General features: G+C 60.2%; 54 protein-coding genes and 1 pseudogene (1 of these 55 running past the window's edge). 31 read left to right on the top strand and 24 right to left on the bottom strand.

All coding sequences use genetic code 11. The features are described from left to right. A partial coding sequence (locus tag BMS17_RS15730; RefSeq protein ID WP_139348132.1) for an integrase core domain-containing protein occupies positions 1-193 on the top strand: 193 nt, incomplete at its 5' end. Between the two features lie 116 nt (positions 194-309). On the opposite strand, the gene BMS17_RS15735 is transcribed toward BMS17_RS15730, so the two are convergent. From BMS17_RS15735 to BMS17_RS29885, 5 genes and pseudogenes are all read right to left on the bottom strand, one after another. Then, positions 310-864, bottom strand: a complete 555-nt coding sequence (locus BMS17_RS15735) for a tetratricopeptide repeat protein (RefSeq protein WP_077431210.1) — start codon at positions 862-864, stop codon at positions 310-312. 225 nt (positions 865-1089) lie between these two features. Next, positions 1090-2373, bottom strand: coding sequence for a glutamate-1-semialdehyde 2,1-aminomutase (hemL, locus tag BMS17_RS15740; protein WP_046028706.1), 1284 nt, complete (start codon positions 2371-2373; stop codon positions 1090-1092). A 15-nt stretch (positions 2374-2388) separates the two neighbouring features. After that, positions 2389-3012 carry a thiamine phosphate synthase gene (gene thiE, locus BMS17_RS15745; protein WP_046028705.1) on the bottom strand — a complete coding sequence of 208 codons (624 nt, stop codon included), beginning with the start codon at positions 3010-3012 and terminating at the stop codon, positions 2389-2391. Between the two features lie 32 nt (positions 3013-3044). Next, positions 3045-3842, bottom strand: a complete 798-nt coding sequence (locus BMS17_RS15750) for a hydroxymethylpyrimidine/phosphomethylpyrimidine kinase (RefSeq protein ID WP_046028703.1) — start codon at positions 3840-3842, stop codon at positions 3045-3047. 70 nt (positions 3843-3912) lie between these two features. Then, a pseudogene (locus BMS17_RS29885) lies at positions 3913-4077 on the bottom strand (bifunctional hydroxymethylpyrimidine kinase/phosphomethylpyrimidine kinase); the annotation flags it as partial. A 656-nt stretch (positions 4078-4733) separates the two neighbouring features. Here BMS17_RS29885 and BMS17_RS15760 point away from each other — a divergent pair. The 4 genes from BMS17_RS15760 (at position 4734) to BMS17_RS15775 (ending at position 11224) form a co-directional block, all read left to right on the top strand. Further along, positions 4734-7118 (top strand): hybrid sensor histidine kinase/response regulator, encoded by a 2385-nt coding sequence (locus BMS17_RS15760; protein ID WP_077431212.1) that lies wholly within the window; start codon positions 4734-4736, stop codon positions 7116-7118. A 75-nt stretch (positions 7119-7193) separates the two neighbouring features. Further along, positions 7194-8843 (top strand): acyl-CoA dehydrogenase family protein, encoded by a 1650-nt coding sequence (locus BMS17_RS15765; protein WP_077431213.1) that lies wholly within the window; start codon positions 7194-7196, stop codon positions 8841-8843. 177 nt (positions 8844-9020) lie between these two features. Next, positions 9021-10520, top strand: a complete 1500-nt coding sequence (gene amn / locus BMS17_RS15770) for an AMP nucleosidase (RefSeq protein WP_175648968.1) — start codon at positions 9021-9023, stop codon at positions 10518-10520. Positions 10521-10588: 68 nt separating this feature from the next. Further along, entirely contained in the window at positions 10589-11224 is a 636-nt protein-coding gene (locus BMS17_RS15775; protein ID WP_077431214.1) for a pseudouridine synthase, read from the top strand. Here the strand turns inward: BMS17_RS15775 and BMS17_RS15780 are convergent. Further along, positions 11219-11428, bottom strand: coding sequence for a DUF2788 domain-containing protein (locus tag BMS17_RS15780; RefSeq protein WP_007937369.1), 210 nt, complete (start codon positions 11426-11428; stop codon positions 11219-11221). The genes BMS17_RS15775 and BMS17_RS15780 overlap by 6 nt on opposite strands. A 206-nt stretch (positions 11429-11634) precedes the next feature. Beyond that, positions 11635-12114 (bottom strand): Lrp/AsnC family transcriptional regulator, encoded by a 480-nt coding sequence (locus tag BMS17_RS15785; RefSeq protein ID WP_030129517.1) that lies wholly within the window; start codon positions 12112-12114, stop codon positions 11635-11637. A gap of 435 nt (positions 12115-12549) precedes the next feature. Between BMS17_RS15785 and BMS17_RS15790 the strand changes: the two genes are divergently transcribed. Beyond that, positions 12550-13596, top strand: a complete 1047-nt coding sequence (locus BMS17_RS15790; RefSeq protein WP_046028694.1) for a DUF6515 family protein — start codon at positions 12550-12552, stop codon at positions 13594-13596. Here BMS17_RS15790 and BMS17_RS15795 read toward each other — a convergent pair. Both BMS17_RS15795 and BMS17_RS15800 read right to left on the bottom strand, forming a co-directional pair. Continuing rightward, positions 13581-14486, bottom strand: coding sequence for a cation diffusion facilitator family transporter (locus BMS17_RS15795; protein WP_077431215.1), 906 nt, complete (start codon positions 14484-14486; stop codon positions 13581-13583). The two genes, BMS17_RS15790 and BMS17_RS15795, sit on opposite strands and share 16 nt — an antisense overlap. Positions 14487-14516: 30 nt before the next feature. After that, a complete protein-coding gene (locus BMS17_RS15800) occupies positions 14517-14936 on the bottom strand; it encodes a hypothetical protein (protein ID WP_046028688.1) in 420 nt (139 codons plus the stop codon). A gap of 110 nt (positions 14937-15046) precedes the next feature. Between BMS17_RS15800 and hrpB the strand changes: the two genes are divergently transcribed. Next, a complete protein-coding gene (gene hrpB, locus BMS17_RS15805; RefSeq protein WP_077431216.1) occupies positions 15047-17563 on the top strand; it encodes an ATP-dependent helicase HrpB in 2517 nt (838 codons plus the stop codon). A 126-nt stretch (positions 17564-17689) separates the two neighbouring features. On the opposite strand, the gene BMS17_RS15815 is transcribed toward hrpB, so the two are convergent. Continuing rightward, positions 17690-18610, bottom strand: coding sequence for a LysR substrate-binding domain-containing protein (locus BMS17_RS15815; RefSeq protein WP_046028870.1), 921 nt, complete (start codon positions 18608-18610; stop codon positions 17690-17692). A gap of 225 nt (positions 18611-18835) precedes the next feature. On the opposite strand from BMS17_RS15815, the gene BMS17_RS15820 reads away from it, so the two are divergent. The 5 genes from BMS17_RS15820 (at position 18836) to BMS17_RS15845 (ending at position 24748) form a co-directional block, all read left to right on the top strand. Continuing rightward, a complete protein-coding gene (locus BMS17_RS15820; protein WP_046028686.1) occupies positions 18836-20329 on the top strand; it encodes an aldehyde dehydrogenase in 1494 nt (497 codons plus the stop codon). A 31-nt stretch (positions 20330-20360) separates the two neighbouring features. Then, positions 20361-21731, top strand: coding sequence for an aspartate aminotransferase family protein (locus tag BMS17_RS15825; RefSeq protein ID WP_046028685.1), 1371 nt, complete (start codon positions 20361-20363; stop codon positions 21729-21731). A gap of 393 nt (positions 21732-22124) precedes the next feature. After that, positions 22125-23111, top strand: coding sequence for an ABC transporter substrate-binding protein (locus BMS17_RS15835; protein WP_077431219.1), 987 nt, complete (start codon positions 22125-22127; stop codon positions 23109-23111). Positions 23112-23120: 9 nt separating this feature from the next. Further along, positions 23121-23924, top strand: coding sequence for an ABC transporter permease (locus tag BMS17_RS15840; protein ID WP_046028679.1), 804 nt, complete (start codon positions 23121-23123; stop codon positions 23922-23924). Continuing rightward, positions 23912-24748, top strand: coding sequence for an ABC transporter ATP-binding protein (locus tag BMS17_RS15845; protein ID WP_077431220.1), 837 nt, complete (start codon positions 23912-23914; stop codon positions 24746-24748). Before BMS17_RS15840 ends, BMS17_RS15845 begins: the two co-directional genes overlap by 13 nt. 117 nt (positions 24749-24865) lie before the next feature. On the opposite strand, the gene BMS17_RS15850 is transcribed toward BMS17_RS15845, so the two are convergent. Continuing rightward, complete coding sequence (locus BMS17_RS15850) at positions 24866-25942, bottom strand: endonuclease/exonuclease/phosphatase family protein (RefSeq protein WP_077431221.1); 1077 nt, start codon at positions 25940-25942, stop codon at positions 24866-24868. A 235-nt stretch (positions 25943-26177) separates the two neighbouring features. Next, the gene (locus tag BMS17_RS15855) at positions 26178-26852 is read right to left on the bottom strand and encodes a YciC family protein (protein ID WP_077431222.1); all 675 of its coding nucleotides are present in this window, start codon (positions 26850-26852) and stop codon (positions 26178-26180) included. A 178-nt stretch (positions 26853-27030) separates the two neighbouring features. On the opposite strand from BMS17_RS15855, the gene BMS17_RS15860 reads away from it, so the two are divergent. The 3 genes from BMS17_RS15860 (at position 27031) to BMS17_RS15870 (ending at position 29056) form a co-directional block, all read left to right on the top strand. Beyond that, positions 27031-27804, top strand: a complete 774-nt coding sequence (locus BMS17_RS15860; RefSeq protein WP_046028675.1) for a DUF2076 domain-containing protein — start codon at positions 27031-27033, stop codon at positions 27802-27804. Between the two features lie 138 nt (positions 27805-27942). Beyond that, positions 27943-28422 carry an NYN domain-containing protein gene (locus tag BMS17_RS15865; protein WP_007946629.1) on the top strand — a complete coding sequence of 160 codons (480 nt, stop codon included), beginning with the start codon at positions 27943-27945 and terminating at the stop codon, positions 28420-28422. A gap of 22 nt (positions 28423-28444) precedes the next feature. After that, complete coding sequence (locus BMS17_RS15870; RefSeq protein ID WP_046028672.1) at positions 28445-29056, top strand: PolC-type DNA polymerase III; 612 nt, start codon at positions 28445-28447, stop codon at positions 29054-29056. A gap of 177 nt (positions 29057-29233) precedes the next feature. Here BMS17_RS15870 and BMS17_RS15880 read toward each other — a convergent pair whose 3' ends face one another. Next, entirely contained in the window at positions 29234-29692 is a 459-nt protein-coding gene (locus BMS17_RS15880; protein WP_046028670.1) for an Lrp/AsnC family transcriptional regulator, read from the bottom strand. A gap of 163 nt (positions 29693-29855) precedes the next feature. Between BMS17_RS15880 and yedA the strand changes: the two genes are divergently transcribed. Beyond that, positions 29856-30782 (top strand): drug/metabolite exporter YedA, encoded by a 927-nt coding sequence (gene yedA / locus BMS17_RS15885; RefSeq protein WP_046028668.1) that lies wholly within the window; start codon positions 29856-29858, stop codon positions 30780-30782. A gap of 78 nt (positions 30783-30860) precedes the next feature. Next, positions 30861-32195, top strand: coding sequence for a DEAD/DEAH box helicase (locus tag BMS17_RS15890; RefSeq protein WP_077431224.1), 1335 nt, complete (start codon positions 30861-30863; stop codon positions 32193-32195). A gap of 123 nt (positions 32196-32318) precedes the next feature. On the opposite strand, the gene BMS17_RS15895 is transcribed toward BMS17_RS15890, so the two are convergent. Together BMS17_RS15895 and BMS17_RS15900 are read right to left on the bottom strand one after the other, a co-directional pair. Then, positions 32319-33560, bottom strand: coding sequence for a TIGR03862 family flavoprotein (locus tag BMS17_RS15895; RefSeq protein WP_077431225.1), 1242 nt, complete (start codon positions 33558-33560; stop codon positions 32319-32321). A gap of 298 nt (positions 33561-33858) precedes the next feature. Then, on the bottom strand, positions 33859-34779 hold the full coding sequence (locus BMS17_RS15900; protein WP_046028664.1) for a histone deacetylase: 921 nt from the start codon (positions 34777-34779) through the stop codon (positions 33859-33861). Positions 34780-34853: 74 nt separating this feature from the next. Here BMS17_RS15900 and BMS17_RS15905 point away from each other — a divergent pair, with 74 nt between their 5' ends. The 3 genes from BMS17_RS15905 to BMS17_RS15915 all read left to right on the top strand — a co-directional run bounded on the left by BMS17_RS15905 (position 34854) and on the right by BMS17_RS15915 (position 36987). Further along, on the top strand, positions 34854-35423 hold the full coding sequence (locus BMS17_RS15905; protein WP_046028662.1) for a GNAT family N-acetyltransferase: 570 nt from the start codon (positions 34854-34856) through the stop codon (positions 35421-35423). 104 nt (positions 35424-35527) lie between these two features. Next, the gene (tesB, locus tag BMS17_RS15910) at positions 35528-36397 is read left to right on the top strand and encodes an acyl-CoA thioesterase II (RefSeq protein ID WP_077431226.1); all 870 of its coding nucleotides are present in this window, start codon (positions 35528-35530) and stop codon (positions 36395-36397) included. Continuing rightward, entirely contained in the window at positions 36394-36987 is a 594-nt protein-coding gene (locus BMS17_RS15915) for an HAD family hydrolase (protein ID WP_046028658.1), read from the top strand. Before tesB ends, BMS17_RS15915 begins: the two co-directional genes overlap by 4 nt. 87 nt (positions 36988-37074) lie before the next feature. Here BMS17_RS15915 and BMS17_RS15920 read toward each other — a convergent pair whose 3' ends face one another. Then, a complete protein-coding gene (locus BMS17_RS15920) occupies positions 37075-38034 on the bottom strand; it encodes a hypothetical protein (RefSeq protein WP_046028656.1) in 960 nt (319 codons plus the stop codon). Beyond that, positions 38035-38931 carry a neutral zinc metallopeptidase gene (locus tag BMS17_RS15925; RefSeq protein ID WP_077431227.1) on the bottom strand — a complete coding sequence of 299 codons (897 nt, stop codon included), beginning with the start codon at positions 38929-38931 and terminating at the stop codon, positions 38035-38037. A 251-nt stretch (positions 38932-39182) separates the two neighbouring features. Between BMS17_RS15925 and BMS17_RS15930 the strand changes: the two genes are divergently transcribed. Continuing rightward, positions 39183-39959, top strand: coding sequence for an IclR family transcriptional regulator (locus BMS17_RS15930; RefSeq protein ID WP_077431228.1), 777 nt, complete (start codon positions 39183-39185; stop codon positions 39957-39959). 208 nt (positions 39960-40167) lie between these two features. Beyond that, positions 40168-41046 carry a DMT family transporter gene (locus BMS17_RS15935; protein ID WP_046028645.1) on the top strand — a complete coding sequence of 293 codons (879 nt, stop codon included), beginning with the start codon at positions 40168-40170 and terminating at the stop codon, positions 41044-41046. Positions 41047-41175: 129 nt separating this feature from the next. On the opposite strand, the gene BMS17_RS15940 is transcribed toward BMS17_RS15935, so the two are convergent. Further along, the gene (locus tag BMS17_RS15940) at positions 41176-42513 is read right to left on the bottom strand and encodes an MFS transporter (protein WP_046028643.1); all 1338 of its coding nucleotides are present in this window, start codon (positions 42511-42513) and stop codon (positions 41176-41178) included. Positions 42514-42921: 408 nt separating this feature from the next. On the opposite strand from BMS17_RS15940, the gene quiC reads away from it, so the two are divergent. Then, positions 42922-44823, top strand: a complete 1902-nt coding sequence (gene quiC / locus BMS17_RS15945) for a 3-dehydroshikimate dehydratase QuiC (protein WP_077431229.1) — start codon at positions 42922-42924, stop codon at positions 44821-44823. Between the two features lie 102 nt (positions 44824-44925). Further along, positions 44926-45603 carry a TetR/AcrR family transcriptional regulator gene (locus BMS17_RS15950; RefSeq protein WP_046028640.1) on the top strand — a complete coding sequence of 226 codons (678 nt, stop codon included), beginning with the start codon at positions 44926-44928 and terminating at the stop codon, positions 45601-45603. A gap of 25 nt (positions 45604-45628) precedes the next feature. On the opposite strand, the gene BMS17_RS15955 is transcribed toward BMS17_RS15950, so the two are convergent. From BMS17_RS15955 to BMS17_RS15965, 3 genes are all read right to left on the bottom strand, one after another. After that, positions 45629-46483 (bottom strand): shikimate dehydrogenase, encoded by an 855-nt coding sequence (locus BMS17_RS15955; protein ID WP_046028866.1) that lies wholly within the window; start codon positions 46481-46483, stop codon positions 45629-45631. Positions 46484-46488: 5 nt separating this feature from the next. Beyond that, a complete protein-coding gene (gene aroQ, locus BMS17_RS15960; RefSeq protein ID WP_046028638.1) occupies positions 46489-46929 on the bottom strand; it encodes a type II 3-dehydroquinate dehydratase in 441 nt (146 codons plus the stop codon). Between the two features lie 139 nt (positions 46930-47068). After that, positions 47069-47980: a LysR family transcriptional regulator gene (locus BMS17_RS15965; RefSeq protein WP_046028632.1), complete on the bottom strand. Its 912-nt coding sequence runs from the start codon at positions 47978-47980 to the stop codon at positions 47069-47071. Between the two features lie 116 nt (positions 47981-48096). On the opposite strand from BMS17_RS15965, the gene BMS17_RS15970 reads away from it, so the two are divergent. The 3 genes from BMS17_RS15970 to BMS17_RS15980 all read left to right on the top strand — a co-directional run bounded on the left by BMS17_RS15970 (position 48097) and on the right by BMS17_RS15980 (position 49384). Next, the gene (locus BMS17_RS15970) at positions 48097-48297 is read left to right on the top strand and encodes a 4-oxalocrotonate tautomerase family protein (RefSeq protein WP_046028630.1); all 201 of its coding nucleotides are present in this window, start codon (positions 48097-48099) and stop codon (positions 48295-48297) included. A gap of 215 nt (positions 48298-48512) precedes the next feature. Next, on the top strand, positions 48513-48941 hold the full coding sequence (locus BMS17_RS15975; RefSeq protein ID WP_046028628.1) for a hypothetical protein: 429 nt from the start codon (positions 48513-48515) through the stop codon (positions 48939-48941). Continuing rightward, entirely contained in the window at positions 48938-49384 is a 447-nt protein-coding gene (locus tag BMS17_RS15980) for a DUF2442 domain-containing protein (RefSeq protein WP_046028627.1), read from the top strand. The genes BMS17_RS15975 and BMS17_RS15980 overlap by 4 nt, the downstream gene beginning before the upstream one ends. 51 nt (positions 49385-49435) lie before the next feature. Here the strand turns inward: BMS17_RS15980 and trmA are convergent, their stop codons facing one another. Further along, positions 49436-50515 carry a tRNA (uridine(54)-C5)-methyltransferase TrmA gene (gene trmA, locus BMS17_RS15985; RefSeq protein ID WP_077431230.1) on the bottom strand — a complete coding sequence of 360 codons (1080 nt, stop codon included), beginning with the start codon at positions 50513-50515 and terminating at the stop codon, positions 49436-49438. Further along, on the bottom strand, positions 50512-51807 hold the full coding sequence (locus tag BMS17_RS15990; protein ID WP_046028625.1) for an NCS2 family permease: 1296 nt from the start codon (positions 51805-51807) through the stop codon (positions 50512-50514). The genes trmA and BMS17_RS15990 overlap by 4 nt, the downstream gene beginning before the upstream one ends. Before the next feature lie 214 nt (positions 51808-52021). Between BMS17_RS15990 and BMS17_RS15995 the strand changes: the two genes are divergently transcribed. Both BMS17_RS15995 and BMS17_RS16000 read left to right on the top strand, forming a co-directional pair. After that, on the top strand, positions 52022-52477 hold the full coding sequence (locus BMS17_RS15995) for a DUF4879 domain-containing protein (RefSeq protein ID WP_046028622.1): 456 nt from the start codon (positions 52022-52024) through the stop codon (positions 52475-52477). 67 nt (positions 52478-52544) lie between these two features. Further along, positions 52545-53096 carry a DJ-1 family glyoxalase III gene (locus BMS17_RS16000; protein WP_046028620.1) on the top strand — a complete coding sequence of 184 codons (552 nt, stop codon included), beginning with the start codon at positions 52545-52547 and terminating at the stop codon, positions 53094-53096. Positions 53097-53100: 4 nt separating this feature from the next. Here BMS17_RS16000 and BMS17_RS16005 read toward each other — a convergent pair whose 3' ends face one another. Further along, complete coding sequence (locus BMS17_RS16005) at positions 53101-54339, bottom strand: MFS transporter (RefSeq protein WP_046028617.1); 1239 nt, start codon at positions 54337-54339, stop codon at positions 53101-53103. Positions 54340-54735: 396 nt separating this feature from the next. On the opposite strand from BMS17_RS16005, the gene BMS17_RS16010 reads away from it, so the two are divergent. Further along, complete coding sequence (locus BMS17_RS16010; protein ID WP_046028615.1) at positions 54736-56175, top strand: cytochrome ubiquinol oxidase subunit I; 1440 nt, start codon at positions 54736-54738, stop codon at positions 56173-56175. Between the two features lie 3 nt (positions 56176-56178). Then, positions 56179-56391, top strand: the start of a protein-coding gene (cydB, locus tag BMS17_RS16015) for a cytochrome d ubiquinol oxidase subunit II (protein ID WP_046028614.1). Its footprint extends 795 nt past the window's final position; only the first 213 of its 1008 coding nucleotides appear in the window; its start codon is at positions 56179-56181; its stop codon lies off the right edge, out of view.

The following is a 56391-nucleotide window of genomic DNA, read 5'->3' on the forward strand; positions in this document are numbered from 1 at the left end:
GTGCTGGGATAATGCGCCGACAGAACGCTTTTTCGGCACGCTCAAGTCAGAGTGGGTGCCTCGTGGCGGTTACAGCCTGATCGAGGAAGCCAAAACCGATATCGTGCGCTTCTTCATGTACTACAACCGCACCAGACTCCATAGCTATAACGACTACCTGTCGCCAATAGCCATGGAGCAAAAAGCGGCATAAACACCGTAATCGGTGTCCGAGATTACTTGACCAGTTCAAGCCCGCTCCCACAGGATTTTCGGTGACCTGTGGGAGCGGGCTTGCCCGCGATGGGGGTAGAAAGGTTGGTGCAGAAATCAGGGAAGTGGCGAAAACGGCGTACGCCCATCGGCGCTCTGCAATTCCATCAGGTATTTACGGAAAATTTGCCCCAGTACCTGGGTGGCGACTTCCAGCTCTTCGCGCGGCATTTTCTCAGTGACTTCGTCGGCGGTGTCCAGCGCCTCTTCAGCGCCGTTGACCGCCGCCATTTTCAGCAGAATGTAAGCCTGGACGTTATTGGCCGGCACACCTTCGCCATGGAAGAACATGGTGCCGAGTTTGAATTGCGCCTGGGCATGGCCTTGCAGCGAGGCTTTTTCGAAATAGCTGAGGGCTTTATTGAGGTCGCGTGGCGCGTTTTTGCCTTCGTAGTAGAACTCACCCAACTCGTATTGCGCTTGCGCATCCCCTTCATCCGACGCTTTTTGGCAGGCGGCGAGCGCTTGCGTCAGGTCTTGCGGCTGAGTATTGAGGGTGCAGCGACCCATCGCTGGGATTAACAACGAGTTGCCGCCTGCTTGTGCGAGCGCGAGCAGGGGCTGAAGGAGCAACAGGCAGCCCATTGCAAGGGCGCGGCCGGTGCGGTTCATGAGAATCGACTTACCTCTGAAGGGCGCGCGGACCCATCGAGGGGATCCAATAAGCGCGCATTATGAAATAAGCAGGGCCAACCTTACAAAGTCTTTACTCGTTTTTCTGCTGCGTGGGGAATATATCGCCCAATTTGCGGGGGATTATTAGCGCAAGCGTCGGAATAACAGTGCGGATGTAGGTGAAAGCTGACGTCGGCAGTCGCCAACGTCAGCAGCAAAACGTTATTTCAATGCGGCGAATGCACGCTCGGCAGCGTCCAGTGTCAGTTTCAACTCGGTTTCGCCATGAGCGATCGAGGTGAAGCCGGCTTCGAACGCGCTCGGCGCCAGGTAAACCCCGCCTTCGAGCATCAAGTGGAAGAAGCGGCCGAACAGGGCGGCATCGCTCGCCATCACGTCATCGAACGTTACGATATCGTCGGCGCCACTGAAATACAGGCCGAACATGCCACCGGCTTGCGTGGTCACGAACGGAATGCCCGCGGCATCGGCGCGTTGTTGCAGGCCGTCGAGCAGACGCGTGGTGTAGTCGGTCAGTTCGGCGTGGAAACCCGGACGGCTGATCAAACGCAAAGTGGTCAGGCCGGCGGCCATGGCCAGCGGGTTGCCCGACAACGTGCCGGCCTGGTACACCGGGCCCAGCGGCGCAATGTGCTGCATGATTTCGCGTTTGCCGCCGAAGCAGCCAACGGGCATGCCGCCACCGATGATTTTGCCGAAGGTGCTCAGGTCCGGCGTTACGCCGTAGTAAGCCTGGGCTCCGCCGAGGGCAACGCGGAAACCAGTCATCACTTCGTCGAAAATCAGCACTACGCCGTGCTTGTCGCACAGTGTCCGCAGGCCTTCGAGGAAGCCTGGTGCTGGCGGTACGCAGTTCATGTTACCGGCCACTGGCTCAACGATGATGCACGCCACGTCCTGGCCGACTTCGGCGAGCATGGTTTCTACCGCGTTGATGTCGTTGAACGGCAGGGTCAAGGTGTGTTTGGCAAAGGCTGCCGGCACGCCGGCCGAGCTCGGTACGCCTTGGGTCAGCGCGCCAGAGCCGGCCTTGACCAGCAGGCTGTCGGAGTGACCGTGGTAGCAGCCTTCAAACTTGATGATGCTGTCGCGGCCGGTGAAGCCACGGGCCAGACGGATCGCGCTCATGGTCGCTTCGGTGCCGGAGCTGACCATACGCACCATTTCCATCGACGGCACGATCGAGCAGACCAGGTCTGCCATCTCGGTTTCCATCGCGGTCGGGGCGCCATAGGACAAACCGTGTGCCAGTTGTTTGCGCACCGCGTCCAGCACGTCCGGATGGCTATGGCCGAGAATCATCGGCCCCCAGGAGCCGACGTAATCCACATAGCGCTTGTCGTCTTCGTCGGTAACGTAGGCGCCTTCAGCGTGTTTGAAGAACAACGGCGTGCCGCCAACGCTTTTGAAGGCGCGCACCGGCGAGTTCACGCCACCGGGAATGTGTTTCTGGGCATTGGCAAACAGGGTTTCGGAACGAGACATGGTCGGGCTCTCAAATCAGATATTAAATAATTCATTAAAGGCGCGGGCACGGCGTGTCACTTCAGCCGCACTCTCGGCGCCGAACAGGCCGTGGACTACCGCCAGCAGATCAACCCCGTGGGCCACCAACGGGGCGGCGTTTTCCAGGGTGATGCCGCCAATCGCGCAGATTGGCAGGTGCAATGTGCGGCGAGCCTGGTCGAGCAAGTCAAGGCTGCAAGTGGGTGCGCCGGGTTTGGTGTTCGAATTGAAGAAGCGGCCGAAGGCGACGTAGCTCGCACCTTCTTTGGCGGCTTGTTCGGCCAGTTCGAGTTGCGCATGGCAGGTCGAACCGATGATTGCCTTGGAGCCGAGCAAGGCGCGGGTCGGAGACAGCGGACCATCGGTCTGTCCCAGATGCACACCCACGTTCAGGCGGGCAGCGAGTTCGGCGTCGTCGTTGATGATCAACTGGGTCTTGTAGCGATCGCACAGATCGCGCAGTGCTTCGGCTTCACGCAATCGGCGGGCCTCGTCACTGCTTTTGTCGCGGTACTGCAGCAAGGTGACGCCGCCTTCCAGCGCCGCCTCCACGTACGAAAGAAATTTACCGGCCAGCAACTGGCTATCGGTAATGGCGTACAGGCCACGTAGTTTCATCGGACAAGCCTCGGCGCTTTACGCATCAAAAGTTACGAACAGAAATCCAGAGGCAGGCGGCGCGGCACGAACTGGCCTTTGCCCAGTTGCTCCGCATCACGCAGGGTTCGCCATGTGTAGTTAAGCGCGGTCTGCACGGCGCTGGCGAGGTTTTCACCCAGGGCCAGACGACCGGCCAACGCGCTGGCCAGCGTGCAACCGGAACCGTGATAACTGCCGGGCAAGCGCTGGCAGGTGAAGGTTTCGCGGTGGCCGTCGCGGCTGTAGAGGCGATTGTGGATTTCGTGTTCGTCGCCATGACCGCCCGTGATCAGCAGGTGTTTGACAAACGGCAGCAGTTTTTCTGCGCATTCGTCGGCGCTGCCTTCGGGCAGTTCGGCGAGGATGCGCGCTTCGGGAAGGTTCGGGGTGGCGATGATCGACAAGGGCAGCAGGCGTTCGCGCATGGCGTAGCCAACTTCGTCCTTGCCCAGTCGCCCGCCGCCGCCGGCGCGCAGCACCGGGTCGCAGACGACCGGCAGGTGCGGGTGCGCCTGAAGCAGTTCGACCACAGTGTCGACCATCTCCAGGGAACCGAGCATGCCCAGTTTGACGGCGGCGACTTCGGAGTCGTTGAGCACGGCATTGGCCTGGGCCAACACCCACTCACGGTCGAGGACGCGGAAGTCAGTGACGTTGACCGTGTCTTGCACGGTCAGGGCGGTGACGGCCGGGGCCGCATGGCAACCCTGCGCGAGCAAGGCTTCGATATCTGCCTGCAAGCCGGCGCCACCACTTGGATCGTGGCCGGAGAGACAGAGGACAACGGGGCGAGAGCTGTAGATATTCATGGTGCGCGAGCTTACCACCAGTCGACCAGCGAGTCATGAGACGGACTTGTAGCAGCNCGAGGACGCGGAAGTCAGTGACGTTGACCGTGTCTTGCACGGTCAGGGCGGTGACGGCCGGGGCCGCATGGCAACCCTGCGCGAGCAAGGCTTCGATATCTGCCTGCAAGCCGGCGCCACCACTTGGATCGTGGCCGGAGAGACAGAGGACAACGGGGCGAGAGCTGTAGATATTCATGGTGCGCGAGCTTACCACCAGTCGACCAGCGAGTCATGAGACGGACTTGTAGCAGCTGGCGCAGCCTGCGTCCGGCTGCGCAGCAGTCGTAAACCCAGACAACGCGGTCAATCAGACAGACCGCGAATTCAGGTTTAACGACTGCTGCGCAGCCGGACGCAGGCTTCGCCAGCTGCTACAGGAATGTGTAAAACGGCCGATGCATTGATACAGCCTGACCAATCAAGCTGGTTTTGCGCAAAATTTGTCGCTGGAACGCCCGTGCTAGAGCCTCTGCGAAAAAAATTCAATGGTGTTCAATGGCCATCAACGGCTATGCTAGAGTGGATCCAAACCAATAACAGGTAATGCCGGTTTTACGTCTACTCAAAGGGAATGAGGGNGCAGCCGGACGCAGGCTTCGCCAGCTGCTACAGGAATGTGTAAAACGGCCGATGCATTGATACAGCCTGACCAATCAAGCTGGTTTTGCGCAAAATTTGTCGCTGGAACGCCCGTGCTAGAGCCTCTGCGAAAAAAATTCAATGGTGTTCAATGGCCATCAACGGCTATGCTAGAGTGGATCCAAACCAATAACAGGTAATGCCGGTTTTACGTCTACTCAAAGGGAATGAGGGGCTTCCTGAGATAACCGGACAGGCCACGCTGGGGCTTAAATGCGCTATTTGCTGATGTTGCTGCTTTGCTTGCCCCTCATGGCGAGCGCCATCGAGTTCGATGAATCTACCCAGAGCCTTCCCCTGGGCCGAGTCATGCAGGTGTACGAAGACGCGGGCGGTCAGGCGACCATCGCCGATGTTCGTGCGCAAGCTGCAGCTGGAAACTTCAAACCCCACGATAAAGCCACCCTTAACGCCGGGTACTCGCGCTCGGTGTTCTGGCTGAAAATCGACCTGCATTACCGTCCGACCAACCCGTCAGTACAACGCACCTGGCTTCTTGAACTGGCCTATCCGCCGCTCGATCACCTTGATCTGTACTTGCCCGATGCCGGCGGTGACTATCGCCTGTCCCGGCAGACGGGCGATGCCTTGCCGTTTGCCACGCGTGAGATCCGCCAGAACAACTACCTGTTCGATTTGAACTTCACACCTGACCAGGCACAAACGGTGTACCTGCGCCTGCAAAGCGAAGGCTCCATCCAGGCACCCGTAACCTTGTGGTCGAGCACCGCTTTTCTCGAACAACAGCCCGTGCGGCTTTACGTGCTGGGGCTGATCTACGGCGTGTTGTTGGGGATGCTGGTTTACAACCTGTTCATCTACCTGAGCGTACGTGACACCAGCTATCTCTATTACATCTTCTACATCGCCTCGTTCGGTCTGTACCAACTGTCGGTCAATGGCGCGGCCGTGGAGTATTTCTGGCCGGACAATCCTTGGTGGGCCAACGCGGCAACACCGTTCTTCATCGGCTGCGCCGGACTGTTCGGCAGTCAGTTTGCTCGAAGCTTCTTGCAGACCGGGTCCTATGGTCGCTGGCTCGATCGCTTGTTGCTGGCCTTGATTGCATTCAGCGCGACGGTGATCGGGTTGTCGTTGATGGCCAGTTATGCCCTGGCCTTGCGCCTGGCCACCGCCCTGGCCTTGTCCTTCACCGTGGTGATTTTTGCCGCCGGGCTGTGTGCCTGGTTGCGCGGCCTGCGTGTGGCGCGGTATTTCATCATTGCCTGGTCGGCGTTTTTGCTCGGTGGCATCGTCAACACGATGATGGTGCTGGGTTATCTCCCCAACGTGTTCCTGACCATGTATTCAAGCCAGATCGGCTCGGCGATTGAAGTTGCACTGCTGTCGCTGGCCCTGGCCGATCGCATCAACGCCATGCGCGAGCAGCAAGCACAAACGCTGTTTGATGCGGGGCAAAAGCTCGAAGTGTTGAACCAGCAATTGGCTCACAGTAACAAGCTCAAGGATGAATTCCTCGCCACCCTGACCCACGAATTGCGCACCCCCATGAACGGCGTGATCGGTTCGCTGGAGCTGATGCAGACCGTCGAGATGGACCCTGAGCTGGAGCAATACCAGCAAACCGCTGCCGGTTCGGCGCGGGACATGATGCGCATGGTCAACGGCATCCTGACGCTGACCGAATTGCAGGCCGGCAAACTCAAGGCCACTCCGGCGGCGTTCAGCCTGCGGGGTGTGGTCGATGGCTTGCGGGCGCAGTTCGAGGGCAACGCATCGAGCAAGTCGCTGGATTTCAAAGTCGACGTCACGCCGGGACTGCCGGATCGCCTGCACGGCGACAGCGCAAAGCTGGCGCAATGCCTGGAATGCCTGCTGGACAACGCCATCAAGTTCACCCGGGTCGGCGGGCTGGCGCTACGGGTGACGGGTAAGCCGGTGGAAAACGGACGCCTGTCGTTGTCGTTTGCGGTGATCGACACGGGCATCGGTTTTACCGACCTGGGGGAGGCGACCATGTACCAGCGTTTCTTCCAGCTCGACGGTTCGATGACCCGCGAATATGGGGGGTTGGGCGTGGGGTTGGCGATTTGTCGGCAACTGGTCGAGTTGCTCGGAGGGCGCCTGACTCACCGCTCCGAACCCGGCAGTGGCAGTCGTTTCCAGTTGGATGTCGACGTAGAAGTGCCTGTCGTGGAACGCCCGGCCGTACCGTCGATGAATCGCGAGGTCCCGGGGTTGCGCTTGCCAAAGGATTGCAACGTGTTGCTGGTGGATGACAACAGCGTCAATCAGCTGGTGATGCGCGGCATGTTGCTCAAGCTCGGGTTCCGGGTGCGTTCGGCCGACAACGGTCTGGCCGCCCTCGACCAGTTGCAGCTTGAAACCTTTGATGCGGTGCTGGTCGATTGTCAGTTGCCACCGCTGGACGGTATCTCCCTGTGCTGCCAGATCCGTGCCTTGCCGGGCTGTGCTCATTTGCCGGTGTTCGTGGTGGCGCTGAGTGTTGATCGTGAGCGCTGCCCGACCGGTGACATGATCGACTACCTGAACAAACCGGTGAAATTCGAGGACTTGCAGGCCGCGCTCTATCGTCGGGTGCTGTGTCCAAGGCAGGGCGAAAGCGCCGACAGTTAGGCGGATATGCCACTTTGTTCAGCCTCGGGGCAGTGCTTAACTGAACCCCTTGGCTGACCCAAAGGAGCCCCCGTCATGAACCTGCATCAGTTCGCCGAAACCCACGAAGTCACCAACCAGCCACCGTCGCTGGACGGCACCAACCTCTACCGCATCGACCTGCCGCTGCAGGAATGGTCGCGGCGGTTCGGGGCCGGTTGGGCCGAGTCGCGGATCGACGCCTATGGCGCACTGGCGGGCGGGCCACTGATGGACGCCGGGTTCCTGGCCAATCAGAACAAACCGGTGTTCGTCAGTCATGACCGTTATGGTCATCGCATCGACCTGGTGGAGTTCCACCCGGCCTACCACCAATTGATGCGCACCGCCGTCGAACACGGGCTGACCTCGTTGCCCTGGGCGCATCCGCAGGCAGGGGCGCATGTGGCCCGTGCGTCCATGAGTTATCTGCACAGCCAGGCCGAAGCCGGCAGTGGCTGCCCTTTGACCATGACCTTCGCCAGCGTTCCGGCGATGCGCCTGCAACCGGATCTGGCCGATCAATGGCTGCCGAAAATCCTCGCCACCGAATATGACCCGCGCAACGTTGGCATGGCGCACAAGGCCGGTGTGACCATCGGCATGGCCATGACCGAGAAGCAGGGTGGCACCGATGTGCGCGCCAACACCACCAAGGCCTATCCGGTGGGCGCCAGTGGTCCGGGGCAGGCTTACGAGTTGGTGGGGCACAAGTGGTTTTGCTCGGCACCGATGTGCGATGCCTTCCTGACCCTGGCGCAAACGGACAAGGGCCTGACCTGTTTCCTGCTGCCGCGCCACCGGCCGGACGATACGCGCAATCAGTTCTACATCCAGCGCTTGAAGAACAAATTGGGCAACTGCTCCAACGCCTCCAGCGAAGTGGAATTTCGCGGGGCGCTGGCCTGGATGGTCGGCGAAGAAGGGCGGGGTGTTCCGACCATCATTGAAATGGTGGCCATGACCCGCTTCGATTGCATGGTCGGTTCCAGCGCACTGATGCGCCAGGCCCTGACCCAGGCCAGTCACCACTGCGCCCACCGTACAGTCGGTGGCAAGGTGCTCAGTGAACAACCCTTGATGCAAAACGTGCTGGCCGATCTGGCGCTGGAAAGTGAAGCCGCCCTGGCCTTGAGCCTGCGCATGGGCAAGGCACTGGACCATCTGGACGATAGCCAAGAAGCCAAATTCGCCCGGCTGGTTACCGCGGTGGGCAAGTACTGGATCTGCAAACGCGCGCCCGCCATGATCAACGAAGCGGCCGAATGCATGGGCGGCGCCGGCTATGTCGAAGAAAGCATCCTGCCGCGTCTGTACCGAGAGGCGCCGGTCAATTCGACGTGGGAAGGTTCCGGCAACGTGCAGTGCCTGGATGTGCTGCGAGCCTTGTCCAAAGAACCGGGTGTGCTTGATGTGCTGTTCAGTGAACTGGGCGACGGTCATGGCGATAAACGCCTGGCCGCGCACATCCAGCAATTGCAGGCGCAGTTCAAAGACACCAGCGACATTCAATACCGCGCCCGCCAGCTCACCGAAGACATTGCCTTGGGGCTTCAGGCCAAGCTGTTGCTGGAGGCGGGCAATGCGGCGGTCAGTGATGCGTTTATCGTCAGCCGGCTCGGTTCGGCCGGTCGGGTGTATGGCGCGTTGCCACGTGGGCTGGATGTGGAAGCAATCGTCGCCCGGTCGACCCCGCAGGGTTTTTGACCGTTGCAAAACCCTGTGGGAGCGGGCTTGCCCGCGAATGCGGTCTGACATTCAACATTAATGGTGTCTGACACACCGCTATCGCGGGCAAGCCCGCTCCCACAGGTTCTGCCTGTGTCTGACTATTGATGTATTGCCCAAACACGACTGTTCCCGTGAAGCGACGATGCAGGCAAGATGAAGGTCTGCAAGTCAGAACACAGGATGCTGATCGTGACCGAAGCTTTTATTATCGTTCAAACCGCCGAGCAAGCCGTGGACCGGCTTGCGCTCTTGCACAATCGTGCAACCACCGCGTTGAATCAGGCGCTCAAGCGATACCTCAAGGATCGTGTCGAGCCGGACGCCGAGCAGCGGGCGATGTTCCGTTATCCCGAACTGCGTCTGACTTATCACTGCCAGGGCGAAGTCCCGCAGACCACGCGCGCTTACGCCAAGGTTCAACTGCCCGGGACATACAGCGTCACCGTCACCCATCCGGCCGCCTTCCGCAAATACCTGCTGGAACAGCTGGTGCCGTTGATGCACGACTTCACCGTGACCGTGGAAGTCGGTATCAGCCAGCAAAACATTCCATACCCGTACGTGGTCGAGCAAGGCGATGAACTGGCCGGTTCCGGCGTGACCGCTGCCGTGCTGGCGCGGGTGTTCCCGAGTACCGACCTGTCCGCTGCCACCGACGGCATTGCCGATGGCTTGTATGATTGGGAAAACACCGACCCGCTGCCGCTGGCGCTGTTCGACGCCGCGCGGGTGGACTTCTCCCTGCGCCGCCTGGTGCATTACACCGGCAGTGACTGGCGTCATGTGCAGCCCTGGATCCTGCTGACCAACTACCACCGCTACGTTGATCAGTTCATCGTCCATGGCCTGGAGCAATTGCGCAGCGACCCGCGTTTTGTGCGCATGATCTTGCCGGGCAACGTGATCATCGAAAAGAGCATGGACCACGGCGAAGCATCGGCGATTGCCGCCGGTGTGGTGTGGCACCGTTACCAGATGCCGGCCTATCACCTGATCGCCAGCGATGGCCATGGCGTGACGCTGGTGAATATCGGCGTCGGCCCCTCCAACGCCAAGAACATCACCGACCACTTGGCGGTGCTGCGTCCGCATTGCTGGCTGATGATCGGTCACTGCGGTGGCTTGCGTCAGTCGCAGACCATTGGCGACTACGTGCTGGCTCACGCGTACATGCGCCGCGACGGGATTCTGGACCGGGTCGTGCCACCGAACATTCCGATTCCGGCGCTGGCTGAAGTGCAGATGGCATTGCAACAAGCGGCGGCCAACATCACTGGCGAGAAAGGCGATGAACTGAAAAAACGCTTGCGCACCGGCACCGTACTGACTTACGACGACCGTAACTGGGAGCTGCGCTGGGCTCAGGAGCGCCCGTTGATCAACCTGTCCCGCGCCGTGGCGGTGGACATGGAAAGTGGCACTATCGCTGCCCAGGGTTATCGCTTGCGGGTGCCGTATGGCACGTTGCTCTGCGTCTCGGACAAGCCGCTGCACAGCGAAATCAAGCTGCCGGGCTCGGCCAACGCCTTCTATGAACGTGCGGTCAGCCAGCACTTGAAGATCGGTATCGAAGCGGTCGATCTGTTGCGCACGGAACTCAATTCGCTGCACTCGCGCAAGCTGCGCAGCTTCGACGAGCCACCGTTCCGCTAACAGTCATGGTTATTTAGCGGTCAGGGCACTAGCATTAGCAGCCCTGACCGTTAGATGTTTCCTTCCTCATGTCCCGTCCACAACGTCCAGTCTCTCGCCGTCCCGGCGCGAACTCTCAGTCCTCAGCCCCGCGCCGTGTCGCCAAAGCGCCGCCGGCCGAGCCGAAGCTGATCCTGTTCAACAAACCGTTTGATGTGCTGACGCAATTCAGCGACGGCGAAGGGCGGGCGACGCTCAAGGATTACATCGAGATCCCGGGGATTTACCCGGCAGGACGCCTGGACCGCGATAGCGAAGGCTTGTTGCTGCTGACCAACGACGGTCAGTTGCAAGCCCGTATTGCCGATCCGAAACACAAACTGGCCAAGACGTATTGGGTGCAGGTAGAAGGCGAGCCGAGTGCCGAGCAGTTGCAGCGTTTGCGTGACGGCGTCGAACTTAACGACGGGATGACTTTGCCGGCCGAGGCGCGGCAACTGGAAGAACCGGAGCTGTGGCCACGCAACCCGCCGGTGCGCTTTCGCAAGAGTGTGCCGACAAGCTGGCTGGAGCTGGTGATTCGTGAAGGGCGCAATCGTCAGGTGCGGCGCATGACGGCAGCGGTCGGCTTGCCGACATTGCGTCTGGTGCGGGTCAGGATAGGTGACTGGACGATCGAAGGGCTCGATCAGGGCCAGTGGAAGGAAGTGCCGGCGCGTTTATAACGTGCCGGATTCAATCAGGCCGATCACCACGCTTTTGATCACGAACGCGGCCACGCCCAGACCCAGAACAAAGAACAGAATGAACGAGCCAAAGCGCCCGGCCTTGGACTTCTTCGCCAGATCCCAGACGATGAAACCCATGAAAATGATCAGAATGCTGACAAGGCCAGTCATCATCCACTCTTCAAATACTGCAGGATCCATCGAACATCTCCAGCGCGGGCGGGGCTAAAAGGGCGCGGGGAGTATACGCCTCGCTGGCTGCGTACAGTATTGACCTGCGGCGGTGTGTCGCAGCTATTCGTCGCCTGTGCCGGCCCCATCGCGGGCAAGCCATGCTCCTACGGGTTTGCATCTGCCACGAATCCGCACCAGATCTGTAGGAGCAAAGCTTGCTCGCGATAGCGTCTTCAGTTACGCAGATGAGTCAGGGGCAATTCAGTGCTGTTGAGTACCTGGTTCAGCACAAAGCTCGAACGAACGCTGGTGACCCCTTCAATCCGGGTCAGGTGCCCCAGCAGTAACTTCTGATAGTGATCCATATCCGGCACCACCACCTTGAGCTGATAGTCGGCGTCCATCCCAGTCACCAGGCTGCATTCCAGCACTTGCGGCAATGTACGAATCGCCGCTTCGAAGTTCTCGAAGCGTTCCGGGGTGTGCCGGTCCATGCCGATCAGCACGTAAGCCGTCAGGCTCAAACCGAGCATTTTACGGTCCAGCAGGGCGACCTGGCGGGTGATGTAGCCGTCGTCCTCCAGTTGCTTGACCCGGCGCGAGCAAGGCGAGGGGGACAAGCCGATGCGTTCGGCCAGCTCCTGGTTGGAGATGCGCGCATCACGCTGCAATTCCGCCAAAATGCTCAAGTCGTATCGGTCGAGTTTGCTCATCAATGAGGCCTTTGTCGTAACTATTGCGGCAGATTATCTATCCAAGGTTAAAAATTGCGCAAGTGATGTTTATTTGAGCAATCTTCGCAATCCTCTGCCGGCGCCTCAGGCCTATTCTTATCACCAGAATCACTGCTCGGACAAACAGTCCACAGCGGCTCGCCCAATCAGGCCAGCCGCGGCCGCCACCCCCACCGGGGATGTGCCGGCCCCCGAGCTGCACACTGTCCAGAAGACGGGGTGAGGTGAGCCGACGTCATAAGCGTCGAGCACGGACGAAGTTCTCAAAGGGAGGCCGACGGGTCTCCCTTTTCTTTTGCCTGCGATTTCTGCACGGCCCTCAATAAATAAGTTTCGCGACTGATAACCTGTTTCAGAACCGGCCTGAACTTTCCCAGTCTTACGTACAGGCCCTAACCCGTAGTGAGGAAAAGCATGAAGTCGCGCATCTGGCGTTTGGCCGGTGTTGGTTTGTTGTGTGTCGGTGTCACTGCGCAATCGCTGGCCGATGATCAACAAAACCGTGGTCCCGATGGCGGGCAGCATGAGGGCGGCGGTCATCAGGGCAACGGTCAGGGGCATGGCGGTAACAATCAGCCGCACCCGCAGAACAACGACATCATTCGTGGCGACAACAGCCGCCAGTTCGAGCACAACGGTCAGGGTCAAAACAACGGCCAGCGGGAAAATCAGAACCATCCTGCGCCGGACTTCAACAGCCGGGTTCGCTCGCCGCCACCGCCGCCGCAATTGCCAGCGAATGACCTGCCGATTGACCCGCCGATCCACAGCCGCCCCGACTCCGTGCGCCAGACCCAGCCACCGCAGCGTGGTTACTATCAGGATGTGCCTCGGCGTAACGATTACAACCAGCACTGGAATGGCTACACCGGTGCGCCGACCAATGACAATCACTGGCAGGGCGGTCGTCCGCCGGGGCATGGCAATGGCTGGGGACCAGGGCCGCGATACCGTCCGGGTCAGGAAATTGATCGCTTTCCGGACCGCGAATACCGCGTGCCTTACCGTGGCATGGATTACTTCTATTCCGGCGGTTACTGGTATCGCCCGCTGGGGCCGCACTATGTCGTGGTGCAACCGCCGCGCGGGATTCGTGTCAGCTATTTGCCTGACTACGCCGAGCAAGTCTTGATTGGCGGGTCGATGCTGTTTCTGGCGGCCGGCTCGTATTACGCCTATCAGGAGAGCACTCAGGATTACATGGTGGTCGAGCCTCCGGTTGGAGGCCCGCAAGCGCAACAACCGGCCAGCAATAGTTATGACGTGGAGGCGTATCCGGCCAACGGGCAGTCGCCGGAGCAGATCAGTCGAGACGGTTACGAGTGCTACCAATACGCGGTGCAGCAGAGTGGCTTCGACCCGCGAACCGCTACCTACCAACCGGACTCCGCGGTGGTCCAGGCCTACCGACAAGCCGAGGGCAATTGCCTCGGCAGTCGCGGTTATCAGGTCACGTTCTGAGCCTTGGCGGCCAGCACCACTTCCTGCGGGTCGGCGTGCACCAGCACTTCGGCTTTCGGGTAGGCGGCATGAATGGCATCGGCCGCCTGGTCGCTGATGCCATGGGCGACTGACAGCGTCAAACTTCCCGGCAACTCCAGGTGCAATTGCACGAACCACTGGTTGCCGGAAATGCGCGTGCGCAGGTCATGCGCCCCTAAAACCCCCGGCACACTGCAGGCCAGTTCGAGCATGTGCTGGCTGACTTCGGGCGGCAGTTCTTCATCCATCAACACCGTAAAACTTTCCCGTGCGATCTGAATCGCGCTCCACAGAATGTAGATGGCAATGCCCAGGCCAAACCACGCATCCAGCTGATGCCAGCCAAACCCGGCCAGCACCAGTGCCACCAGAATGCTGCCGTTGAGCAGCAGATCCGAACGGTAATGCAGCGAGTCGGCACGCACCGCGTTGGAGCCCGTCGCCTTGACCACCCGGTGTTGAAGCATCAGCAATGCCAGCGTCAGCACCAGGGAAAACACGATCACCCCGATGCTGATCCACGGCGCTTCCACCGGTACGGGATGCTGGAGCCGATCAAAGGCCTGCAGGGCAATCAGCACCGCACTGCCGCCAATGAACAGCGCCTGAGCCATGCCCGCCAGCGACTCTGCCTTGCCATGCCCGTAACGGTGATCGTCATCGGCCGGGCGCAAGGCGTAATGCACCGCCAGCAAGTTGAGCAGCGAGGTGACGCCGTCGAGCGTCGAGTCGGTCAATCCGGCGAGCATGCTCACCGAACCGCTCAACCACCAGGCGATGCCTTTGGCGACGATCAGCGTACAGGCCACCGCCACCGAGGCACGGGTCGCCAGCCGCAGCAGGCGGGCATGTTCGGAGCTGGAATTCATAGGGGCGGCATTTTCCTTTGGGTGAACCGATTACGCGGCGGGTTGCAGGCCGAACATGGCCAGTTGCTGGGCGCTGCCCTTGTGTTGAATCAGGCGTGGGTCGTCCAGCGGAAAGCTGCGGCCCAATTCTGTTTCGAGAATAGTCTGCAACTTGTGATTATCGACCTTGCCGTCGGCGCCGATCGCTTCCTTGAGTTTTTCCGGAGCAACCTGTGCGGTCTTGCCTGGTTCGAAATAGATCGCCCCGGTGGCGAAGTCCACGGCAAAGGCGATCAGGCCGGGGATGATGTAGAACAGCAGGCCCACAGCATCCAGCGCCGCGACAGCCGGGTCGATCTTGCCGTCAATTTGCCCACGGCGATCGGGATAGAAAATCGAGCCGCACGCCGTAACCTGGGTCAGCAGGGTCGCGACCAATACACCGCCAATCAAGCGAAAGGGAACACGCATGGAAAAACTCCTGAGTCATCTGGAAAACGAAGCGTCGTTGTTATGAATTAGGACCGCGACAAACGTCGAGCAGTTCGTCGTTATACTCGCCGCTCTGTTTGGGAGCCAGCATGAATTCTTTGCCGATTGATGAAGTTTTACCCGCCCTACGTGAAGCCTTGGCGACACGCCACGAAGCCGTGCTCGAAGCACCGCCCGGTGCCGGTAAAACCACGCGCGTGCCCTTGGCCTTGCTCAATGAGCCCTGGCTGGCCGGGCAGACCATCCTGATGCTTGAACCGCGTCGTTTGGCGGCGCGGGCGGCGGCAGAGCGCTTGGCCAGTGAGTTGGGCGAGAAGGTCGGTGAAACCGTCGGCTATCGGATTCGGCTGGACAGCAAAGTCGGGCCCAACACCCGCATCGAAGTGGTCACCGAAGGCATCCTCACGCGACGCCTGCAAGATGACCCGGCGCTGGAAGGCGTGGGTTTGCTGATCTTCGACGAATTCCACGAACGCAGCCTCGACGCTGACCTGGCGTTGGCCCTGAGCCTGAATGGCCGGGAGCTGTTTCGCGACGATCAACCGCTGAAAATCCTCTTGATGTCCGCAACCCTGGAAGGTGAACGCCTGGCCGGGTTGCTGGACGACGCGCCGATCCTGCGCAGTGAAGGGCGCATGTACCCGGTGACGATGTGTTGGGGCCGGCCGTTTCAGTCCGGTGAGTTCATCGAGCCGCGCCTGGTGCAAACCGTCCTCGAGGCCTTGAACGATGAAACCGGCAGCCTTCTGGTGTTCCTGCCGGGGCAAGCGGAAATCCGTCGAGTCCATCAACAATTGGCCGATGCGCTGGGCGACAACACGCCGGTGCTGCTTTGCCCGTTGCACGGCGAACTGGACCTGGCCGCGCAGCGAGCCGCGATCGACCCGGCACCCGCAGGCAAACGCAAAGTGGTGCTGGCGACCAACATCGCCGAGACCAGCCTGACGATCGATGGCGTGCGCGTGGTCATTGATGCCGGGTTGGCGCGAGTGCCGCGTTTCGACCCCGGCAGCGGCATGACTCGCCTCGACACCCAGCGCATTTCCAAAGCCAGTGCCACTCAACGCGCGGGCCGGGCCGGGCGGTTGGAGCCGGGCGTGTGTTATCGCCTGTGGTCGCAGGATCAACACGAACAACTGGCGGCGTATGCCAGTGCGGAAATTCTCTCGGCCGATCTCGCGGGCCTGGCGTTGCAACTGGGACGCTGGGGCGTGACACCGGGTCAGTTGGTTTGGCTGGATGTACCGCCGGCCGCTGCTTATGCACAGGCGCAGGATTTGCTGGATCGTCTGGGCGCGCTGGATGGCGACACATTGACCCGTCACGGTCAGGCCATGGCTGAACTGCCGGCGCATCCGCGCATCGCGCATTTGCTGTTGCGCGGGCAGGCGCTCGGTTTGGCCGACATGGCCTGCGATGTCGCGGCATTGCTCGGCGAGCGCGATATCTTGCGCGGCGCCGGGGCGGATCTGCACAGCCGCTTGGTGCTGTTGTCCGGCGAAGAACGCGCCGCGCGCGGTGCTCAGGGTGGCGTTCAACGCGCCCGGCAACTGGCGCGGCAATATCGCGGTTATTTGCGCGGCAAAGCGTCGGAGCCGGTCAGCGATCCTGATCATCCACGCTGGCTAGGCGCCTTGTTGGCGTTGGCCTATCCCGACCGCGTGGCCCAGCAACGACGGGCCGGTGGCGCGGAATATCGCCTGGCCAACGGCCGTGCGGCGCTGTTCGCCGAAGCGGACAGTTTGATGAAGCAACCGTGGCTGGTGGTCGCCGATCTCGGCAGTCGTCAGGGCCAGCGTGAAGAGCGAATTTATCTGGCGGCGGATTTCGATCCGGCACTGTTCGACACGGTGCTCGCCGAGCAAGTGCGCAACGTCGATCAACTGGATTGGGACGAGCGCGAAGGCGTGTTGCGCGCCGAGCGTCAGCGCAGGGTGGGTGAGTTGATCCTCAGCCGCGAACCGTTGACCGGCCTTGATGAAACCGCTCGCAGCCAGGCTTTGGTGAACCTGGTGCGGCGCAAAGGTCTGGAGCTGTTGCCATGGACGCCGGAGCTGCGTCAGTGGCAGGCGCGGGTCGCGTTGTTGCGCCAGTTGGACCTTGCCGGCAAGGGCGACAGTGAGTGGCCGGATGTCAGCGACGTCGCCCTGCTGACAAATCTTGAACAGTGGCTGATGCCGTATCTGGGCAAAGTCTCGCGACTGAGTCATTTCGCCAATCTGGACTTGTCGAGCATCGTCCACAACCTGCTGCCGTGGCCGCTGCCGCAACGGCTGGATGAGCAGGCGCCGCATCATCTGAGCGTACCGTCGGGTTCTTCGATTCGTCTGGATTACAGCGAACAGCCACCGATTCTGGCGGTGCGTTTGCAGGAACTGTTTGGCCTGGCCGAGACACCGCGCATTGCCGGTGGCCGGCAAGTGGTCAAGCTGCACCTGCTGTCGCCTGCGCGGCGCCCGGTGCAGGTGACGCAGGATTTGGCGAACTTCTGGCGCAGCACCTATGCCGAGGTGAAGAAGGATTTGAAGGGGCGGTATCCGAAGCACTATTGGCCGGACGATCCGCTGGTGGCCGAAGCGACGGCGCGGATCAAACCCCGTAAGTAACGTTTACTCTGATCGTTCCCACGCTCTGCGTGGGAACGCCGCCATGGACGCTCTGCGTCCGCCTTTGTGACGCGGAGCGTCACGGGATCCATTCCCACGCGGAGCGTAGGAACGATCAAATAACGATCAAGGTTTGGTCTGGGCCTTGGCGGTCAATTGCTCCCGGCAATAATCGGCAAACAACTGCGCCGGTTTGGTCAGTTGCCCGCGCTTGAGCCACGCTGCCACCAGCCCTGAGCCGGTGACGTCTTCGACGATGTCCACGCACACCACTTTCTGGCCGTCGTAGGTGCACTCCGAATGCGGCCGCGTGACCAGGATCGAAAAGCCGAACCCTTGGCCGACCATGCCCCGGACCATCTCGATTGACGGTGAGCTGAAGGCAATGTTCGGCGACAGGTTCAATTCTTCGAAGAGGCTGACGAAGTAGGTCCGGCTCGGTTGCACATCCAGCAGAATCATCGGCTCCAGGCACAGATCGCGCAGCGACACTTGCTTGAGCTGGGCAAAGCGATGATCCGCCGGCAGCAGCGCATAAGGTCGCTGCGCCGGCATCAGCGGTTCGGTCTGGATGGTGGCGTCGAGGTCGTGCTCGTACAGGATCGCCAGGTCGAACGTGCCCGACGTCAGGCCTTGTACCAGCTCTTGCTGCTCACCGTCGCGGATGCGGATTTTCACCCCCGGATACAGCGCCGAGAACCCGGCGATCAGTTGCGGCAAGTACAGCGGCGCGACCGTTTCGAAGCAGCCGATATCGATTTGCCCGGCCACCACGTCGTTGTCGGCCAGGGCGTTCTGTTCGAACTCCTTGGCCATGCGCAGCAGCTCCTGAGCCTTGCGGTAGAAGCGCGCACCGCTCGGGGTCAAGGACACGCCCTGGGCGTGATGACGGATCAGCAATTGCACGCCGAAGCTGTCTTCCAGGCCTTTGATGGCCGTGGAGATCGCCGGCTGGGCGATGTACAGCTTGCGCGAGGCCTCGGCGACGCTGCCGCATTCGACGGTGGTGATGAAGTATTTCAGTTGACGCAAGTTGTAGGCAGCCACGGCAAACCTCGGGGTGGATGATCCAGGCATCCAGGCAAATTTCGCGCCGACTGCGTCCGTTCTGACGACGGTGTTGTTGTGCCTGAACAATAACCACATACCGCGCCACGGGGGAGGTTGGCTGCCCAGTTTTTTCATGGTCTGCGAAAACATTTTTACTATTTTTCGTGGACACGGGGCTGGGCCACCATCCAATCACAAGAAAAGCCCCTGGAGCATCTGAACGTGTTCGAGCTTGCATACTGGCAACACAAAGCCGCTGCGCTGCAGTTTCCCGACCGGGCCTTGATCGACGGCAAACTTCGTGCGGCACAGTCCGGCCAGACGTTCGCCGCGATCAACCCCGCCACTGGCCAATGCCTGGCCAACGTCACCGCGTGCGGCGACGAAGAGGTCAACGCTGCGGTCAGCAATGCACGACAGGTGTTCGACGCCGGCACGTGGTCGGCGCGTTCGCCCATTGAGCGCAAGCAAGTGCTGCTGCGCCTGGCTGACCTGATCATGACCCATCGCGAAGAACTGGCACTGCTGGACTCGCTGAACATGGGCAAACCGGTGATGGACGCCTACAACATCGACGTGCCGGGCGCCGCCGGGGTGTTTCGTTGGTACGCGGAAAGCCTCGACAAACTTTACGACCAGATCGCACCCAGTGCGCAGAACGTCCTGGCAACCATTACCCGTGAAGCACTGGGCGTGGTCGCTGCCGTGGTGCCGTGGAATTTCCCGCTGGACATGGCCGCGTGGAAACTCGCGCCGGCCTTGGCCGCTGGCAATTCGGTGATTCTCAAACCCGCCGAGCAATCACCGTTCTCTGCGTTGCGCCTGGCCGAACTGGCGCTCGAAGCAGGCTTGCCGGCAGGCGTGTTGAACGTGCTGCCCGGCCTCGGCGAGCAGACCGGCAAAGCCCTTGGTTTGCACCCGGACGTGGATTGCCTGGTGTTCACCGGTTCCACCGAAGTCGGCAAATACTTCATGCAGTATTCCGCGCAATCGAACCTGAAACAGGTGTGGCTGGAGTGCGGCGGCAAGAGCGCGAACCTGGTGTTCGCCGATTGTCAGGACCTGGACCTGGCCGCCGAGAAAGCCGCGTTCGGGATCTTCTTCAATCAGGGCGAAGTCTGCTCGGCCAACTCGCGATTGCTGGTGGAGCGTTCGATTCATGACGAATTTGTCGAGCGCCTCATGGCGCAGGCCGAACGCTGGCTGCCGGGTGATCCGCTGGACCCGGCGAGCGGCGCCGGGGCGATTGTCGACAGCCGCCAGACCGCGCGCATCATGAAGTTCATCCAGCAAGCCGAACGTCAGGGCGCGACCAAGGTGTGCGGTGGCCGGCAGTCGATCTTCAACGGCTCTGACAACTTCATCCAACCGACGATTTTTACGGGTGTGAGCCCGGACATGCCGCTGTTTCGCGACGAGGTGTTCGGCCCGGTGCTGGCCGTCACGGCGTTCGATGACGAGGCACACGCCTTGCAACTGGCCAACGACAGCGTCTACGGTCTGGCGGCTTCGCTGTGGACCGATGACCTCAATCGCGCCCACCGTGTGGCGCGGCAATTGCGAGCGGGCACCGTGTCGGTCAACAGCGTCGATGCGCTGGACGTGACCGTGCCTTTCGGTGGCGGCAAACAGTCGGGCTTCGGCCGTGATTTGTCGCTGCACTCATTCGATAAATACACCCAGTTGAAAACCACCTGGTTTCAGCTGCGCTCATAACAGCCGCTAATAACAAAACGGAGAACTGGCGATGACATCACCACGTGAAACCCGCGACTACCAGGCCGCCGACGCTGCGCACCACATCCACGCATTCGTCGATCAAAAGGCACTCAATGACGAAGGACCCCGGGTGATGGTGCGTGGCGAGCGCCTGCACCTGTGGGACAACGACGGTCGGCGTTATCTGGACGGCATGTCCGGGTTGTGGTGCACCAACCTCGGTTACGGGCGCAAGGATCTGGCGGCGGCGGCGACTCAGCAGCTTGAGCAGCTGCCGTACTACAACATGTTTTTCCACACCACCCACCCACAGGTCATCGAGCTGTCGGAGCTGCTGTTCAGTCTGCTGCCGGGGCACTACAGCCACGCGATCTACACCAACTCCGGCTCCGAGGCCAACGAGGTGTTGATTCGCACCGTGCGCCGTTACTGGACGATCCTCGGCAAGCCCGAGAAGAAAGTCATGATCGGGCGCTGGAACGGTTACCACGGTTCGACCCTGGCCGCGACGGCGCTCGGTGGCATGAAGTTCATGCACGAAATGGGCGGCATGCTTCCCGACATCGAACACATCGATGAACCGTACTTTTTCGCCCACGAAGGTAACCTGACGCCGGCTGAATTTGGCCTGCGGGCCGCGCAGCAACTGGAAGCGAAGATTCTCGAACTGGGCGCCGACAAGGTCGCAGGTTTCATCGCCGAACCGTTCCAGGGCGCGGGCGGGATGATCTTTCCGCCAGAGAGCTACTGGCCGGAAATCCAGCGCATCTGCCGCAAGTACGACGTGCTGTTGTGCGCCGACGAAGTGATCGGCGGCTTTGGTCGCACCGGCGAATGGTTCGCCCATGAACACTTCGGTTTCGAGCCGGACACCTTGTCCATCGCCAAGGGCCTGACTTCGGGTTACATCCCCATGGGCGGGCTGATCCTGTCGAAGAAAATGGCCCAGGTGCTGGTGGAGCAGGGCGGGGTATTCGCCCACGGCCTGACCTATTCCGGGCACCCGGTGGCGGCGGCGGTGGCGATAGCCAACCTCAAGGCGTTGCGTGATGAGGGCGTGGTGACGCGGGTCAAGGATGACATCGGCCCGTACCTGCAACAGTGCTTGCGCGAGGTGTTCGGCAGCCACCCGTTGGTGGGGGATATCCAGGGTGTCGGCATGGTGGCGGCGCTGCAATTGGCCGAGGACAAAACCAGTCGCAAGCGCTTTGCCAACGAGAATGACATCGCCTGGCGTTGCCGCACGATCGGCTTTGAAGAGGGCGTGATTATTCGCTCGACGCTGGGGCGGATGATCATGGCTCCAGCGTTGATTGCCACTCGGGAAGAGGTTGATGAGTTGGTGGGTAAAACCCTGAAAGCGGTGGATCGCACGGCTCAGGAATACGGCCGGCTCTGATATTGCTGGAAGGTCCTGCGGACCTTATCGCGGGCAAGCCCGCTCCCACAGAAATGTGCGTCGGTTGCGAAAATTTGGTACGGCACAGGACCTGTGGGAGCGGGCTTGCCCGCGATAGCTATTGTCCAATCGCTACACTTTTTCAGTCTTGCACCCTCCTTGGGCATCCCCGCCCGCAATGCCCTTTGACCGTGCGCACTACCCAGTTTTTTCATCACTCCCAACGACATATTTCCTGATTTTCCTATTCCCGGCCTTGGGCCAACATCGACTTCGCCAGTCAGCCGAACGCTGCTCACCAAGAGGTCCATCAGAGACCACCGGTAGCCGCTTCAATCAGGCTCCTGGCCGTACTGCCCATCAAAACTAAATCAACAGCTTTGGGAGTGCTCCATGATCAAGTCCTTGCTTACCCGTTTCGCTCATCCCCTGGCGGTCACCGCCATTGCCGCCACGGTCGCGACCAGTGCCCAGGCCGGCACCCTGTCCATCGGCCATACCACGTGGGTCGGTTACGGCACCCTCTACCTCGCCCAGGACCTGGGCTACTTCAAGGAAAACGGTTTGACCGTTGAATTGCCCGTCGTCGAAGAAGCGTCGATGTACATGGCCGCCCAAGCCTCGGGCGAATTGTCGGGCTCGGCGTCGACCATCGACGAAGTGCTGAAATACCGTCCGCAATTCTGCTTCAAAGCGGTCGCCGCACTGGATGACAGCCATGGTGGCGACGGCGTGCTGGTAGGCAAGGACGTCAAGAGTTTGCAGGAGCTCAAAGGCAAGGCGGTGGCGGTGAACGAAGGGTCGACCTCGCAGTTCTGGTTGTCGTATCTGCTGAAAAAACACGGCATGAAAATGAGCGACATCACCGTGCAGAACATGACGGCCGACGATGCCGCTACCGCGTTCATCGCCGGTCGCGTACCCGCCGCCGTGACGTGGGAACCGCACCTGTCGATGGTTCGCAGCAAGCAACAAGGCAAGGTGCTGATCGACAGCAGCAGCACGCCGGGCGTGATTGTCGACGTGGTTGCGCTGAACTGCTCGGTCATCGAGAAGCAGCCAGAAGACGTAAAAGCCTTGGTCGCCGGGTTGTACAAAGCGGTGAAATACACCCAGGAACACCCAGAAGAAGCCTACAAAATCATGGCCAAAGGCGTCGGCGGTTACCTCGCCGATCCGAAGGAGTTGGCCGCTGCCGCGCAAGGCGTGCGCTTCTACGATCAGGCCATGAGCGAAAAACTCCTCGGCTCGCCGGGCAAACCAGGTGACAGCGCACCGCTGATCAAACTGGCCAACGAAACCGCCAGTGAATTGCAGGGCAAGCCCTACAACGTCAGCAATGACGACCTGATCGACAACCGTTTCGTCAGCCCGCTGTAGGAGGTTTGCATGTTCAAGCGCAATTCATGGCTGAGCCGCTGCATCACGCCCAAGACTGGCCTGCCGGTGCAGGTCATCTGGAGCGCGAGCGGTCTGGCCTGGGTTCTATTGATCGGTCTGTGGGCCGGGTTGTCTTACGGTGGCGTGGTGCCGGGGATGTTCCTGCCGACGCCGGGCGCGGTGGTTGAGGCCGCCGTGCGCCTGAGTCGCGACGGCACACTCGGTTTGCATGTGTGGGCCAGCCTCGAAGTGGTGGTGGTCGGTTTTGTTGTCTCGTCGCTGGTGGCGGTGCCGCTGGGGTTGTTGATGGGCAGCTTCCGCATCGTTCAGGCCTTCCTTGAACCGATGGTCAATTTCATCCGCTACCTGCCGGTGACCTCGTTCGTGCCGCTGTTCATTTTGTGGATTGGTATCGGCCTGGAGCAACGAGTCTCGGTGATCATCTTTGGTGTGTTCTTCCAGCAACTGGTGATGATCGCGGACGTGTCCAAGGGCATCTCCAAGGACCTGATCAATGCGTCCTATACCCTCGGTTCCAATCGTCGCGATGCGGTGCTGCATGTGATCGCCCCGGCGTCGTTGCCGGGTGTGCTCGACACCTTGCGCGTGACCATGGGCTGGGCCTGGACCTACCTGGTGGTCGCCGAGCTGGTCGCCGCTTCCAGTGGCTTGGGTTACTTGAGCCTCAAAGCCATGCGTGGCTTTCAAGTGGATGTGATTTTCCTGGCAATCGCGATCATCGGCCTGTTGGGCCTGGTCACCGATCAACTGTTTCGTTTCCTACGTCTGAGGATCGCCGCATGGGCTCAGTAAGCGCCGTCAACCCTCGCTTCGTCACACCCTCGGCCGCGCCGGTACAGGCCGCCCCAAGGCTGCAAGTGGACAAGGTCAGCCTGCGCTATCAGAAACCTGACGGTGGCATGTTCACCGCACTGGAGCAGGTGTCGTTCGAGGTTCCGGATCAACAATTCGCCGTGCTGGTCGGGCCTTCGGGCTGCGGCAAGTCGAGTCTGCTGTACCTCACCGCCGGCCTCAACGAGCCCACGGAGGGCGAGATCTACGTCGGTGGCCAGCAAGTGCAGGGGCCGGGCGCGGATCGCGGCATGGTGTTCCAGAGCTATACGCTGTTCCCGTGGCTGACGGTGCGCCAGAACGTCGAATTCGGGCTCAAGCGTCGCGGCATGGCGGCGGCGCAGCGCAAAGAAATCGTCGACTACTATGTCAACGAAGTCGGCCTCACCGGGTTTGCCGACAACTACGCCAAGCAGTTGTCCGGCGGCATGATGCAGCGTGTGGCGATTGCCCGGGCGCTGGCCAATGATCCGCAGATCCTGCTGATGGATGAACCGTTCGGCGCGCTCGACAGCCAGACCCGCCTGCAAATGCAGCAGCTGTTGCTGCGGGTTTGGGGTAACAGCAAGAAGACCGTGTTGTTCGTGACCCACGATATCGACGAGGCGGTTCTGCTCGGCGACCGGGTCTACGTGATGGGCGCCAGGCCTGGGCGGATCAAGCAGATTCTCGACGTGCCGATCGAACGCCCACGGACACTGGACATGGTCATGGAGCGCTCGTTCATCGACATGAAGCGCAAGATCTTCGGGCTGCTGCATGACGATTTGGAGGAGGTTCATTGAACCTGCGCGATCCCTGTGGGAGCGGGCTTGCCCGCGATTGCATTCTGTCAGTTGGCATGTATTTAACCTGACACACCGCTATCGCGGGCAAGCCCGGCTCCTACAGGTTTTGCATTGTCAGTTGGCGGGCAGCAGAAACCGCGCAATCACCGGCAAGTGATCGGAGATGCGCAACGTATCGTCCTGCCTCACCGTTGCTTCGACCCGTTTGATGCGCGGGCTGTAGAACAGGTAGTCGACCGTCCGGTCCGGGCCGCTCAAGCCTGGATCATTCGGGTAATGCGTCAGCCACTGTGCCCGATCGACGCCGCTGGCTTCGTTGTTGGTCGGAATCATCGGGTACTTGTCCCACAGCACATGTAGCGCGCTGTCGGCGGAGTAGGGGGTGCGTTGCTCGTCGGGCAGTCGGCGAAATTGCCCCAGCGGCAGCAGGTTGAAGTCGCCACCAATCAGCCACGGCGTGCCACGGCTTTCGAACTTGTCGAGGACTTTGGCGACGGCTGTCACTTGGGCTTGCAGTGTTTCGTCGGGCTGGGTGGCGCGGTCCAGATGGGTATTGAGCAGTGCCATCTGCCCGCCGTCGTTCAGCGGCAGATAAGTGACCAACACGGCGTTTTTCGGTTTGAATTGTCGGCTGATGAAATTGGCCGGTTCGACCGGCAATTGCAGGCGTTCGGCGTGTTCGATCTGGTAACGGCTGAGCGTTGCCAGTTGCCGACCGACACTGCCGGAGATGTGTGGGTCAGGCACGAAGTCGGCCTTCCAGTCGAAGGCACGGACGCTGCACGGATACAGGTCGGCGACCCGTTCTTGCAGGAGCTTGAACTGGTTCTGGTAATCGCTGGCCTTGGCGCCGTCATCGAGTTCCTGCAACAACACAACGTCGGGGTTTTCGTCGCGAATCACCCGCGCCACTTCATCGAGGCTGAAGGCCATGTCTTCAGGGGTGGGGCTTTCGTCATCGCCCTGGGCCAGATCGTTCCAGAACACATAGCGCTTGCCCGCCAGGTACTGAACGTTCCAGGTCATCACTTTCAAGGCCTGGCCGGGCACCAGCGTCGGTGCATGGGCATTGCAACTGACCGGCAATACTTCCTTGGCGTCGGGGCGCCACGTCAGGTTGTAGATCAGCAGTGCGAAAAAGCCGATGACTGTCAAAAGGCTTAGCAGGGTGTAGCGCAGTAGACGGGGCATGGCTCGGCTTATAGCGTTACAAAAGATGGCCCGAGCATAACCGAGCGTCGGACGTAAGCCCAAGGGCCAAACGCAATAGCCGTAACACGCACCTGTAGCAGCTGGCGAAGCCTGCGTCCGGCTGCGCAGCAGTCGTAAAATCGGTGCCCACGATGCATCAGGTAAACCGCACGCGCTGGATGACGACTGCTACGCAGCCGGACGCAGGCTTCGCCAGCTGCTACAGGGGAGGCAGTCAAAGTGGCCGGTCAATCTGCTCGGGTGCATCGCCGATCAGCATGAACAAACGGAACAGCACCACGCTGGTGAACAGTTGCAGGAAGCTGTGAGCACTGTCGATCAGCAGGGAAATCACCGGGTTCTGTGGCTCCGGGTACACCGCGAGGGTGGCACCCTTGAGCAGCCACAACGGGGCCATCACGCACAGGATGCACACCAGAATGCGCATGAAATGGCCGCGGGTCAGGCGCAGGCTTTCTTTCATGGCCGCCAGTGGGGTCATGCCGCGCAGCACCAGCAAATACTCGCCGAACGCCAACGTCACCATCAGCCAGATGCCCGGCAGGAAATACAGCGAAAGGCCGAGCAGAATCAGCAGGGTATTGAGCGCCGTCAGCAGGGCGAAGCGCGGCCACAAGTAGGCGGACCTCGCCAGCAGGTCGCGATTGCGCGGTGATTCACCCCGGCTGCGGGCGTCGAGAAACAGGATCAGGGCGGCGGTGTACAGCGGATAAACCAGCAAGCCGACGATCACGCTGACGCCGGGGAAACTGTCCGGTTCGGTGGAGTGGTCGACCACTTGTTGCAGCAGCGCCTCGAAGATCACCAGCGGCAAGCACAGTTGCACGATCTGGCCCAGATTGCGCTTGAAGAAATACAAGGAGTCACGCAGCACGTCGAACGGATTCATCAGTCGGTATCGCAGGTTGGAAGCAGTGGTCCACTTTAACCGATGAAACACTTGGAAACGCAAACGTAAACGTTAGGTAAAGCTCATTGAAACAACTTGTTTCAGTCTCCATTAAGGTCGAGCACCTTATCCTCTTTGGAAAAGGACAACGATTTCCCCGGCAATCTACGAGGTCGCCATGAACAGCGAAGAACAAACCCTGATCGATGGACTGTTTTCCCGGCTGCAACAGGCCGAAACGGATTCAGCCCCGCGCGACGCCCAGGCCGAGGCGCGGATCAAGGAGCACCTGACTCGCCAGCCTGCGGCCGGCTATTTCATGACCCAGGCCATTCTGGTTCAAGAAGCCGCCATCAAGAGCCTCGACGAACAGAACAAACAACTCACCCAGCAAGTGCAGCAATTGCAGGCCGAACTGCAATCGGCCAAGGCACAGACAGCGGCCCCGGCCCCGAGCAGTGGTGGCTTTTTGTCGGGCATCTTCGGCAGCAGCGCCCGTGATCCGCAGCCGGCCCCGACCCAGAGCGCACCGCCGTCCACCGGTGGCTGGCGTGAACCGGCACGGCCATCGTTCAACTCACAAGCGCCACAGCAGAGCTTTGGTACCGCACCACCCCAACAAAATTACGCACCTCAGCAGCAAGCGCCGGCGGCGGGCAGCGGTTTTCTCGGCGGTGCGCTGAAAACGGCGGCGGGCGTGGCGGGTGGCGTGATGCTGGCACAAGGCATCAGCAGCCTGTTCCATCACAATCAGCAACCGGAAGTGGTTGAAGTCATCAAGGAAGAACCGGCTCCGGTCAATGACCAGGGCAACAATGACCAGGGCAACAATGGCTGGGGCGATGACCAGCGCATGGCCGACAACTCCAACGATCAGGGCGGTTTTGCCAACACTGACTACAGCGATGACGACTCATCGTTCTTCGGCAGCGACGACGACTCCTTCGTCTGATATGCCATTCGTCCGGGGCGCGACCGTGCCCCGGGCCGATTATTCGCGGAACAATCCTTCGGGCTGGCATACTGGGCAACTTTTCGGGCCAGGTGCCTGATCTCGCCTGCGCGCCTGTGCGCCAAGAGGAAGCCCGCGGTGAAAAAAATCGCAGTGTTCGCCGATGTTCAAAACCTCTATTACACCGTGCGTCAGGCCTACGGTTGCCACTTCAACTACGCCGCGTTGTGGGCTGACATCAGCAAACAGGGCGAGATCGTCGAGGCCTATGCCTACGCGATCGATCGCGGTGACAGCAAGCAGCAACAGTTTCAGCAGATCCTGCGCAATCTCGGTTTCACCGTGAAGCTCAAGCCCTATATCCAGCGCAGCGACGGCTCGGCCAAGGGCGACTGGGACGTGGGCATCACCCTCGACATCATGGACGCCGCCGATCATGTCGACGAAGTGGTGCTGGCCTCCGGTGACGGTGATTTCGACATGCTGCTGGAACGCATCATCAGCAAACACGGGGTGCAAGCGGTGGCCTATGGCGTACCGGGCCTGACCGCCAACTCGCTGATCCGCGCCGCCAGTCGTTATGTGCCAATCGAAGGCGCCTTGCTGCTCAAGAATTGATTTTTACGGAGTTGAAACAGGTTTGGAACGCATCGCAGTCATCGACTTTGAAACCACCGGGATCTCCCCGAGCAGCAGCTGCCGGGCCACGGAAATTGCCGTGGTCATCCTTGAAGAGGGGCGCATCGTCGAGCGTTACCAAAGCTTGATGAATGCGGGCGTGCGCGTCCCGGCGTTCATCGAGCAACTGACCGGCATCAGCAACGCCATGCTGCGCACCGCGCCGTCGGCGGAGCAGGTGATGAACGAGGTGAACGAGTTCGTCGGCTGCACTCCGTTGCTCGCGCACAATGCGGCGTTCGACCAGAAGTTCTGGGACTTCGAACTGGGGCGGATCAAACGTACGCGTTTGCAGAACTTTGCCTGCTCGCTGCTGCTGGCCCGGCGCCTGATGCCCGCCGCGCCGAACCATAAGCTCGGCACGCTCACCACATTTGCCAACCTGCCCGATACGGGCAAGGCTCACCGGGCCATGGCTGATGCCGAGATGGCCGCGAACCTGACGACGCACTTGATGGAAGAATTGCAGCGCAGGCATGGGCTGCGTGAGTTGTCCCATGATTTGCTGTGCGGCTTGCAGAAAGTGCCGGCGGCGAAGATCAACGAACACCTCAAGCGCCATCGCGGGTTCTAATACCACCGCAAACTCCCCTGTCCCTGATCGTTCCCACGCTCCGCGTGGGAACGCCTCATCGGACGCTCTGCGTCCGCTCTTGGGACGCGGAGCGTCCCGAGCTGCATTCCCACGCAGAGCGTGGGAACGATCCAGTCACCCTCAATGTTGACTGTTAAACCGCCATCGCGAGCAAGCTCAGCTCCTACAGCCATTGCCTTCGATGTGCCCCAGCGGCACGCGCTTCTCTATCGCACTCGACAACACAATCGACGTCTTGCTGAAGCCAAACGTGGCAATCCGGTTGATCAACTCCTCCAGCTCCGGCATCGAGCCCACCGCCGCTTGCATGATCACGCACGGATCGCCGGTCACCCGGTGGCATTCGGTCAGTTGCGGGATTTTGATCAGGTCGTCGTAGGCCTTTTGATTGCCATGCTGGTTCAAGCGCAGCTCGATGATGCACTGGATCGGCAAGCCGAGCTTGGCCATGTCGACTTTTGCCTGATAACCGGTGATCACACCGCTGGCTTCCAGCTTGGCCACACGCTCGGCCACGGCCGGGGCGGACAGGTTGACTTTGCGTGCGAGGTCGGCGTAGGACGCACGACCGTTTTCCAGCAGGGCACTGAGCAGCATGCGGTCGTATTTGTCCATGGTCGTCTTCCTGAAAAGTGACTGACTTTCGAAAGCACGGTTTATATCGATAATCACCGTTCTTTGAAAAGTGTACCGGCGCTATAAACAGGTTTTGTAACTTATTTTTAGCCGTTGGCCTTTCTAGAATAGCGGTTCTCTTGTCTTTGCCTGCGAGCGCACCATGCCTGGCCTTCGTCGCTTTCCCTTACCGTTGATCGCTGCCTTTTTCGCCTTGTACGTGATTTGGGGCTCGACGTACCTGGTGATTCGCATCGGCGTGGAATACTGGCCGCCGCTGTTGCTCGCCGGGGTCCGCTTCGTGATCGCCGGGTCGTTGATGTACGCCTTCCTGCGCTGGCGCGGGGCGCCGGCACCCACCTGGGCGCAGTGGAAAGCGGCGGGGATCATCGGGATTTTGCTGCTCAGCTGCGGCAACGGCGCGGTCAGCGTGGCGGAGCACACGGGCGTGGCCTCTGGTGTCGCGGCGTTGGCGGTAGCGACGGTGCCGCTGTTTACCTTGCTGTGCGGCTATTTCTGGGGCGCGCGTAATACTCGCCTGGAATGGGCCGGGATTGTGCTCGGACTGATCGGCATCGCCATGCTCAACCTCGGCTCCAATCTGCAATCGAGTCCGTTGGGCGCGGCATTGCTGGTGTTTGCCGCCGCCTCCTGGGCGTTCGGTTCAGTGTGGAGTAAACATTTGCCGTTGCCCCAGGGTGCCATGGCCAGTGCCGTGGAAATGCTGGTGGGCGGCGTGGTGTTGCTGATCGGCAGCGCGGTCAGCGGTGAGCATCTGCAAGGCATGCCACCGATCGAAGGCTGGGCGGCGCTGGCGTACCTGACCGTCTTCGGTTCGATCATCGCGTTCAACGCCTACATGTACCTGCTGAAACATGTGCGTCCGGCGGCCGCCACCAGTTATGCCTACGTCAATCCGGCGGTGGCGGTGTTGTTGGGGATCGTGTTTGTCGGCGAGACCATTGGGATCGAAGAAGGGCTGGCGATGCTGGTGATCATTAGCGCCGTGGTGTTGATCGGTTTGCCGCAGTGGCGTCGTACGCCTGTGCAGCCGACTGTAGCCGCGCCGACAGAATCGCGAGTGAATTAGGGTAAACTGCGCGCCATTGCATCTTGTTTTGCACACTTGTTTTGAAAAACCCGCGCTGAATTTTCCTACGGTACTCCCATGACTTTCGCCACCCTTGGCCTGATCGAACCCTTGCTGCGCTCTCTCGAGACGCTCGGCTACCAGACCCCGACGCCGGTTCAGGCGCAAGCCATTCCGGCGGTGCTGGCCGGTCGCGACCTGATGGCCGCCGCTCAGACCGGCACCGGCAAGACCGCCGGTTTTGCGCTGCCGCTTCTGCAATTGCTGGCCATGGAAGGGCCGAAAGTCACCGCCAACTCGGTACGCGCACTGATTCTGGTGCCGACCCGTGAGCTGGCCGAACAGGTCCACGAGGCCGTGCGCCAGTACGCCGAGAATCTGCCGTTGCGCACTTACGCGGTGTACGGCGGTGTCAGCATCAACCCGCAAATGATGAAACTGCGCAGCGGCGTCGATCTGCTGGTGGCGACGCCGGGCCGTTTGCTCGACCTGTTTCGTCAGAACGCGCTGAAGTTCAATCAGCTGCAAACCCTGGTGCTGGACGAAGCGGATCGCATGCTCGATCTGGGCTTTTCCGAGGAGCTGGGGAACATTTACAAGGCGCTGCCGAAGAAGCGTCAGACGCTGTTGTTCTCGGCGACGTTCTCCGATGCGATCCGCACGCTGGCCGGGCAAATGCTCAACGACCCGCTGAGCATCGAAGTCAGCCCGCGTAACGTGGCCGCCAACACGGTGAAACAGTGGGTCGTGACGGTCGACAAGAAGCGCAAGCCGGAGCTGTTCATTCACTTGCTGCGCAAGGGCAAGTGGAAGCAAGTGCTGGTGTTCGCCAAGACCCGTAACGGTGTGGACGCACTGGTGGAAAAACTTCAGGGACTGGGCGTCAATGCCGACGGCATTCACGGCGACAAACCACAGGCAACGCGCCAGCGCGCACTGGACCGTTTCAAGGCCAGCGAAGTACAGATCCTGGTGGCGACGGACGTCGCGGCCCGTGGTCTGGACATCGAAGACTTGCCGCTGGTGGTCAACTTCGACCTGCCGATCGTGGCCGAAGACTACATCCACCGCATCGGTCGTACCGGCCGTGCGGGCGCCACTGGGCAGGCCATTTCGTTGGTGTGTGCCGATGAAGTGAATTTGCTGTCGGCCATCGAGACGTTGACCCGTCAGACATTGCCTCGGCAAGTGGAGCACGACTTCGAACCAGAACACCGCGTGCCGGACACCGATGCCAGCGGTCAGGTGGTCAAGAAACCGAAAAAACCGAAGAAGCCAAAGACCTCCGGTGGCGGCAAGCGCAACCTGGGCAAGTGGGTTGAGAGCGGGGATGCTTCGGCGCCGGAGCCTTCGATCAAACCTGTGCGTAAAGTGCCGGTGTTCAACACCGGGCCGCGTAAGCGTAAGCCTTAACAGCTGCGGCGAGGTGATCGTTCCCACGCTCCGCGTGGGAATGCCTCAATGGACGCTCTGCGTCCGCTGTTGGGACGCAGAGCGTCCCGGGCTGCGTTACCACGCAGAGCGTGGGAACGATCATCAGTGGCGGTGTTTCAACCACTCCACCATCCCCATCCCCGCCGCACGCCCGCTGGCGAAACACGCGGTCAGCAGGTAGCCGCCCGTCGGCGCTTCCCAGTCCAGCATCTCCCCCGCGCAGAACACGCCAGGCATTTGCTTGAGCATCAATCGCTCATCCATTGACTCGAACAGCACACCGCCAGCACTGCTGATGGCTTCGTCCAGTGGACGGGTTTTTACCAGCGTCAGTGGCAACGCCTTGATCGCTTTGGCCAGCAGCGCCGTGTCGCTGAAGCAGTCGGCCGGGGTCTGTTCACGCAGTAACGCTGCTTTGACCCCATCAATGCCCAGCTGACTGTGCAGGTGTTTGGCCATCGAGCGTGAACCGCGAGGTTTGCTCAGTGCCGCCTGCACTTTATCCACAGGCCTGCCGGGCAGCAGGTCGAGATGAATAGTTGCGCAGCCGTGCTGGTTGATGGCATCGCGAATCGGTGCCGAGAGGGCGTAGATCAAACTGCCTTCAATCCCGGTGGCGGTGATCACGCATTCGCCGAGCCGTGGAACGTCGTCATTGAGGCCGATGGCGATGTTTTTCAGCGGGGCGCCGGCGAATTTACTGACCATCAGTTCGCTCCAGGCCTGCACCTCGAAGCCGCAATTACTCGGTTGCAATGGCGCCAATCCTACTCCGCGCTGATCCAGTGGCAGCATCCAGGCACCGTCCGAACCCAGGCGCGACCAACTGCCGCCACCGAGGGCCAGCAGCGTGGCGTCCGGCGCCAGGTTTTTTTCACCCTCGGGACTTGAGACTTTCAGGCTGCCATCGGTATTCCAGCCGAGCCAGCGGTGGCGGGTGTGGATAACTACGCCGGCGTCTCGCAGGCGTTTGAGCCAGGCCCGCAACAGCGGCGCGGCTTTCATGTCGGTCGGAAACACCCGGCCGGAACTGCCGACAAAGGTTTCGATACCCAGGTCATGAATCCATTGGCACAGCGCGTCGGCGCCAAAGGAGCGCAGCAGCGGTGCAATCTGCGGGGCGCGCTCGGCGTAGCGCGAAAGAAACGCCGGATAGGCTTCGGAGTGGGTGATGTTCATGCCGCCGACACCGGCCAGCAGGAATTTTCGTCCCACTGAAGGCATGCCGTCGTAGAGGTCGACCTTGATCCCGGCCTGGCTCAGGACTTCCGCCGCCATCAGGCCGGCAGGGCCACCGCCGATGATGGCGACTTGAGGGGAGGGTGGATTCGACGGCTGGGTCATGATGAGCGCTGCAGTGTGGCGGAATAGCCGCGCATTCTAGCAGTACCCAATTACTGTGGGAGTGGCGGTGCGGCGATCCGACTTGCCCGCGATAGCGGAGTGTCAGTCAACAAAGACTTTGAATTTGCCGGCCTCATCGCGGGCAAGCCCGCTCCCACAGTTGATCTTCGATGGTTTCAGAAGAGCTGTTCAAAAAACAATCATCAAGTTGTAGCCCATGCCTGGTATGGGCTGCAGGCCCTTTCACTCAGGTTATCCACAGGCAGTTCCACAGGCATTGTGGGTAAAGGTTCCCGACTCAGTGACAACCTGATGACTGCCAGACCCGTTGAGCGCTGTGATGCAGGATGCCGTGCCGGCGTGCCAGGGCTTTGCGGTCCTTGCTGTAACCGCCGCCAATCACTCCGACCACCGGAATATCCCGGCCCAGGCAATGGCGCATCACGCTTTCATCTCGCGCCGCCACGCCTTCGTCCGTCAGCTTCAAGTAACCCAGTGCGTCGTCCTTATGCACATCGACCCCGGCGTCATACAGCACCAGGTCCGGTTGATAGAGCGGCAGCAAATAGTTGAGCGCATCGTCGACCACGTTCAGGTAGTCGGCATCGCCCATGCCTTTGGGCAGCGGGATGTCCCAGTCACTTTCGGCTTTGCGTGCAGGAAAATTCTTTTCGCAATGCAGGGAAACCGTCACTGCGTCCGGGGTGTTGTGCAGGATACGTGCAGTTCCGTCGCCCTGATGCACGTCACAATCGAAGATCAGCACTCGATTCACCCGACCACTTTCCAACAGGTAATGGCTGATCACCGCCAGGTCATTGAAGATGCAGAAGCCGGCCGGGTAGTCGTAATGTGCGTGATGCGTGCCGCCGGCCAAGTGACAGGCCAGTCCGTGTTCCAGCGCCTGTTCTGCTGCCAGCAACGAACCGCCAACCGCGCGCACCGTGCGTCGCGCCAGGGCTTCGCTCCAGGGCAGGCCGAGGCGACGTTGGTCTTCACGGGACAACTCGCCACTCATGTAGCGTTCGATATAGGCAGTGTCATGGGCGAGGGCGAGTATGTCCGAGGGGCAGAGCTGCGGGCGCAACAGATCGGCGTCCTTGGTCAGGCCGCTGTCCACCAGGTGATCGCGCAGCAGGCGAAACTTGTCCATGGGGAAGCGGTGATCCGCCGGGAACTCGGGGCTGTAGTCTTCGTGATAAATCAGCGGCAGCGGCATGATGATTTCATACAGGAATGAGAGAAGGATCCTACCAGCGATGTAGACTTGCGGCATGGAAACAGGGGGGCACCATGGAGCCAATACTGCAACTCGAAAGTGCGCGACTGCTGTTGCGGCAGTGGCGCGATGAGGATTTGCCGGAATTTGCGGCGATGTGCGCCGACCCGCAGGTGATGCGATATTTTCCGGCACCGTTGAGCCGTCTGGAAAGTGCCTCGCTGATCGGGCGTATTCGCGGGCATTTTGCCGAGCATGGTTTCGGCCTGTGGGCACTGCAACGCAAAGACACTGGCCAATTCATCGGATTTACCGGGCTGGGTGTGGTGGGCTTCGACGCACCATTTACCCCCGCGACCGAAATCGGCTGGCGCCTGGCCCGCGAACATTGGGGCCTGGGGTATGCCAGTGAAGCGGCATGGACCGCTCTGCGTTGCGGGTTTGACCGGTTGGCGCTGACCGAGGTCGTGTCCTTCACCGCCAAAAACAACACGCCCTCCGAGAAAGTCATGCAGGCCATCGGCATGCACCATGATTCAGCCGATGACTTTGAGCATCCCAGGCTCGCGGCCGATCATCCCTTGCGTCACCATGTGCTTTACCGCATCACCCGTGAACAATGGCTGCAAACCTTGCATGGATAAGCCGGCGCGCACGTTTACAATGGCGCCCATGGGGCCTGTCCCGAAAGTGTATCGACCGTGCCAGCCAAGACTGCGCGGCAATGTTTTGTGTGAGGAGAGTCTGAATGAGCCAAGTGTTGGATGATCTGGTCGACCTGCTGACCCTGGAACCGATCGAAGAAAACCTGTTCCGCGGCCGCAGCCAGGACCTGGGTTTTCGCCAGTTGTTCGGCGGTCAGGTGATCGGTCAGTCGCTGTCGGCAGCCAGTCAGACGGTTGAAGCAGCCCGGCATGTGCATTCCATGCACGGGTATTTCCTGCGACCGGGCGATTCCGCGTTGCCCGTGGTTTATCAAGTGGACCGGGTGCGCGATGGCGGCAGTTTCAGCACGCGCCGGGTGACGGCGATCCAGAAGGGCAATCCGATTTTCACCTGCAGCGCCTCGTTCCAGTACGACGAAGAAGGCTTCCAGCACCAGACCGAAATGCCACAAGTGGTCGGCCCGGAAAATCTGCCGACGGAGCTGGAAATCACCAAGAGGCACGCGCACCTGATCCCCGAGCACATGCGCGAAAAGCTGCTGTGCCCGAAACCGATCGAATTCCGTCCGGTGACCGAAAAAGATCCCTACAACCCACTGCCATCCGATCCGATCAAGTACGTCTGGTTTCGCGCCGACGGTGCGCTGGCTGACTCGCCGGCGCTGCACAAATACCTACTGGCCTATGCCTCGGACTTCGGTCTGCTGGTGACCTCGATGCAACCTCATGGCAAATCGGTCTGGCACAAAGACATGCAGGTCGCCAGCCTCGATCACGCGCTGTGGTTCCATCAGGACCTGCGCGCCGATGACTGGTTGCTCTACGCGATGGACAGCCCTTGGGCCGGTAATTCCCGTGGTTTTAACCGTGGCAGCGTGTTCAACCGTGCAGGACAACTGGTGGCCTCGGTCACGCAGGAAGGCCTGATTCGTCATCGCAAGGATTGGGCATGAGCCTGGCCGAGGTGCGTCACTGGGTGTTCGACATGGACGGCACCCTGACGGTGGCCGTGCATGACTTCGCGGCGATTCGCGTGGCGTTGGCGATCCCGGCTGAAGACGACATCCTGACCCACCTCGCCGCACTGCCGGCCGATGAAGCGGCGGCTAAACATGCGTGGCTACTGGAGCATGAACGTGATCTGGCGCTGGGTTCGAAGCCGGCGCCGGGTGCCGTGGAGCTGGTGCGAGAATTGGCCGGGCGCGGCTATCGCCTGGGGATTCTCACGCGCAATGCCCGGGAGTTGGCGCATGTGACGCTGGAGGCGATTGGCCTGGCCGACTGCTTCGCGGTGGAGGATGTGCTGGGGCGTGATGAAGCGCCGCCCAAGCCGCATCCCGGTGGTTTGCTGAAACTGGCCGAGGCCTGGAAGGTGCCCGCGAGCGAAATGGTGATGGTCGGTGATTACCGCTTTGATCTCGATTGCGGGCGAGCGGCAGGGGCGCGGACGGTGTTGGTGAATCTGCCGGATAACCCGTGGCCGGAACTGACGGACTGGCATGCGGCGGATTGTGTGGCGTTGCGGCAGATGCTGTTGGCTTGAGGGTCTCTTCGCGAGCAGGCGCCTGCTAAAAATCTACGGTGGGAGCCGGGCTTGACCGCGATGGCGTCAGCTTAGGCACCCCTACACTCACTGCCCAAACAACGCCTTGATCCCCTCCGGCGAAGTCAACATTTCATCCCCGTTATGCCCGACGCCTGGCACTTCAACCAGTCGCTGGTTCACTCCGCGCGGATTGCGGCGCAGCAGATAATCAAAGTAAAAGTGCCCACGAGCCAGGCGATTCGCGCCTTGGGCCTCTGCTTCACACCCCTTGTCCAGTGCAGGCTGTTGCGGGTCGATGTCTTGCTGCCCGAGCAGATAAGTCACGTCACGTTTGACGTAATTGCCTTCAATCTGCGGTGACGTTTGCCCACTGCCATAGAGGGGTAAATCTGTCAGACCATACTTCCAGCGATTGAACCCCGGACAGTTCGCGTGGTTGAACACCACGGGCCGACGCTCATCGAAATACGCGTACGAGGAAGGGTTGGCGACAACATAGCGAACCTTAATGCCTGCGGCCGTCAGCTCCGGTTGCTCGTGAGCGAGCAATGCATAACGCTGGACGACCTGGGCGCCACCGGAATGTCCGGCGATGACGATCTCTTTCAAGTCCGGAAACTGCTGGCGATCACTGACCCTCGCGATGATTTGATCCAGCGCCGCATAGGAACTCACCGCAAAGGGCGCGGTGGACATCCCGCCCGCCATCCAGTCATTGCCCTGCCAGCGCAACACAGTGTCTGCCACGGGATGCAGTGCTACGTCGGTTTCATTGAGAAATTGCGGGGCGATCACCAGCGTGGATGCACTTTGGCCCGCCCACTCTGCCGCTTGCTCTGCGCTTTGCCGATAGGTTTCTGCGTTGCGCAAGCGACCATGGAGGATGATCAGCACACGTTCGATTTTCGCCGGAGCCGGGCCGATGCCCACCGCCATCTCGCCTTCTTTGAGCAACAGCCGACCGGGGCTTACTGCCTTGACCGCATGCTCGGCGGCCTGGGTTGTTGCACAGGTAAACAGTAGAGCTAACAGCCACTTATTCATTTACAAATTTTTCGCCGCAAAGGTATCGCACTGGCCCACCTGGCCTTGCGCAAATCCGGTTTTGAACCAGCGCACCCTTTGCGCTGATGTGCCATGGGTAAACGAGTCCGGCACCACGCGACCCTGACCTTGCTGCTGCAAGCGGTCGTCGCCGATGGCGTTGGCGGCGTTCAAGGCTTCTTCGATGTCGCCCGGTTCCAGCCAGTTCAGACGTTTCTGCGCATTGTTGGCCCACACCCCGGCCAGGCAATCCGCTTGCAGTTCCTGGCGCACGAGCAAGCCGCCATCGCCTTCCATTTGCCGGCCTTGGGCACGGGCTGCCTGAATTTTCGCTGAAACGCCGAGCAAGGTCTGAACGTGATGTCCGACTTCGTGAGCAATCACGTAGGCCTGCGCGAAGTCACCGGCGGCGGAAAAGCGTTGCGACATTTCCTGGAAGAACGCCATGTCCAGGTAGACCTTCTGGTCCGCCGGGCAATAGAACGGGCCGGTTGCCGACGTCGCCAGACCGCAGGCGGAGTTGACGCGATTGCTGAACAGCACCAGCGTCGGGTCCTTATATTGCCGACCTGCCTGCTGGAAAATCTGACCCCACGTGTCTTCGGTGTCACCGAGGATCGAGCGGACGAATTCGGCGCCCTCATCGTTTGCCGGTGGCGCCTTGCGGGTCTGGTTAGTGGCTGGCGCCGATTGCTCGCTCATTTGACCCGTAAGTTGTCCGAGGATTTGTAGCGGATCTTGGCCCGTGATCCAGCCGATGCCGACAATCAGAATGATCGCGGTCAGGCTCAAGCCCTTGCCGCCACCGAAACGCATTCCACCCCCACCGCCACCGCCGGCATCATCGCCACGGGCATCGACCACGTTGTCGCTGCGTCGGCCTTTTTTCCATAGCATGTGGGAATCCTCTGATTGTCCGTGGGGGTGAGTGTTGCTGGTGTGAGGGAGCGGCGCCAGTCCGATCGTCCGGGTTTCGGCTATTCCCGGCGTTCGCCTGCAGTATTCCAGACTTGTATGAACGTGGACTCCCCATCGAATTCCGTCAGGTGCCGGGTTTTTATCGAATGAACCTGGCGATCGACGAGTTCCAGATTTCGCATTACCGGGTTCATCTTCTAGAATCAGGCAAATTGTGTGTGGAACCTCCCATGGCCGGCAGTCAGATCGAACGTGTTTTCAGCGTGCTGGAAAGCCTTACCAGTGACCCGCGCGGACTGCCGATGCAGACCCTGGCGGAACAACTGGACATCCCGAAAAGCGCGACCCATCGCTTGCTCGCCGAGCTGATTCGGTTGGGCTATGTGCGACAGAATCCAGAGAACCTGCGCTATCACCTGACCACTAAATTGATCGCGATGGGGTTTCGTTATCTCTCGGGCAGCGGCGCCGATATCGTGCAGCCAGTGCTGGATCGCCTCGCGCAGGAGACCGGTGAACTGGTGCGCCTGGGCGTCATTGAAGGCGAGCGGCAGATCTGGATCGCCAAGTCGCAAGGTGCCCGGTCCGGCCTGCGTTACGACCCGGACATGGGCCGCGATGCGCCGTTGTTCTACACCGCATCGGGCCACGCCTGGCTGGCGTGCATGAGCGATGCCGAGGCGTTGTCGCTGGTAGAACGCCAGGGCGGGGAGCGGCCCAAAGACCTGGGGCCGAATGCGCCGCGTTCCAACATTGAACTGCTGGAGCGCTTGCGTCTGGCGCGTGAGCAGGGTTATGCCTGGGTTGAAGAGAGTTCGGCGGTGGGCACCTCGGCGATTGCTGCCGTGGTGCGCCATCCGAGCGAGGGGCGGGTGATGGGGGTGCTGAGCATCGCCGGGCCGAGCGCACGTATGCCGGGTGCTCGGTTGCATGAGTTGGCGCCGCTGTTGTTGAGGTATACCGAGGAGTTGTCGGCGGCGAGCCTTGCTTCAGAGTTGTTCAGCTGATTCGAACACACCACCCATCCATTGTGGGAGCTTGCTCGCGATGGCGGAGTGTCAGTCGACATCAATGTTGAATGATGAATGGCTATCGCGAGCAAGCCCGCTCCCACAGTGAAACCGTGCGATGTTCGAACACTTTCGGCCTATGCTTGTATTGGAATCTGGAACCAGGTTCTAAATTATTGGAATTCGCCAGGCACAAGGGAACCCCATGACCGTCAGCACTCCGCTCTCCGGCGTAAACCAGCCCTTCAAAGGGATTTTGCTGATTGTCGTCGCCACCTTCCTCTTCTCCAGTCACGACGCCCTGTCCAAATACCTCTCCGGTTTCTATCCGATCGTCATGGTGGTCTGGGCGCGCTATGTGGTTCACACCTTGTTGATGGCGGGGATTTTCCTGCCGCAATCCGGATTGCGCGTACTGCGAACCAAGCGGCCATGGCTGCAAGTGATGCGGGCGTTGTGCCTGTTGGGCACCAGTCTGTTTTTCACCACCGGTTTGCAATACATCCCGTTGGCCGAAGCCACGGCGGTCAACTTTCTTGCGCCGGTATTGGTCACCGCGCTGTCGGTGCCGTTGCTGAAGGAACACGTCACCCGCGGCCAATGGATCGCGGTAATTTGTGGATTTAGCGGCGTGTTGATCATCGTCCACCCCGGCGGTGATCTGTTCACGCCAGCGGTGCTGCTGCCGCTCTGCTCGGCGCTGTTCTTCTGCTTCTATCAATTGCTCACCCGCAAGCTCAGCAACATCGATAGCCCGACCACCAGCAACTTCTTCGCCGGCCTGTGCAACACCCTGGTGATGAGCGCGCTGGTGCCGTTCTTCTGGCAAGTGCCGAGCCTAGGGCATGGCTTGATGATGGTCGCGTTGGGCGCGTGCGGGATGACGGCTCACTTGTTCCTGACCCAGGCGTTTCGCTACGCTGCGCCGGCGTTGCTGGCGCCGTTCGGTTATTGCCAGATTGTGTTTGCCGGTCTGCTGGGCTGGCTGCTGTTTGCCCACACACCGACCCTGACTACGGTGATCGGGATCGCGGTGATTTGCTGCAGCGGATTGGCGGCGGCGTGGCAACAGAGTCGCCGATAAACAGCTATCGATGAACGACCTGTGGGGGCGAGCCTGCTCGCGAAGGCGTCAAGTCAGTCAACGTTAATGTTGAATGACAGAACGCTTTCGCGAGCAGGCTCGCTCCCACAGGGATTGTGATTAGCTTTTTTATTTGGTGACGGCAGGAATCTTGCGCGGTGCCATGAAGTACATCCAGGTCAGCGCGATGAAGTACATCGCCGGGATCAGGGTGAACAACACGGTGTAGTTATTGTTGGTGACGGTCAGGATATGGCCGACCAACTGCGTCATGAACATCCCGCCGATGGCTGCGCACATGCCGCCAAAACCAAACACCGTGCTCATCATGTGCTTGGGCGTGTAGTCCATCACCAGGCTCCAGATGTTTGCGGTCCAGGCCTGGTGAGCACCGATGGCCAGGGAGATGGCGGCCACTGCGACCCACAGATTGCTGGCGCCGGCCGCCATGACCACGCCGACGATGCAGCAGGCGAACAGGAACATGGACATCAACCGCGCCTTGATCGGGTTGATACCGCGACCGATCAGGAACGAGGAGAGGATCCCGCCGCCGACGCTGCCGAAGTCAGCCGTCAGGTAAATGATGATCAGCGGAATGCCCATCTGGGTCACGTTGATCCCCAGGTTGTATTGCTGATTGAGGAACGGCGGCAGCCAGTACAGGTAGAACCAGAACACCGGCGCGGTCATCGAGTAGGCGAGGGCGAAGGCCCAGGTGCCACGCATGCGCAGGATTTTGGAGAAGGGGACGCGGGCTTGTTCCGGCTCGACTTCTTTCTGGATGTAGTCCAGTTCCGACTGTTTGACGCTCGGGTGATCTTCCGGGTTGAAGTATTTCAAGCCCCAGAACAGCAACCAGATCCCGCCCAGTGCCGACATGCACAGGAACGCGGCTTGCCAGCCCCAGACATGCAGGATCAGCGGCAGCAACATCGGGGTGAACATCGCACCGACGTTGGTCCCGGCGTTGAAGATGCCGGTGGCCACGGCGCGTTCACCGGCCGGGAACCACAGGCGGGTGGTTTTCACGCAGGCGGGGTAGTTGGCGGCTTCGGTCAAACCAAGGATGAAACGGCAGACCATGAAGCCGACGGCTGAAGTGGCCAGGCCGTGGGCACCGGTGGCGATGCTCCAGAGCAGCACCGCGCAGAAGAACACGCGCTTGACACCGACCCGGTCGATCAAGCGGCCCTGCAGCACGAAACCGATGGCGTAACCGACCTGGAACCAGAAGTTGATGTTGGCGTAGTCCATCGCCGTCCAGCTCATTTCCTTGGCGAGGATGGGCTGCATGACGCCCAGGGCGGCGCGGTCGATGTAGTTCAGGGTTGTCGCGAAGAACACCAGCGCCAGCATGCCCCAACGGGTTTTGCCGACCGCCATGGCGCCGCGGATTTTGTCGCCGATGCCGCCGGCAGTGACGCTCATGGCCGGAGCCATGCGTGAGCTTTGGGAAGGAATCATGTAGGCCACCGATTGTTTTTATGTGGTGTTCTGGGTCTTTTGTAACCGAGTCCGATGTTTCATGACCGGGCTCAATGTGGAGTTGATGTTGCGCAGTGGACAAAAAATCGTCAATTCGCCAAAGGCCATAGTGTTCGATAATCGCGCGCAAAACTAACCGGATAGTACACTTTGAATTGCTGTTCGATTCTGCCAGGCCAATAATTCCCCTCAAGTTAAACGCGGACCCTGTAGCAGCTGGCGAAGCCTGCGTTCGGCTGCGAAGCAGTCGCATGCGGTTTATCTGTAAGACCGCATCGCCCGATTTCACGACTGCTGCGCAGCCGAACGCAGGCTTCGCCAGCTGCTACATAAAGCGAAGCGTGCGATATCGATAACAAGAGTGTCTCCACCACCGGGAGTCGAAATATGCAGCGTTCCATTGCCACCGTTTCCTTGAGCGGTACCCTGCCGGAAAAGCTCGAAGCCATTGCCGCCGCCGGTTTTGACGGAGTGGAGATTTTCGAGAATGACCTTCTTTACTACGACGGTAGCCCACGGGAAATCAAACAGATGTGCGCCGATCTCGGGATCGCGATCACACTGTTTCAACCCTTCCGGGATTTCGAAGGCTGCCGCCGTGACCGCCTGTCACGCAACCTCGAGCGGGCCGAGCGCAAATTCGACTTGATGCAGGAGCTGGGCACTGACCTGGTGCTGGTGTGCAGTAACGCCTCGGCTGATTCGGTCGGTGATGAACAGATCCTGGTCGACGATTTGCGCCTGCTGGCCGAACGTGCCGGCGCGCGTGGTCTGCGAATCGGTTACGAAGCCTTGGCCTGGGGCCGGCATGTGAACACTTATCAACAGGTGTGGAACATCGTTCGCCAGGCGGATCACCCTAGCCTCGGCGTCTTGCTGGACAGCTTTCACACGCTGTCGCTCAAGGGCGATCCGAGCGCCATCGCCGAAATTCCGGGCGACAAGATTTTCTTCGTGCAAATGGCCGATGCCCCCATCCTGGCCATGGACGTGTTGGAGTGGAGCCGGCATTTCCGCTGCTTCCCGGGCCAGGGTGAATTCGACCTGCCGGGCTTTCTTGCGCCGATCATCCAGAGCGGTTACACCGGGCCGCTGTCGCTGGAAATCTTCAACGACGGTTTCCGTGCCGCGCCGCCTCGGGCCAATGCCGCCGACGGTTTGCGTTCGCTGCTGTACCTGGAGGAGAAAACCCGTCAGCGTCTGGAGCAGCAAACCAAGCCCTCGGCCAACCTCGATATTTTGTTCGAGACGCCAAAGGCCAGCGAATACAACGGCATCGAGTTTCTCGAGTTTGCAGTGGACGAAAGCCTCGGTGCCAAGCTCTCGCATTGGCTGGAACGGTTGGGTTTCGTCAAGGCCGGGCAGCATCGCTCCAAGAGCGTTAGCCTGCTGCGTCAGGGCGATATCAACCTGGTCCTCAACTCCGAACCGTATTCGTTTGCCCATAGTTTTTTCGAAGCCCATGGCCCGTCGTTGTGCGCGACGGCCGTGCGGGTCAAGGACAGCGCCAGTGCGCTGGCCCGGGCGGTGGCCTACAAAGGTCAGCCGTATCGCGGGCTGGTGGGCCCCAACGAATTGGAACTGGCGGCGGTTCGAGCCCCGGATGGCAGCCTGATCTATCTGGTGGATCAAGACGCCGATGTCTATGGCACCGATTTCCATCTGTTCCCCGACGCCGTGGCCAGCGGCGGCCTCAAGCGTATCGACCATATGGCCATGGCATTGCCGGCCGACAGCCTCGACAGTTGGGTGCTGTTTTATAAGAGCCTGCTGGACTTTGAAGCTGACGATGAAGTGGTGCTGCCCGACCCGTACGGCCTGGTAAAAAGCCGTGCGCTGCGCAGCCGCGACAGTTCGATCCGTTTGCCGCTGAACATTTCCGAGAACCGCAACACCGCCATCTCACACGCGCTGTCGAGTTATCGCGGCTCCGGTGTGCATCACATCGCGTTCGATTGCGACGATATCTTTGCGCAAGTCAGCCGGGCCAAGGAGGCGGGTGTGCCGTTGCTGGACATCCCGCTCAATTACTACGATGACCTCGCCGCACGGTTTGATTTCGATGACGAGTTCCTCAGCGAACTGGCGTATTACAACGTTTTGTACGACCGCGATGCTCAGGGCGGCGAACTGTTTCATGTGTACACCGAGCCATTTGAAGGGCGGTTCTTCTTTGAAATCATTCAACGCAAGAACGGCTATGCGGGGTACGGCGCAGCGAACGTGGCGGTGCGACTGGCGGCGATGGCCAAATCTCGCAGCGGTGCGATCCGTCAGGCCAAGTTGTAGGAAAATCGTAAGCGCCGATACAAACCGCTGCCACGCGGCTTCCTTCACTGTGCGCAGCGGCCCATAATCGCCAGCCTGTGCAGTGATGGCCGTGAGCCCGTAATGACAATGACTTCAGAACGCTCCGCAGTGCCCGACGATGTGATCGTCGAGCCGCGCAAGGGCCGCAAAAACAACCCGGAAAAGACCCGCGAAAACATCCTTCAAGAGGCGATTGTCGAGTTCGTCCAGCAGGGGCTTTCCGGTGCTCGCGTCGATGCAATCGCCGAGCGCATTCACACCTCCAAGCGCATGATCTACTACTACTTCGGCAGCAAGGAGCAGCTGTACGTTGAGGTGCTGGAAAAACTCTACGGAGACATTCGCAGCACCGAAAACCGCTTGCACCTGACCGAACTGGCGCCGGTCGAGGCGATCCGGCGCCTGGTGGAGTTCACCTTTGATCACCATGATCGCAATGTCGATTTCGTGCGCATTGTGAGCATCGAGAACATTCACAATGCCGAGTATGTGAAGCGCTCCGATGCGATCAAGGCGATGAACAACACGATCCTCGATTCACTGGGCGAAATTTTGCGTCGTGGCGCCGAAGAAGGTCTATTCCGCGCGGGGCTCGTGCCGCTGGATGTGCATTTGCTGATCAGTTCGTTCTGCTTCTATCGCGTGTCGAACCGCCATACCTTTGGTGAGATTTTTCAGATCGACCTGCCGGACGACGCCATCAAGCAGCGTCATCGCGAGATGATTTGTGAGTCGGTGTTGCGCTATCTGCAGGCCTGACCTTGTGTGAGGGGGTTATCCCCCTTCAACCCTTCATGCTCTGAAAGTGCGCCAGCATTCGCTGCGCATCCGGCACTACGTTGCTGAACAATTCAAATGCCTTCACGGCCTGAAACACTGCCATGTTGCCGCCATCCAGGGTCCGGCAACCAAGGGCGCGGGCGTTGCGCAGCAGTTCGGTTTCCAGCGGGAAGTACACGATCTCGGCCACCCACAATTCGGCGCGAAGCAACTCCGCCGGCACGGGCATGCCCGGGAGTTTTTTCATGCCCATGGGTGTGGTGTTCACCAAGCCGTCAGCCAGGCCCAAAGTGCTCGGCAAATCATGCCCGGCCACCGCGCGACCGGCCCCGAAATGTTGATTGAGGTTATCCGCCAAGGCCTGCGCGCGGCTGATCTCCACATCGAAAATGCTCAGCAGCTGTACACCTTCGCTCAATAGCGCGTGGGCCACCGCCGCGCCTGCACCGCCGGCACCCATTTGTACGACACGCTCACGGGCAACGTCCTTCAAGCCACGGCGAAAACCCTCGGCGAAACCCAGGCAATCAGTGTTGTGGCCGATTCGTTTGCCATCTTTCAAGACCACGGTATTCACCGCGCCAATGCCGCGGGCTTCTGGCGACAGTTCGTCGAGCAGCGGGATGATCGTCTGTTTGCACGGGAAGGTGATGTTGAGCCCGGTGAAATTCATCCGTTCGGCCGCCAACAGCAAATCGGGCAGGGCGCTACTGTCGAGCTTCAACTGATCCAGATCGATCAAACGGTAGAGATAACGCATGCCCTGCGCGTCGCCTTCATGCTCGTGCAGTGCCGGTGTGCGGGAGGCTTGAATCCCGGCGCCGATCAGCCCGGCCAGTACGCTGTTGTGCTGAGTCATCGCGTTCACCCCTTCAATTTCAGACTGAAATGTTCCAGTGCCAGGCGATAGCCGTGGCTGCCGAAACCGGCCATGACCGCGGTGGCGATGGCCGAGACGAACGAGTGATGCCGGAACGACTCGCGGGCGTGGACGTTCGACAGGTGAACTTCGATCACCGGCAGTTCGCTGGCAACGAGAGCGTCGCGGATCGCCACCGAGGTGTGAGTCCAGGCGGCCGGGTTGATCACAATCCCGGCGCAACGCCCACGAGCGGCGTGAATCCAGTCGAGCAATTCGCCTTCGTGGTTGGTCTGGCGAAATTCCACGACCAAGCCGAACTCTTCGGCGGCGCGGCCGCACAGCGCCGAGATATCCGCCAGGGTTTCGTGGCCATAAGTTGCCGGTTCACGGGTGCCGAGCAGGTTCAGGTTCGGGCCGTTGAGCACCAGAACGATAGGGGGCATGGGAAGTCTCCACTTATTATTTTTGGAATCGGCTGGTGTCATCAGCCTGTGGAGATAAATTGTACTAGCTGGTTAATTTGGTCAATTAAAGAGGCGGGTTGGTCGTGTTTTGTGTGCGGTGATCGGACAGTGGCGACGATCAGCGCGGCAGATGTTCGACCAGAAAGTCGATAAACGCCCTCAACCGAAGCGGCATGTGCCGGCTTTGCGGATACAGCAACGTGAACGGCCGCGAACGCCTGCCGAAAGGCTTGAGCACCTCCACCAGAGAGCCATCGGCCAATTCGTTTTCGACGATAAACCGGTACGTCTGAAACAGTCCCGCCCCATGTCTGGCCAGGGTAACGCCACCCAGCACATCGTCCGAGCAACTGAAACTGCCCTCGGCCAAAATCTCTCGCGGCACGCCATTGTCATTGAACAGCCAGGCAATTCGCCGGCCGCTGCTGGGCAATTCGTATTGAATGCATTCGTGTTGCGCCAACTCATCCAGCGTTTGTGGAACGCCAGCGCGCTTGAGGTACTCGGGACTGGCAATCATCACCAGTTCGGCGTCTTCCAGGTGACGGGCGATCAAGCCGGAATCGGGGATGGCCCGCACGCGAATCGCCATGTCATAGCCTTCGCCGACGAAGTCGATGTTGCGATTGCTGATGTGCGACTCGACCTTTACATCGGGAAAGCGCGCTCGAAATTCCGGCAGCAACGGCAGAATTCTGTGGTGCGCATAGGTCGTTGGAATGCTGATACGCAACGTGCCGGACGGTTGCTGCTGTTGGCCCATGACCTCGCGCTGAGCCTCGATCAATTGCGCCAGCGCCTGACGACATTCTTCGTAATAACGGCGGCCGCTGTCAGTCAACTTCACGCTGCGGGTGGTGCGCGCGAATAAGCGCACGCCCAGGCGTTCTTCCATGCGCGACACCGAACGGCTGACGGCGGCCGGCGTCACCCCTGCCACCAGCGCGGCGGCGGTAAAGCTCCCGGCTTCCGCTGCGAGGCAAAACAGTTCGATGCTGCCCAACTGAAGATCATCGAAGACTCGCTGCATGATTGATTACACCGGGGATCAAATGAGGACTGAATGCCGACACTGTAGATGAAATCACCGCCGCAGTGCTTTACTGGCGTTTCATCCAGATTTGATTACCGGACAGGAGCAGCATCATGCCTTTCGTTAGCGTGCGTATTACCCGTGAAGGCGTTACCCGTGAGCAGAAAGCCCAGGTCATCGCTGAAATTACCGAAACCCTGCAGCGTGTCCTCGGCAAGCCTCCGGAAGTGACCCATATCGTGATCGAAGAGGTGGATACCGATAACTGGGGGCATGCGGGGCTGACCGTTACCGAGCATAGGAAGCAGTCGTAATGATGGGGTGCAACTCAAGACAGCCGTCCTCGTGACGGCTTTTTTGTGGGTGTGGTGAAAGGATTGCTTACTATTTGGGGCGGCAATCGACAAGTCGAAAAGCTCTCGGAAGCTAGTCTCAATCCTGAATTGTTCATCAAGCAATCAGCGCCAGTTATCGGGTTCTTCAAGGAGTGGAGAATCTTTGCAATCTATAACCTAACGGATGGGTTAGCATGGACGTATGCCGCTACAAAGGCTTGTCATTGGTCATCATGCTGCGCGACGAACATTGTCCGCCTCATGTCCATGTAGATGCAGGAACATGGGGCGCACGCTTCAAATTCAGTTTCTGGCACAACGGCGTCGAACTCTGGGATGTCGTTCCTCTTTCACAGCGGCCACCTTCAGCGGTACTGGAAGGATTACGACAGGCGCTTCGGCAGCCTGCGCATTTACGGAGAGCCCGTGGCATCTGGTGGAGCAAACTGCATACAGCGTGCCTGGACAATCAGTTGTGGGATTGGGAGGGCAATGAAGTGGTCGTGATGAAACGAATCGCCAGCACGACATACATGATTGGCTCGGCCTGTTACGAGCCTGAGGCGAACAAGACTCTGTTGGCCCTGGTGGGGGCTGCGGAGGGAGTGGAAATTGAATTATGAAAACGATAAAGGCGAAAAACCAGGCGGATAGCCCCGTCACTGAAGCTGCACTGGAGCAGGCGCTTCAGCGAGGCGAGTTGAGTCGTCGTAGCGGATTGAATGCGACTGCAGTGGCTTGGTCAGGACATTGCCTGGTCATCAGCTTTGAGGACGGCAGCGGCGTGCTCCTTCCGGTTAAGAGTTACCCGGAATTTGATGGCTTTGACGCTGGAGAATTCGCTGATTTGAAGGTTGGCTTTTCGGGAACCGCTCTGTGCCATGAAGGCAGGGATTTACAGGTCTCCATTGCCGGGTTGATTTCGGCGAGCAAGTCGCTGATGGACATGGCCTCTTCAGTCGTCGCCTCGCGCAATGGTCGTCAGAGTAGCGCTGCCAAAAGCGAGGCTGCACGGGCCAATGGCAAAAAGGGCGGTCGTCCGCGCAAGGTCGACGCGGCTCTTTGATCCGCCCACAAAAAAGCCGTCGTGATGACGGCTTGTTTGTATCGGCTGCAATCAACGACGGGTCAACAACACCCCGGATTCCATGTGATGGGTCCACGGGAACTGATCGAACATTGCGCACTGAGTGATGCGGTGCGTGTCGTGCAACTGGGCGATGTTCGCCGCCAGGGTTTCCGGGTTGCAGGAAATGTAGAGGATATTGTCGAAGCGTCGAGTCAACTCGCAGGTGTCCGGGTCCATGCCGGCGCGGGGCGGGTCGACGAATACGCTGCCGAACTCATAGCTCTTGAGGTCGATGCCATGCAAGCGACGGAAAGGGCGGACTTCGTTCAGCGCTTCGGTCAGCTCTTCGGCAGACAAACGTACCAGGGTGACGTTATCCACCGCGTTTTCGCTGAGGTTGCTCAGTGCAGCATTGACCGAGGTCTTGCTGATTTCGGTGGCCAGCACTTTGCGTACGCGGGTCGCGAGCGGCAGGGTGAAGTTGCCGTTGCCGCAATAGAGCTCCAGCAAATCGTCCGCGCGGTCGCCCAGTGCGTCGTAAGCCCAGTTGAGCATCTTCTGATTGACGGTGCCGTTGGGCTGGGTGAACGCACCTTCCGGTTGGCGGTAGCTGAAGGTGCGACCGCCGACTTCCAGTTTCTCGACCACATAATCGTGACCGATCACTTCGCGCTTGCCCTTGGAGCGGCCGATGATGCTGACGTTCAGGTCGGCGGCCAGTTTCGTTGCCGCCGCATGCCAGTGTTCGTCCAGCGGACGGTGATAGCACAGGGTGATCATCGCATCGCCGGCCAGGGTGGTCAGGAACTCCACCTGGAACAGCTTGTGGCTCAGCGCCGCGCTGGCTTTCCAGGCGGCCTTCAACTGGGGCATCAACTGGTTGATGCGCAAGCTTGCGATCGGGAACTCTTCGATCAGGATCGGCGTGCGCTTGTCTTCCTGGGAAAACATCGCGTAGTGCCGCTCACCGCCTTCACGCCACAGGCGGAATTCGGCGCGCAGGCGGAAGTTTTGCAGCGGCGAGTCGAAGACGGCCGGTTCAGGTGCATCGAACGGGGCCAGCAGGTCACGCAGGCGCGTGACCTTTTCTTCGAGCTGAACGGCGTAGGCCTGGGAATCAAAAGTCATGCGTTGAACCAACCCAGCTTGATCACGAACAGAATCGACAGGATCACCAGCGCCGGGTTCAGTTCACGGCCGCGACCGGACATCAACTTGATGGCGGTCCACGAGATGAAACCGAAGGCGATGCCGTTGGCGATGGAATAAGTGAACGGCATGGCCAGCGCAGTGATCACCACCGGTGCGGCAACGGTAATGTCGTCCCAGTCTATTTCGGCCAGGCCGGAGGTCATCAATACGGCGACGAACAGCAGTGCCGGTGCCGTGGCAAACGCCGGAACGCTGGCCGCCAGTGGCGAGAAGAACAGTGCCAGCAGAAACAGAATCGCGACCACGACGGCCGTCAGGCCGGTGCGGCCACCGGCACTCACGCCGGCTGCGGATTCGATGTAGCTGGTCGTGGTCGAGGTGCCCAGCAGCGAACCGGCCATGGCCGCGGTGCTGTCGGCGATCAGGGCGCGACCCATTTTCGGCATGTGGCCGTCCTTGCCCATCAGGCCGGCACGCTTGGCAACGCCGATCAGGGTGCCGGAGTTGTCGAACAGGTCGACGAACAGGAAGGCAAAAATCACGCTGACCAGACCGATGTCCAGTGCGCCTTTGATGTCCAGTTGCATGAAGGTCGGGGCCAGCGACGGTGGCATCGACATTACGCCGCCGAACGGGGTGAAGCCCATTACGATCGAAACGATGGTGACCACCAGAATGCCGATCAGTACTGCGCCGCGCACGGCCAGGGCTTCAAGGGCAACGATCAGGGCAAAACCCAGGGTCGCAAGGATCGGGGCGGGTTGTTTCAGGTCACCGAGGCCGACCATGGTCGCCGGGTTGCTGACCACGATACCTGCGTTATGCAGGGCGATCAGTGCCAGGAACAGGCCGATACCAGCGGCAATCGCCGAGCGCAGCGGCAGCGGGATGCTATTGATGATCCATTCACGGATGCGGAAGATCGACAGCAGGAAGAAGCACACCGCCGAAATAAACACCGCACCCAGCGCCACTTGCCAGGTGTGGCCCATGTGCAGGACCACGGTGTAGGTGAAGAAGGCGTTCAAGCCCATGCCCGGCGCGAGCGCAATCGGGTAGTTGGCGATCAGGCCCATGATCGTGGAGCCAATGGCGGCGGCCAGACAGGTAGCGACGAACACCGCGCCCTTGTCCATGCCGGTCTCGCCGAGGATGCTCGGGTTGACGAATAGAATGTAGGCCATGGCCAAGAAAGTCGTGACGCCCGCCAGAATCTCGGTCCGCACGTTGGTGTTATGTGCCTTGAGTTGAAACAGCCTTTCCAGCATGTCTGCTCCCCGTGGCGCGCCGGGCGCCGTGAATGTATCGACCTCAACAGCAAAGCACAGACCGCTGAACGCGCCTGGGAAAATACTGTGGGCCGGAAAAAGCCGCGCATCATACCAGCAGCGTGGGGTTATGGCTGCTTATGGCTGTGATCGTCGTCGATGTTTTGCCGTCAAGCGAAGTGAGCCATACTGCGCGCCGGTTTTGGGGGTCACTATGTATTGCATGAAAACGCGTGTAATCGCTGTCATTGGTGTCATGGCTGCCTTGCTTTTGGGGGCACAAAGCGCCTTGGCCGCAATGGCGCCACCGTTGAGCCAGATGAAGGTGCTGAAGGTCGAATCACCCGGTTGTGGCTTTGAAGACATCGCCGAGGGGCAGGATCAGACGCGCTGCGACCACAGCGGGCCGAACATCAAAGTCTACGTGCTGGAAATCGGCTACGGACGAGAGGCCCATGTCGCATTGGACGGGTTTGAAGTGAACGGCACTCGCACGCCGGTCTGCGCTTTTGATACCGGTAATCTGACCGAGTGCACCGTGGGGCGAAAAACCGTCGGTTATCTGTACATTCTGGATCTGGCCGGCAAGCAGGACGGCGTCTTCACCTTTAGCAATACCTCGATCAACGCGCCGGGCAATACGATGTCGACACAGCTCTACATCAAATAACGGCCGCAAGTAACGGCTGCGCCCGAAAGCTGACTACGCTTTAAAGATCACCCTGTGGACTGTCCCCATGACCTTTAGAGCTTTGATTACCCTCGCCGAGGGCATCGATGACCTGCAAACAGTGACCCTCGTCGATGTGCTGCGCCGCGCCAAGGTTGAAGTGGTAGTGGCCAGCATCGAGGGGCGGCGCATGCTCACCTGCGCCCGTGGCACCCGGCTGACGGCCGATGCCATGCTCGTGGACTTGCTGGCCCAGCCGTTCGACCTCATCGCCTTGCCCGGCGGCGCCGTGGGCGCGCAACACCTGGCGGCGCACCAACCCCTGCAACAATTGATCAAGGATCAAGCCGCCGCCGGACGTCTGTTCGCGGGCATCGCCGAATCCCCGGCGGTCGCGTTGCAACAATTTGGCGTATTGCGCCAGCGACGCATGACCTGCCTGCCGTCGGCCAGCCATCAATTGTCAGGTTGCAACTTCGTCGATCAACCAGTGGTGGTCGACGGCAACTGCATAACCGCCCAGGGTTCCGGGGCCGCGCTGGCATTTGCCTTGACGCTGGTGGAACAACTCTGCGGCAAAGCCACACGAACGGCAGTGGCGGGGGAGTTGTTGGTTTAGAGGTTCAGACCTTCACTTCTTCCACCGGCACATGCATGCGGTCACGGTTGGCCAAGGTCGGGAACAGTTTCACCCAGGTCCCGGTCACCACCAATGTGCCGATCCCGCCCATGACCACTGCCGGCACGGTGCCGAACCAGTGGGCGGTCAGGCCGGATTCGAACTCGCCCAACTGGTTCGAAGCGCCGATGAACAAACCGTTGACGGCGCTGACCCGGCCGCGCATTTCGTCCGGTGTTTCCAATTGCACGAACGAGGCGCGGATCACCATGCTGATCATGTCTGCCGCGCCCAGCACCACCAGCACCGCGAGTGAGAACCAGAACGAAGTCGAGAGACCGAACGCGATGGTGGCCACGCCGAACACCCCGACAGCCGTGAACATCACGCGTCCGACGTTGCGTTCAACCGCAAATCGCGCCAGGAACAGCGACATCAACAGTGCTCCGACTGCCGGCGCGGAACGCAGCAGGCCTAGCCCCCACGGGCCGGTCAGCAGGATGTCTTTGGCAAAAACCGGCAGCAGCGCCGTCGCGCCACCGAGCAGCACGGCAAACAGATCCAGAGAAATCGCCCCGAGAATGTCCGGGCGACTGCGGATGAAGCGGATGCCCGCCAGCAGCGAGTCGAGGGTTGCCTTGCCCTTGTTCAACGGCGTTTGCCGGGCCGGCAGGTTGAGCATCAGCACGCACGCAATGATGTAGAGGATCACCGTCGGGCCATACACCCAGACGCTGCCGAAGGCATAGAGCAACCCCCCGAGCGCCGGGGCGACGATGGTGGCTGACTGTTGCGCCGATTGTGCGGCGGCCACCGCGCGAGGAAACAGCGCACTGGGCACGATGCTCGGCAACAGGGCTTGAGTGGTGGGCATTTCGAAAGATCGCGCGGCACCGAGCAGAAACGCGAGGATGAAGATCATTTCCCGGGTGACATGATCGGTCGCGCTGCCAATGGCCAGGGACAAGGCGATCAGCGCTTGCAAGGACTGACAGATCGCAGCGACTTTGCGCCGGTCATAGCGGTCGGCGACATGCCCGGTGTGCAGCATGAACAGCACGCGCGGTGCGAACTCCACCAAGCCGACCAAGCCCAGGTCGAGCACGTTGCCGGTCAGTTGGTAGAGGTTCCAGCCAATGGCCACGGTGAGCATCTGAAAACCACTGGCGGTAAACACCCGGGCCAGCCAGAACGCAAGGAAAGGGCGATGATGACGTAACAGCAAGGGCGCTTGGCTGGGCATCTGGAGGCAAATCTGGAGAGTGGAGCGGCGAGATTATCACCAAGCTGTAACAGGAAGTTGCCATGAGCGAAAAAATCGTTAGCCAGACATCGATTTCATTCACCTTTGGCTATCTATGACCATGGAATGTATTTCAGCCCGTGACCAATACCATGAGGCAACTTGTCACGCGGCAAAAGACCACGCGGTTCATCAACAGAATTGGGACTACTCTTTCAACGTTGATTGACCCAGATCAAAACTCCCCAGGGAATTGATCCGGCGGCCAGCCAGAATCCCTGCGTTGCGATGCTTGTAAAAAAAAGAACGAATTTGAATTCGCCGCACTCCATACCCGTGGGAACCGTGGATGCAGGCTTCCAGCCAGCAGCCGTATTACCTGACAGAGGATGACTTATGTTCGGTTTAGAGGCACTTGATCTCGCCCGAATTCAGTTCGCGTTTACCATCTCGTTTCACATTCTGTTCCCGGCCATCACCATTGGCCTGGCGAGTTACCTGGCGGTGCTCGAAGGTCTGTGGCTGAAAACCCATAACGACACCTACCGTGACCTGTATCACTTCTGGTCGAAGATATTTGCCGTCAACTTCGGCATGGGCGTGGTCTCCGGGTTGGTCATGGCGTATCAGTTCGGCACCAACTGGAGTCGCTTCTCGGACTTCGCCGGTTCGGTGACCGGGCCATTGCTGACGTACGAAGTCCTGACGGCTTTCTTCCTCGAAGCGGGTTTCCTTGGGGTCATGTTGTTTGGCTGGAACAAGGTCGGACGCAAACTGCACTTCTTCGCCACGGTCATGGTGGCCATCGGCACGCTGATCTCGACGTTCTGGATTTTGGCATCCAACAGCTGGATGCAAACGCCTCAGGGTTTCGAAATCGTTAATGGCCAGGTGATTCCAACCGACTGGCTGGCGGTGATTTTCAACCCCTCGTTCCCCTATCGCCTGATGCACATGGCGACCGCAGCGTTCGTGGCCACGGCGTTTTTCGTGGGTTCTTCGGCGGCCTGGCATTTGCTGCGCGGCAAGGACAACCCGGCGATCCGCACCATGCTCTCGATGGCCATGTGGATGGCCTTGATCGTGGCGCCGATTCAAGCCGTCATCGGTGATTTCCACGGCCTCAATACGCTCAAGCATCAACCGGCGAAAATCGCTGCGATTGAAGGCCACTGGGAAAACAAGGGTGATGAGCCGACCCCACTGATCCTGTTCGGCTGGCCGGACATGAAAGAAGAAAGAACCAGATTTGCCGTCGAGATTCCGTACCTGGGCAGCCTGATTCTTACTCATTCGCTGGACAAGCAGGTGCCGGCGCTCAAGGAGTTCCCGCCTGAAGACCGGCCGAATTCGACGATTGTGTTCTGGTCGTTCCGGATCATGGTCGGCTTGGGCATGCTGATGATCTTCACCGGTTTGTGGAGCCTGTGGCTGCGCAAACGCGACAAGCTTTACACCTCGCGACCGTTCCTTTACCTGGCGTTGTGGATGGGCCCGTCCGGTCTGATCGCCATCCTCGCGGGTTGGTTTACCACGGAAATCGGCCGCCAGCCTTGGGTGGTTTACGGTCTGATGCGCACGGCGGATGCCTCCTCCAACCATAGCTTCGTGCAGATGAGCATCACGTTGATTCTGTTCGTCGTGGTCTATTTCGCGCTGTTCGGTGCCGGCCTGGGCTACATGATGCGTCTTGTGCGCAAAGGGCCGAAGATCGACGAAGGCAAGGAAACCAACGACGGTGGGCCAGGCCAGAAACGCACGCCAGCGCGTCCGCTGTCTGCCGCTGATGACAGCGGTGAAAGCGACCACAGCCACAGCCTGACCAAGGAGATTTGAGTCATGGGTATTGATCTTCCGCTGATCTGGGCCGTGATCATCATTTTCGGCATCATGATGTACGTGGTGATGGACGGCTTCGACCTGGGCATCGGGATTCTCTTCCCGTTCATCCCGGGCAAGACCGACCGCGACGTCATGATGAACACCGTTGCACCGGTGTGGGACGGAAACGAAACCTGGCTGGTATTGGGCGGCGCGGCATTGTTTGGCGCC

The sequence above is a fragment of the Pseudomonas sp. C9 genome (assembly GCF_002000165.1).
Lineage (GTDB): Bacteria > Pseudomonadota > Gammaproteobacteria > Pseudomonadales > Pseudomonadaceae > Aquipseudomonas.

Excerpts from the sequence above, each read along its gene's own strand:
- BMS17_RS15735 (WP_077431210.1), bottom strand. The coding sequence starts at position 864 with ATGAACCGCACCGGCCGCGCCCTTGCAATGGGCTGCCTGTTGCTCCTT.
- hemL (WP_046028706.1), bottom strand. The coding sequence starts at position 2,373 with ATGTCTCGTTCCGAAACCCTGTTTGCCAATGCCCAGAAACACATTCCC.
- thiE (WP_046028705.1), bottom strand. The coding sequence starts at position 3,012 with ATGAAACTACGTGGCCTGTACGCCATTACCGATAGCCAGTTGCTGGCC.
- BMS17_RS15750 (WP_046028703.1), bottom strand. The coding sequence starts at position 3,842 with ATGAATATCTACAGCTCTCGCCCCGTTGTCCTCTGTCTCTCCGGCCAC.
- BMS17_RS15760 (WP_077431212.1), top strand. The coding sequence starts at position 4,734 with ATGCGCTATTTGCTGATGTTGCTGCTTTGCTTGCCCCTCATGGCGAGC.
- BMS17_RS15765 (WP_077431213.1), top strand. The coding sequence starts at position 7,194 with ATGAACCTGCATCAGTTCGCCGAAACCCACGAAGTCACCAACCAGCCA.
- amn (WP_175648968.1), top strand. The coding sequence starts at position 9,021 with ATGAAGGTCTGCAAGTCAGAACACAGGATGCTGATCGTGACCGAAGCT.
- BMS17_RS15775 (WP_077431214.1), top strand. The coding sequence starts at position 10,589 with ATGTCCCGTCCACAACGTCCAGTCTCTCGCCGTCCCGGCGCGAACTCT.
- BMS17_RS15780 (WP_007937369.1), bottom strand. The coding sequence starts at position 11,428 with ATGGATCCTGCAGTATTTGAAGAGTGGATGATGACTGGCCTTGTCAGC.
- BMS17_RS15785 (WP_030129517.1), bottom strand. The coding sequence starts at position 12,114 with ATGAGCAAACTCGACCGATACGACTTGAGCATTTTGGCGGAATTGCAG.
- BMS17_RS15790 (WP_046028694.1), top strand. The coding sequence starts at position 12,550 with ATGAAGTCGCGCATCTGGCGTTTGGCCGGTGTTGGTTTGTTGTGTGTC.
- BMS17_RS15795 (WP_077431215.1), bottom strand. The coding sequence starts at position 14,486 with ATGAATTCCAGCTCCGAACATGCCCGCCTGCTGCGGCTGGCGACCCGT.
- BMS17_RS15800 (WP_046028688.1), bottom strand. The coding sequence starts at position 14,936 with ATGCGTGTTCCCTTTCGCTTGATTGGCGGTGTATTGGTCGCGACCCTG.
- hrpB (WP_077431216.1), top strand. The coding sequence starts at position 15,047 with ATGAATTCTTTGCCGATTGATGAAGTTTTACCCGCCCTACGTGAAGCC.
- BMS17_RS15825 (WP_046028685.1), top strand. The coding sequence starts at position 20,361 with ATGACATCACCACGTGAAACCCGCGACTACCAGGCCGCCGACGCTGCG.
- BMS17_RS15835 (WP_077431219.1), top strand. The coding sequence starts at position 22,125 with ATGATCAAGTCCTTGCTTACCCGTTTCGCTCATCCCCTGGCGGTCACC.
- BMS17_RS15840 (WP_046028679.1), top strand. The coding sequence starts at position 23,121 with ATGTTCAAGCGCAATTCATGGCTGAGCCGCTGCATCACGCCCAAGACT.
- BMS17_RS15845 (WP_077431220.1), top strand. The coding sequence starts at position 23,912 with ATGGGCTCAGTAAGCGCCGTCAACCCTCGCTTCGTCACACCCTCGGCC.
- BMS17_RS15850 (WP_077431221.1), bottom strand. The coding sequence starts at position 25,942 with ATGCCCCGTCTACTGCGCTACACCCTGCTAAGCCTTTTGACAGTCATC.
- BMS17_RS15855 (WP_077431222.1), bottom strand. The coding sequence starts at position 26,852 with ATGAATCCGTTCGACGTGCTGCGTGACTCCTTGTATTTCTTCAAGCGC.
- BMS17_RS15860 (WP_046028675.1), top strand. The coding sequence starts at position 27,031 with ATGAACAGCGAAGAACAAACCCTGATCGATGGACTGTTTTCCCGGCTG.
- BMS17_RS15880 (WP_046028670.1), bottom strand. The coding sequence starts at position 29,692 with ATGGACAAATACGACCGCATGCTGCTCAGTGCCCTGCTGGAAAACGGT.
- yedA (WP_046028668.1), top strand. The coding sequence starts at position 29,856 with ATGCCTGGCCTTCGTCGCTTTCCCTTACCGTTGATCGCTGCCTTTTTC.
- BMS17_RS15890 (WP_077431224.1), top strand. The coding sequence starts at position 30,861 with ATGACTTTCGCCACCCTTGGCCTGATCGAACCCTTGCTGCGCTCTCTC.
- BMS17_RS15895 (WP_077431225.1), bottom strand. The coding sequence starts at position 33,560 with ATGACCCAGCCGTCGAATCCACCCTCCCCTCAAGTCGCCATCATCGGC.
- BMS17_RS15900 (WP_046028664.1), bottom strand. The coding sequence starts at position 34,779 with ATGCCGCTGCCGCTGATTTATCACGAAGACTACAGCCCCGAGTTCCCG.
- BMS17_RS15905 (WP_046028662.1), top strand. The coding sequence starts at position 34,854 with ATGGAGCCAATACTGCAACTCGAAAGTGCGCGACTGCTGTTGCGGCAG.
- tesB (WP_077431226.1), top strand. The coding sequence starts at position 35,528 with ATGAGCCAAGTGTTGGATGATCTGGTCGACCTGCTGACCCTGGAACCG.
- BMS17_RS15915 (WP_046028658.1), top strand. The coding sequence starts at position 36,394 with ATGAGCCTGGCCGAGGTGCGTCACTGGGTGTTCGACATGGACGGCACC.
- BMS17_RS15920 (WP_046028656.1), bottom strand. The coding sequence starts at position 38,034 with ATGAATAAGTGGCTGTTAGCTCTACTGTTTACCTGTGCAACAACCCAG.
- BMS17_RS15925 (WP_077431227.1), bottom strand. The coding sequence starts at position 38,931 with ATGCTATGGAAAAAAGGCCGACGCAGCGACAACGTGGTCGATGCCCGT.
- BMS17_RS15930 (WP_077431228.1), top strand. The coding sequence starts at position 39,183 with ATGGCCGGCAGTCAGATCGAACGTGTTTTCAGCGTGCTGGAAAGCCTT.
- BMS17_RS15935 (WP_046028645.1), top strand. The coding sequence starts at position 40,168 with ATGACCGTCAGCACTCCGCTCTCCGGCGTAAACCAGCCCTTCAAAGGG.
- BMS17_RS15940 (WP_046028643.1), bottom strand. The coding sequence starts at position 42,513 with ATGATTCCTTCCCAAAGCTCACGCATGGCTCCGGCCATGAGCGTCACT.
- quiC (WP_077431229.1), top strand. The coding sequence starts at position 42,922 with ATGCAGCGTTCCATTGCCACCGTTTCCTTGAGCGGTACCCTGCCGGAA.
- BMS17_RS15950 (WP_046028640.1), top strand. The coding sequence starts at position 44,926 with ATGACAATGACTTCAGAACGCTCCGCAGTGCCCGACGATGTGATCGTC.
- BMS17_RS15955 (WP_046028866.1), bottom strand. The coding sequence starts at position 46,483 with ATGACTCAGCACAACAGCGTACTGGCCGGGCTGATCGGCGCCGGGATT.
- aroQ (WP_046028638.1), bottom strand. The coding sequence starts at position 46,929 with ATGCCCCCTATCGTTCTGGTGCTCAACGGCCCGAACCTGAACCTGCTC.
- BMS17_RS15965 (WP_046028632.1), bottom strand. The coding sequence starts at position 47,980 with ATGCAGCGAGTCTTCGATGATCTTCAGTTGGGCAGCATCGAACTGTTT.
- BMS17_RS15970 (WP_046028630.1), top strand. The coding sequence starts at position 48,097 with ATGCCTTTCGTTAGCGTGCGTATTACCCGTGAAGGCGTTACCCGTGAG.
- BMS17_RS15975 (WP_046028628.1), top strand. The coding sequence starts at position 48,513 with ATGGACGTATGCCGCTACAAAGGCTTGTCATTGGTCATCATGCTGCGC.
- BMS17_RS15980 (WP_046028627.1), top strand. The coding sequence starts at position 48,938 with ATGAAAACGATAAAGGCGAAAAACCAGGCGGATAGCCCCGTCACTGAA.
- trmA (WP_077431230.1), bottom strand. The coding sequence starts at position 50,515 with ATGACTTTTGATTCCCAGGCCTACGCCGTTCAGCTCGAAGAAAAGGTC.
- BMS17_RS15990 (WP_046028625.1), bottom strand. The coding sequence starts at position 51,807 with ATGCTGGAAAGGCTGTTTCAACTCAAGGCACATAACACCAACGTGCGG.
- BMS17_RS15995 (WP_046028622.1), top strand. The coding sequence starts at position 52,022 with ATGTATTGCATGAAAACGCGTGTAATCGCTGTCATTGGTGTCATGGCT.
- BMS17_RS16000 (WP_046028620.1), top strand. The coding sequence starts at position 52,545 with ATGACCTTTAGAGCTTTGATTACCCTCGCCGAGGGCATCGATGACCTG.
- BMS17_RS16005 (WP_046028617.1), bottom strand. The coding sequence starts at position 54,339 with ATGCCCAGCCAAGCGCCCTTGCTGTTACGTCATCATCGCCCTTTCCTT.
- BMS17_RS16010 (WP_046028615.1), top strand. The coding sequence starts at position 54,736 with ATGTTCGGTTTAGAGGCACTTGATCTCGCCCGAATTCAGTTCGCGTTT.